Genomic DNA, 56,769 nt, shown 5'->3' with positions numbered 1-56,769 from the left:
TCGACCCGGCCGCGCACCGTTCGCGGCGCATCACCGAGGACAGCCGGGGCGTACGGGGCGTGCCCGAACGCTACGACGAGTTCGGCGCGGCCCTCGCCGCCGGCGACTTCGACCACGACGGCACCGACGACCTCGCCATCGGCGTGCCGGGCGAGGACGACACCCAGATGCCGGAGAACTTCGCCCAGGGCACCGTGCACGTGCTGTACGGCTCCGGAGGCGAGGACGTGTGGAACCTCCGCAAGACCGGCCCCGCGGACCGGTTGGGGTCCGCGCTCGCGGCCGCCGACCTGAACGGCGACGGCACGGCCGACCTCGCCGCCGGGGCTCCGGGCGCCGGCGCCGGCGTCGTCCAGGTCCTCGACGGCCGCCGTCGGCGCGGTCTGGCCCGGGGCGCCCTCATCAGCTCACCGGCGGGCGGCACGGCCCAGTTCGGCTGGTCCCTGGCGATCCGGGGACGGGATCTGCTCATCGGCGCACCGGGAGCCGGCGGCTTCGGCGGCACGGCCCTCCTGGTGCGCGGCTCGCGGAAGACGAGCGTCCAGGCGGGCACCGGGGGCGAACTGCTCGGCTACGCGGTCTCCTGAGCCGCTCCGCCGGGCGCGACATCCACGTCACGTGCGGAATGCTCGGCAACCGTCGTCACAAAGCGGAACAAGCACACCAGGCGACCATCCGTCTCCGGCCTTTACGGAGCTTTCTGTCCGCCGCATCGTTGATCGGGCGGGTACGGAGACGTACCCGCCGTACGAACGATGGTCTGCGGCGCGGACGACGCGGTGGCGATGCGTGCGCCCGCGTGCGGACCCGGGACCCTCGGCGCTTACGGCTTGCGCGGTGCCCCGGCCGCTGCGGCGGCCTGGGGAGCGCGCGCCGCGGGTGCGCTCGACCGGGCGAGGCGGTGCGCGCCGTCGGCGACGGTGAAGCTGGCCGTCACCGTGCTCGGGGCATTCCGTTTCGTCACGTACGGCAGCGTGTGGAAGTCCGCCCGCAGCTCGGTCGGCGTCAGCCGGCCGGCGATGAAGCCGCGGCGCTGGTCGGCGTAGGCGATGTGCGGGTTCTCCGCCAGTTCGATCGCGCGGCCCGCCGGGGCGTCGTACCCGTCGCCGTCGCTGGTGACCGAGGTCGTCACCAGCTCGACGCCGACCCGCCGCGAGTCCGGGTCGTCGAAGTCGACGAGCAGGTCGCTGGCGTAGTGACAGTGGATGTCGCCGGTGAGCACGACCGGGTTCCGGGCGCCCGAGGCGACGAGGTCACCGAGGACCCGGTCCCGTTCGGCGGTGTATCCGTCCCAGGTGTCGAGCAGCACCTCCTTGCCCGGGCCGAGGTGGTAGTCGTGCTGGGCCATGAAGATCTGCTGGACCAGGAGGTTCCACCGGGCACGGGAGGAGCGCAGACCGGCGGCGAGCCACTTCCGCTGGGTCGACCCGACCAGCACCCGGCCGGTGGCCAGGCGCTGGGTGCAGTCGTCGCGCACGCCGTCGTCGCACGGCTGGTCGTCCCGGAACTGCCGGGTGTCGAGGACGTGGAAGGTCGCCAGATCCCCCCAGGCCAGCCGCCGGTACAGCTGCATGCTCGACCCGTGCGGCAGCGCGGAGCGACGCAGCGGCATGTGCTCGTAGTAGGCGCGGTATCCCGCCCTCTTGCGTTCGGCGAAGTTCGGGCGGCCCGACGTGCCGGGATGGACGCCCGCCCAGTTGTTCTCGATCTCGTGGTCGTCGTTGACCGCGATCCACGGGGCCAGGGCGTGCAGCGCGCGCAGGTCCGGGTCGGTCTTGTACTGGGCGTGCCGGAGCCGGTACTCGGCGAGCGTCTGGCACCGGTGCGCGGTGTGCGAACGGACGATCTTCCCGTCGGAGTTCTTGTAGCCGCCCGGCGCGTACTCGTAGATGTAGTCGCCGAGATGCAGGATCAGGTCGGGGTGCTGCTCGGCGAGGCGCCGGTAGGCGGTGAAGTAGCCCTGCTCGTAGTTGGAGCAGGACACCGCGCCGAACGCCAGGGCCGGTGCCGTGCCCGGGGCCGGCGCGGTCCGCGTCCGGCCGGTCGGCGAGAGATGACCTCCGGCGCGGAACCGGTAGAAGTACTCCCGGCCGGGCTGGAGCCCGGTGGGCTCGACGTGCACGCTGTGCGCCCACGACGACCGCGCGGCGACGGTCCCGGACCGTACGACGCGGGTGAACCTCTCGTCCTCGGCGAGCTGCCATTCGACGTCGACGTTCCGGTCCGGCATGCCGCCGTGCCCGCCGTCGGCGAGCGGACGGGGCGCCAGACGGGTCCACAGGACGATGCCGTCGGCCGTGGGGGCGCCCGAGGCGACCCCGAGGGTGAACGGGTCGCCCGTTCGCCGGGAAGCCGACGCCCGCTGGGGGGCCAGCGTCAGCCCGGCCGTGCCGATCATGAAGTTCCGGCGTGTCAGATCCACGCCCTCAGTTCAGATCGCGCCGCTGATGGTCACGAGACGTGCCGCTGACCGCCCGGACAACATCCAGTGGACGCCTCGTGACCCCGGTCCACGCCGCGTCCGGATCACCCGGTGGCGAGCCGGTCGTGGGTCTGCCAGGACGACGCGAGTTTCCCGCCGGAGCGGCGGCAGCGGCCGGCATTCAGCTGGACCCAGTCCTCGGTGCGCTTCGTCTTGGCCCCGAAGCGTACGGTCGGCCCGTTGTCGAAGGACTGCACGCTGCCACCCTTGGACGAGATGAGCGGAGTGCTGATGAACCCGCCCGGTGACCCGGCGAGGTGGCCTCTGAGCTGCGCGCAGACCTCCCACTTGTCCTTCGGCGCCGTGTCGACCAGGACGACCGTCCCGGAGTAGCCCGTCCGGCAGACGATGCCCTTGAACAGCGCCGTTCCGGCGCCGGGCAGGCCGTACGCGCGGGTGTACGCGCGGCAGCCCGGTCCCTTGGGGCCGGGAGAGCCGTTCTTCTTGGTGGGCGTCGGGGACGGCCGGCGGGTCCGGCCCTGCATCAGGGCGTCGTCCGGGGCCGTGCTCGGCGGCGAGGACGACTGCGGCGACGGCGTCGTGGCGGCGGCGACCGTCTTGCCGGGGGTCGCGGCGCTGCCGCCGTCCGGCCAGAGGGACACGGCGAGGGCGACCGCCACGAGAGCGGCCGCGGCACCGGCGCCGACCGCCCAGCGTGTGCGAGGCCGCGATGGGGACGGCCCGTCGGCGCGGGACGATTCGTCCGTCCCGGTCGGCCCGAGGGGATGCGCATCGGGTCGCCCGCCGGACGCGGCCGGAACCTCGGGACCGGCCGGGGCGGCGGCGCCGAACGCCGCCGGAACCTCGGAAGCGGTCGGGGCGGCGGCGCCGAACGCCACCGGCATCTCGGGACCGGCCGGGGCGGCCGCTCCGAACGCCGGCGGAGGCGTTGGGGCGTCAAGGGGCTCCTGTCCCAACAGGGCCGCCTGGGCCTGCTGGGCGGTCGGTCGGAGGGCCGGGTCCTTGGCCAGGCACGCGGCGACGACGGACCGCAGCGGCTCCGGCAGGGGGCCGACGTCGAGGTCGGCGCGCACGATGCGCTCCATGACCGCGGGTACCGACTCGTTGCCGAACGGCGGACGGCCGGTCGCCGCGAACAGGATCGTGCCGCCCCAGGCGAACATGTCGACCGGCGGGCCGATCTCGTCGCCCGCCACCTGCTCCGGCGCCATGTACGCGGGCGTTCCGAGGCTGTTGGTCTCGTTCCTGCGAGCGGCCCCGAGGGCGCGGGCGATGCCGAAGTCGATGACCCGCGGCCCGTCGGCGCCGAGCAGGACGTTCTGCGGGTTGAAGTCACGGTGGACGATCCCGGCCTTGTGGATGGCGGCGAGGGCGGTGAGCGTGCTGATCGCCAGGCGCTCCAGCGCGCCGCCCGACCGCGGGCCCTCGGTGAGGATCTGCGACCGCAGGGACCGGCCCTCGACGTACTCGCTGACGATGTACGGCTGGTCGCCGGCGAGGTCGGCGTCGAGCACCTGGGCGGTGCAGAACCGCGCGACCTTCTTGGCGGCGGCCAGCTCCCGCACGAATCGGTCGCGCGCGCCCGGATGGGCCGCCATGCGGGCGTGCAGCAGCTTGATCGCCACGTCCGTGCCGGAGTCGTCCCGGCCGAGGTAGACGACGCCCTGGGTGCCCTCTCCGAGGCGCCCCACGAGCCGGTAGGCCCCGAGCCGCGCCGGATCGCCCGGCCGCAGCGGATGGCCCTCGGGCATCGGTCGTCCTCCCGGTCTTACCGTCGGTCATGCGAGAGGTAACCATAGCGCCGGTTCCGCCGTCCGACACGCCGATGCGACAGGCCTACCGGCCGACACGGATCGGCGCGCGCTCGTCCATCCCGCCCGCGACGGGGGTACGGAAGACGCCTCGCCTCCCGGCGCGCGGGTACGGGCCGCGCGAGGCGCGGATCAGCTCGTGGCGCGGCCGAGGGCGTACTGGTACAGATGCTCCTGCTGGATGGAGCCGTCGGCCCGCTGCATGGTCGCGAAGTTCGCCACGAAGATCTCGTGCGCGGCCTCGACGCCCATGACGTCGATCGCCAGTGAGACGTTCGGCGACGCCGTCATGGAGTCCCAGGCGGCCTCCAGGGAGGCGAAGTCGTTCCGGTGGGTGACCTCGGCGCTGGCGAAGACGTCCAGTCCCGCCTCCACCATCACCTCGCGGAGCCGGTACAGGTCGTGTACGGGCGGCCCCTGGGTGGGCGGCGTGGGCACCCGGCCCCGTACGGCGCTGAGGAAGGCGCTCGCCTCGCGGCCGGACCAGTTGTGCCACAGGCCGATCGCCACGACGCCGCCCGGACGGGTGACCCGGGCGAGCTCGGCCACGGCGACCGCCGGGGACGCGGCGTACTGGATCGCGTCGAACGCCATCACCTGGTCGAAGCAGCCGCGGTCGTAGGGCAGCTCGATGGTCTCGGCCGCGCGCAGGTCCGCGTCGGGCAGCCGCTCCCGCGCGTGCGACAGCAGGTCCGCCGCGGAGTCGATCCCGGCGAGGTCCGCGCCGGTGAACGCCGCCAGGGACAGTGCCGTGCCGGTTCCGCAACCGACGTGCAGCAGGCGTGTGCCGGGCTCCGGCCCCAGCGCCGCGAGGGTCGCGGCGTACAAGGGGCGGACCTGTTCCTCACGTACGCGCGTGCAGCGGGTGCCGCCGTGCGGTCGGACCTCTACGGTCCCCATCGTCGCGTCCTCCGTGTCGACTGCCGATGGCTCCATGATCATGAGCCCGTCGATCGAGTGCATCAGCATAATTGCTTACTTTTCAACTACGTGTACGACGTATGTGCCCCATACTCGCCATGTGACAAGGCGGGTTTCGTGTCCCACGCTCATCGGCCGCGCCGCCGAGCTCGACCGACTCGACGCCGCCCTGACTCAGGCGCAGGGCGGTTCCTCCGTCCTGCTCTTCGTGTCGGGGGACGCCGGAATCGGCAAGTCCCGGCTGGTCGCGACGTTCACCGAGCGGGCCAGGCGGCGTGACGCCCTGGTCTTCACCGGCGGCTGTCTCGACCTGGCCGAGGGCGCCGCGCCGTACGCGCCGTTCGTCGCCGCGCTCCGGCCGCTGGCCGACGAGCTGACGGCGGACGAACTGGCCCACGTCCTCGGCGAGGCGCCGCGCGAACTCGGCGCCCTGCTGCCCGAGTTGTGCGGGCGGCCGCCGACCCGGCGGGACGGCGCCGAGCGCGGTCGGCTGTACGAACTCGCCCTCGGGCTGTTCCAGCGGATGGCCGCGCTGCATCCGGCCGTACTCGTCCTGGAGGACCTGCACTGGATCGACCCGGCCTCGGCCGACCTGCTGTCGCTGCTGGGCGCGAACCTGCGCCGCGCCGGGCTGATGGTCGTCGGGACGTACCGCAGCGACGAGGTCGCGCGAGGCCACCCCCTGCACGGCACCGTGCTGGAGCTGGAGCGCTCCGGGCGGGCCGAGCGGATCGAGCTCACCGGTCTGTCACGGGACGAGGTGGACGCCCAGGTGACCGGGATCCTCGGCACCCGCCCGGCGACACGCCAGGTCGGCTCGCTGTTCGCCCGGTCGGAGGGGAACCCGTTCTTCGTCGAGGAGCTCGTCGCGGCCGGGCCGACCACGAAGGAGGTTCCCGCCAGCCTGCGTGAGGTGCTGCTGACCCGGGTCGAGCGTCTCGCGCCGGAGACCCGGCGGGTACTGCAGGCCGTCGCGACCATCGGCCGGGTCGGCGACGAGGCGCTGATCGCCGCGGTGACCGGGCTGTCCCCCGAGGCGCTGGACGACGCGCTGCACGAGGCGGTCGCCCACCGGCTGCTCGTCGTCACCGGCGACGGATACGACGTACGTCACGCGCTGCTGCGAGAGGCGCTCCACACCGAGATGCTGCCGGGCGAGCGCAGCCGGCTGCACGTCGCCGTCGCGACGGCGCTGGAGCGACGGGGCCCGTCCGCCGAACTCGCCCGCCACTGGCACGCCGCGGGTGACGCGGCGCGGGCGCTCGGCGGCTTCGTGGCCGCCGCCGCGGCCGCGCAGGGCACGTACGCCTGGGCCGTCGCCCTGGCCCACTACGAGCGGGCGATCCGCCTGTGGCCGGAGGTGCCCGACGCCGAGGCCCGCGCCGGGATGCCCCACGCCGATCTGCTGCGCCGCGCCGCCGAGGCCGCGACGGCGGCGGGGGAGGTGGACCGGGCCGTCCGCCTCGCCGAGGAGGCGATGAGCGAGGTCGACGCGACGGCGGCGCCGGCCTGTGCGGCGAGCCTGTGGACCCTCATGGGCCGGATCCGCTGGGTGACCGGCGACATGGCGGCCGCGTGCGCCGCGTACGACGAGGCGATCGCGCTGCTGCCCGCCGAGGCGTCGGCCCGCGAACGCGCCCGGGTCCGCGGACTGCAGGCGCACGCGCTCATGATCCAGTCGCGCTACCGCGAGTCCGTGGCCTGCTGCCGCGAGGCCGTCGAGGAGGCCGTGGCCGTCGGTGCCCGCGACATCGAAGGGCACGCCCGGAACACCATGGGCGTCGGCCTCACCATGCTCGGCGAGGTGAACAGCGGCCTGTCCGAGCTCGCCGAGGCCCTGCGCAGCGCCAAGGAACGCGAGGACACCTGGGAGCTCGGCCGCGCCTACGTCAATTACACCGACGCACTGCTGTGGGCGGGGGACTGGTCCAGGGCCGCCGAGCTGGGCATGGAGGGCGTGAGCATCTGCCGGCGCCTCGGGTACGGCCGGACCACCTGCATGTGCGCCGCCGGTAACACCCTCGCCGCACTGATCCGGCTGGGCCGCTGGTCCGACGCCGATCGCCTCGTCGACGAGCTGATGGACGTGGAGGCGCCGCCGTGGCAGCGCTGGGGTGTCACCCTCGCCATGGCCGAACTGCAGCTGCGCCGGGGCGACGCGAACGGCGCGCGGCGTCACCTCGCCACCCTCGCCGAGACCGTCGGCCGGACCGACGGTATCGACCTGGCCAGCGCGTACCACGCCTGCCGGGCCCGCCTGGCGATCCTCGAACAGGACCTGCCGGCCGCGCGGAGCCACGTGCGGGCGGGGCTCGACGTCATCCGGGGCAGCGAGTTCACCAGGATCGGGCCGGAGCTGTGCGCGGCGGGGATCCGCGTGGAGGCGCCGCTCCAGGGCGACCCCGCGCCGCTGCTCGAGGAGTGCCGGGAGCTCCTGGCGGCGATGCCCGCCACGCCCGAGGCGGAGGCGTACGGCCTGCAGGCCGAGGCGGAGGCGACCCGGTCGGCGGATCCGGACCCGGCCGTCTGGGACTCCGTGGCCGCGGTCTGGGAACGCCTCGGCGAGACCTACCGCGCGGCGTACTGCCGGGTCCGCGAGGCCGAGGCCATTATGGCGGCCCGCGGCCCGCGCGACGCGGCGGTCGAGGCGCTGCGCGCCGCCCGGGAGACCGCCGAGGCCCTGGGCGCCGGTGCCCTGCGGCCGGAGATCGAGGATCTGGCCCGGCGGGCGAGGCTGGACCTCGCCCCGGCGGAGGAGCCCGTGCCCGGGCTGACCGCGCGGGAGGCCGAGGTGCTCGAGCTGCTCAGCAGCGGGCGGACCAACCGGCAGATCGCCGAGACGCTGTTCATCAGCGAACGGACCGTCGGCGTCCACGTCTCGCGCATCCTGCGCAAGCTCGGCGTGCCGAACCGCGGCGCCGCCGCCCACCTGTTCCGGGCGTCCGGCTGACCTTTGAGCACCTTTACAGCCTGAGTGGAGGATCCTCTGAGGCCGGAGCCGGAGGATGCCGTCAGGCGGTCAGAGCTTGGGGGTGAAGGAACCGCCGCGCAGGCCGGTGTCCACCAGCTCGACCGCCCGGGCGATCGCCGCCAGGCGGGTGCCCTCGCGCCGGTAGATCTCCAGCACCGCCTCGAGCCCGTGGGCGGGGACCACGTCCGACAGCTCGGCGCGGGCGGTGCGGAAGCCCTCGCGGGCGGCCTCCAGATCGGCGGCGACGTGGTGACGGGCCATGCGCGACAGCACGATCGGATAACGCCGCAGCACGCCGTACCGGCGGTATTCGGGTGGCACGAGGTCGAAGAGCCAGGCCACCGCCGTGTCCTCGAATCTCTCGGTGCCCGGCGGATGCACTCCCGAAGGCCAGCCGGGCGGCACGTATGCGGTCACGTCGCCAGAATAAGTAAACTCGAATGCGTGTTCGAGTAAAGGTAGGAAAAGTGTGACGCCGCCGGCTACTTCTCCTCGTCCTCGGACTCACGGCGCCGGGTGATCCGGATCGTGCCGGAGTCCAGGTCGTCGCGGCCCGGCGTGCTGTTCGTGTGCAGCTCGTGGCGGCGCGTCTTCTCCTTCTCCTGCTCCTCCAGCTGGATCTGCTTCCCCGCACCGCCGAACGCGGCCTGCAGGTCCGCGAACATGCCCGGCCCGAACCCCGCGCCGGACGAGGAGTCGCCCCGGATGGCGGACATCAGGCCACTGCCTCCACCGCTGCCCTCCTTCGGCCAGTCGATCACTTCCGGCTCGGTGGCAACAGCGGGACGCTTACGCGGACGCCTGCGGCGCCGTCGAAACGGTGATTTCACGCAACCTCCAACGATCGGCCGAGTGGCATGATTCCGCACGGGGCCCCGCCGATGGTATGCGCGATCCTAGTGATCTTGGTATGCGCGATTCCGGCGATCTCGGACGGTACCCTGCGGAGGGTGCCCACCACACTGGCCGACGTCATCACGATCCTCGAAGGTCGCTACGACCCCGCCTGGGCGGAGCCCTGGGACGCCGTCGGCCTTGTCTGTGGTGATCCGGAGGCCGTCGTCCGCCGTGTCCTGTTCGCCGTCGACCCGGTGACCGACGTGGTGGACGAGGCCCTCGAGTGGCACGCCGATCTGATCGTCACCCACCACCCGCTGCTGCTGCGGCCCGTGCACGGAGTGCCGGCCACCACGCCGAAGGGCCGCGCCGTCCACCGGCTCATCACGGCCGGCACCGCCCTGTACACCGCACACACCAACGCCGACGTCGCCGACCCGGGCGTGTCCGACGCGCTCGCCCGCGCCGTCGGGCTCACCGGGCCCCTGCGACCGCTCAGCCCGTCCGCCGACGATCCGCGCCGGGGACTCGGGCGGATCGGCGAGCTGCCCGCGCCCGTCACACTGCGGGAGTTCGCGGACGCCGCTGCCACGGGCCTGCCCCTCACCGCCGCCGGTCTCCGCGTCGCCGGCGACCCGGAGGCGCCGATCCGTACGGTCGCGGTCTGCGGGGGCGCCGGCGACTCGCTGCTGGGCGCGGCCCGCGCCGCGGGAGCCGACGCCTACCTCACCGCCGACCTCCGCCACCATCCCGCGTCGGAGTTCCGCGAAGATGGGAGTACGGCGCTCGTCGACGCCGCACACTGGGCGACGGAATGGCCGTGGCTCGGCGACGCGGCGGACCTGGTGCGCCAGACTGGCGTGGAGACCCGGATCTCCACCGTCGTGACCGACGCGTGGACCTTTCGATCCTTGAAGGAAGTACGTGAAAGCAGCACCTGAAGCCCAGTTGCGCCTCCTCGACCTGCAGGAGCTGGACGCCCGGCTCGATCGGCTGGCCCATCGGAGGCGTACCCTCGCGGAGCTCGCGGAGATCGCGAAGGTCGAGGAGCGCCTCGGCGGAGTCGACGACGCGCTCGTCGCCGCCCAGACCGAGATCAGCGACATCGACCGGGAGCAGAAGAAGGCCGAGCAGGACGTCGACCAGGTACGCGCCCGCGCCGACCGCGACCAGAAGCGGCTCGACTCCGGGCAGGTCTCCTCGGCCCGCGACCTGGAGAACCTCCAGTCCGAGATCGCGTCCCTGCAGAAGCGGCAGTCCGACCTCGAGGAGATCGTGCTCGACGTGATGGAGCGCCGTGAGGAGGCGGAGAACCGCCTGCGCGCGGTCGAGGCGGACAAGGAGACGGCCGAGAAGGAGCTGGCCGAGCTGTCCGAGCGCCGCGACACCGCCCACCGCGAGATCGACGGCGAGGCCGAGCTGGTCCGCACCGCGCGGGCCGGGGTCGTCGGCGACATCCCCGACGACCTGCTCAAGCTCTACGAGAAGCTGCGCGAGCAGCACCGGGGCGTGGCCGCCGCGGCCCTGCTGCGCGGCCAGTGCCAGGGCTGCCACCTGCAGCTCAACACCGTCGAGCTCAACGCCATCCGCACTGCGGTCAAGGACGACGTCATCCGCTGCGAGGAGTGCCGCCGGATCCTCGTCCGTACCCCGGAATCCGGCCTGTGAGGCTCATCGTCGAGGCCGACGGCGGGTCGCGCGGCAACCCCGGCCCGGCCGGGTACGGCGCGGCGGTCAGCGACGCCGTCACAGGTCAGGTCCTTGCCGAGAGAGCCGACGCCATCGGCGTGGCCACCAACAACGTGGCCGAGTACCGCGGCCTCATCGCCGGTCTGGAGGCCGCGGCGCAACTCGCCGCCGACGCCGACGTCGAGGTCCGGATGGACTCCAAGCTCGTCGTCGAGCAGATGTCCGGCCGCTGGAAGATCAAGCATCCGGACATGAAGCCGCTGGCCCTCCAGGCGCAGCGGCTCGCCTCCGGTTTCTCGTCGGTGCGCTACACGTGGATCCCCCGGGAGCGGAACAAGCACGCCGACCGGCTCGCCAACGAGGCCATGGACGCCGCCGCCCAGGGCCGCACGTGGGCGCCGTCCACCGTCGAGGAGGACGAACCGGACCCGCCCGCCGCGACCACCGGATGGGCGCCGCCGACCACCGAGCCCACGACGACGCTGCTGCTCCGGCACGGTGAGACGCCGTACTCCGGTGAGCGGCGGTTCGCCGGCGTCGGCGACATTCCGCTGACCGACACCGGTCTCGCCCAGGCCCGCGCCGCGGGAGACGCCCTCGCCGGCCGCGGCATCGACGTGATCGTCACCTCGCCCCTCAAGCGGACACGCCAGACCGCCCAGGAGGTCGCCCAGGCCATCGACGTCCCGGTCCGCGTCGAGGAGGACCTGCGCGAGACCGACTTCGGCGACTGGGAGGGTTACACCTTCGCCGAGGTTCGCGAACGCTGGCCCGCCGAGATGGACGCCTGGCTCGCCGACCCGTCCGTCGCGCCTCCCTTCGGCGAGAGCTTCGCGGCCACCCTCCAGCGCGTCCGCACCGCCCGCGACAAGCTGCTGGTCCGCTTCCGCAAGCAGACCGTGCTCGTCGTGTCGCACGTGACCCCGATCAAGATGCTCGTACGCCTGGCGCTCGACGCCCCGCCGTCCGCGCTCTACCGGATGCACCTGGACGTCGGGTCGCTGTCGGTCGTCGACTGGTACGCCGACGGCCCCGCCGTCGTCCGGTCCCTCAACGACACCCACCATCTGCGTGCGGTCGCCGAACCTGGGAATTTGGTAAAATAGTCGCTGACGGACGAGTCGGCCGGACGGTCGCGTCGGAGTTCTGCTCCGACGAGGAAGGTCCGGGCTCCACCGGGCAGGGTGGTCGGTAACGCCGACCCGGGGCGACCCGCGGGAAAGTGCCACAGAAAGCAGACCGCCTCCGCATGCGGAGGTAAGGGTGAAACGGTGGTGTAAGAGACCACCAGCGCCCCAGGTGACTGGGGCGGCTCGGCAAACCCCACCCGGAGCAAGGTCAAGAAGGGTCCGCCTCACGGCGGGCCCGCGCAGGCATTCGAGGGCGGCCCGCCCGAGCCTGCGGGTAGACCGCTTGAGGCCGCCGGCAACGGCGGCCCTAGATGGATGACCGTCGCTCCGCGCGAGCGGAGGCACAGAACCCGGCCTACAGGCCGACTCGTCCGTCATCGCCCCTCTGACCAGGGGCGTCCGTCCTCGCCCGTGGGCGCTGTTCCGCTGTCAGTCCGAGTTACACCGAACGAGCACGCCGGGACCGGCCACGTGCACGTCGCGGGCGGACAGAAAGCTCGGTGAAGGCCGGGGTCGGGCGGCCGTTCGCGGTTCTTGCCCCTTTTGCGGCTGCGGTTACCGAGCTTTTGGCACACCGGTGCGTGCGAGTCCACCGTCGGAGGCGGCGGCGAGGCCTGCGTGGACGAACTCGATGACACGGTCGACCAGGGGCAACGGATCGGCGGCGCGGGTACGCCTGGGGGTCAGTCAGTGGGCAGCCACTGGAAGTCGTCGGCGGGGGTCCGGGCCGGGGCGAGCCAGCGCAGGTAGGGGTCGGCCATGGCGATCAGGCTGTCATCGTGCCGGCCGCGTCACGCAGGCTGGCCCCGACCAGGTAGAGGCCGTTGCGCCCGGCCAGCGGGCCCTTCAGGGCAGGTACGGAGAGGCCGGTGGTGGCGACGAGACCGGGGGCTTCCGCGAAGACCCAGGCCACCGGGCGCCGCCGGGCGATTTCGTCCAGCTGCCCGAGGAACGCGGTCCGGGCGCCGGCGCTGAGGTAGCTGAGAAGGGAAGCGGTGAACACAACGACGGGCTCGTGGCCCGGTAGGCCGTCGAGCAGCCGGGCGGTGTCGGTGACGGCGTCGCCGGGCACGACGGTCGGGGCCCCGGTCGAGACGGCGAGCTCGATGGCGCCTCGCAGAGTGGTCAGGCCGTCGACGTCCTCGGGCCAGATGAACGCCTCGAGCCAAGCGCGTTCGGCGGCATCGGCCAGCAGGACCGGTTGCTGGTCGATGCCGATCCGGGAGGTGATCTCCGGGATCGTCCCGAAGATCTGACCAGCGGCAGTGTCACCGCGCAGATCGCAGGAGATCAGGACCGGAGAGGCCGCTGCCGAGGCCCACTTCTTTTTAGTCGCTCTTGGTGATCTCGTGGTATCGTTCTGTCATCAGCACGTCCCGTGCCCAGGCGACGCGGGGCACCCTCCTCGGTCCGATAGCTGTGCAGGCTGGATCGATAGCGTCCGGAGGGACGTGCCACGCGGGTCGGCGGCTTTGCCTGCCGACACCAGGGCACGAAGACGATTGGCACATACATACCCGGCATCCAGCCAGGATGATTCCTGAGGATTTCTCAGGATCGCTTCGCCAATCAGAGACGCTGGGCCGCCGCTGCTCGCTGCTCGCTGCTCGCTGCTCGCTGCTCGCTGCTCGCTGGGCGTGCGCATGAGCATGTCGAGCAGGGCGGTATCGCCGGCTACGCCTTTGCTCAGCGTCTCGTAGACCACGGAGCGGCCCCGGCACTGCGTGTCGGCGAAGAACTGGAACAGGCGGCGCAGCCGTCCGGCCTCTACAGCCTCATCCGTACTCTGCCGCTCGGGCAACGAGTTCACCAACCTTGATTGTGAGGACTCCAGCTCGCGGGGTCGTCTGCGGCATCCGCTTCCGCCACCGCTTGGCCTCCAACACCACCTCGCCCCCCCCAGATGATCAAGACCACCCGGCCGGAGTCAGCGATCAACCTTACGGCCCCACAACCGACACGCTGATCGCCTCTGCACGCGTAGCCGCGCCCCGCACGCGGGCTCACTGAAAGGACGCTGAGGAAGGTCTCACCTTGTCGGTCTCGGTGGCAGGTTCCCCGAAGCGGGCGAGGGCGAGCGTGCCGCCGACTGCGATGACGAATCCCAGCACAGCGCTCCAGGCGTACCCATGACGGGTGCCGTCGCCCAGAAGGAGAACCCCGACCAGCGCGGGCACGACGGTCTCGGCAACGACCATCGCCGCGGTGGTCGTGGTCACCGAGCCGCGCTGCAGCGCCGTGGCGAAGAACAGGAACGCCACCAGCCCGCCGCCCGCCACGACGTACGTCGCCGGGTCGCGCAGCAGATCAAGAGGAGACAGGCTCACTAGAACCCGTGCGCCGATGGCCACGAGGCCGAAGCCCAGTCCAGCGATCAGACCGAGCACCGCAGACCTGATCGCCCCGCGAAGCCGCCCCGCCGCGGCCCCGACCACGGCGATCACGACGACACACCCGAGCAGCGCCATCCGGAACGTCAGGCTCACCGCCGCAGGGTTCTCGTGCCCGGCGGCCAGCCCCAGCAGAGCCAGGCCGATGCACACCGCCGCCACGGCGGCCCACTCTCGCACCGCCAGCCGAAAGTGCAGGACCCGGGCGGCGACCACCGCGGTCACCGCCAGGTTGCCTGCGACCATCGCCTGCACCACGAACAGCGGCAACGACCGCAACGCGGCCAGTTCGGCGGCGAAGCCCAGAAGGTCCAAGCCTGTACCGAGTAGGAACGGAAGCCGACGGACCAGGCGGACCAACAGGCGGGGGTCGACGCCCGTGCTCGCTGGTGCCGCACGCGCCGCCAGCGCCTGCAGCACACTCGCCGTGCCGAAGCACACGGCCGCGGCGATCGCCCCGAGGAGACTCCAGATCACGCCCCGAGCCTACGGACCGCCCGAGCGTCGCCGCTCCCGGAGGACGACCGATACTGACTCGAAGCCGAGATTCGCTGCGCGGACCGGCGCGCAGCCTTCGCGCCCTCGAAGCCCAGCCAGCGGCGGGTCAGCGGGAACCACGCCTTGTAGACCGGCTCTTTCGCGCTGAACAGCAGGCGGCCCCACCGTACGCCGGGTTCCGCAGCTCCTCGATCACGGGGTTTCCGGGGCCGGAAGGATCTGCCGCAGGGTCGGCTTGACGGGGCGTTTCTGCCACTCGCGCGGGTAGCCGACCGACACCTCCTCGAACCGTACGCCGTCGTAGTAGGTGGTCCGCGGGATGTGCAGGTGGCCGTAGACGGCTGCGGCCGCGCGGAAGCGCACGTGCCAGTCGGCGGTGTGCACGGTGCCGCACCACTGGGCGAACACCGGGTACCGCAGGACGCGGGTGGGCTCCCGTACCAGGGGATAGTGGTTCACGAGCACGGTGGGAAGCTCCGGGTCGAGCTCCGCCAGCCGCTTTTCGGTCGCCGTCAGCCGGGCCCGGCACCAGGACTCGCGGTTCGGGTACGGGTCCGGATGCAGGAAGAACTCGTCGGTGCAGACCACGCCCTCCGCGTTCGCCTGCGCGAGGGCGGCCTCCTGGGTGGCGGCGCCGTCGGGGCGGAACGTGTAGTCGTACAGCAGGAAGAGCGGTGCGATCACGGCCGGGCCGCCGGGGCCTGTCCAGACCGGGTACGGGTCCTCCGGCGTGAGGACGCCCATGCCCCGGCAGAGCTCGACCAGCCGCAGGTAGCGGTCCTCGCCGCGCAGCCCGGTCGTGTCGCCGCGTGGGGTCCACAGCTCGTGGTTGCCGGACGTCCACACGACGGTCGCGAAGCGCCGGCGCAGCGTGTCGAGCGCCCATTCGATGTCGTCGAGGTTCTCACCGACGTCGCCGGCGACGAGCAGCCAGTCGTCACCGGAGTACGGACGCAGTTCCTCCACCAGTTTCCGGTTCTCCGGGTACGCGACGTGGAGGTCGCTGATGGCGAGAAGCCGCGGCCCGTCTTCTGGCGTTGTGATCACATCGGTGATGCTACGTGGGCCTGCCGCGGGGAAGCCCGCGTACGGCGGCGAGGCCTGCGTGGACGAACTCGATGACGCGGTCGACGAGCGGCACGAGATCGGCGGCGCGTGGCTCCGGACCGGCCGTCCGGGCCTCGTCCGCCTCGTAGACCTCGCGGAGACCGGTCACGGCCGCCTGTGCCGCGAGCCGGGGCACCAGTGCGGTCGGTGGCAGCCCCAGGTCCGCTCCGAGGGCTGCGGCGAGGACCCGTTCGGCCTTGACGTACGACGCGCGGGTGCGGCCGCGTAGTGCCTCATCGTCCGCGATCACCTGGGCGCGCAGCGCCCGCAACCGCCAGAAGCGCCGCGCCTCCTCCGGGTCGCCCTCCTCGATGGCGCGGATCGTCGTGATCATCCAGTCGCGGAGTGCGGCGAGCGCCGTCTCACCGTCGCCTCGTGCGGCCAGCCGGGTCGCGAGGGACTCGGGACCGAAGGGGTCGTCGAGGGCGAGCATGTCCTCTTTGGCGGGGAAGTGCAGCGTGACGGTCCGTGGGGCGACGTCGGCGGCGTCCGCGATCGCCTTGATCGTGGTCGCGTCGTACCCGGCGGATGCGAACAGTTCGAGCGCGGTCTCGCGGATGAGCGCGCGGGTGCGTCGCTTTTTGCGCTCCCGGCGGTCTGGGGTCTCCAGCATGCCCTCATGCTACCGCTCTGGCATCATTGCCATCCAGCATAAGAATGCTAAGTTAGCATTGATGCTTCGATGGCAATAAGGAGAGATCGTGACTTCCACCTGGTTCATCACCGGCACCTCGACCGGCTTCGGGCGAGAGCTCACCGAACAGCTCTTGCGCCGCGGCGACACCGTCGCGGCCACCCTTCGCACGCCCTCACGCCTCGGCGACCTCGCCGCCGAGCACGGCGACCGGCTGTGGCGCCGCGCCCTCGACGTGACCGACACCGCCGCCGTACGTCGCGTCGTGGATGAGGCGTTCGCCGAGCTCGGCCGGGTCGACGTCGTCATCTCCAACGCCGGCATCGGCGTGTTCGGCGCGGCCGAGGAGATGACCGACGACCAGATCCAGCAGCAGATCGCCACCAACGTCCTTGGCTCCGTCCAGCTCGCCCGGGCCGTCACGCCGCACTTCCGGGCGCAGGGCGGTGGCCGGCTGCTCCAGGTGTCGAGCATGGGCGGGCAGGTCGCCTTCCCGGGCCTGTCGGTCTACCACCTGACGAAATGGGCCATCGAGGGCTTCTTCGAGGCGTACGCGCAGGAGGTGGAGCGGTTCGGCATCCGTACGACGCTCATCGAGCCGGGCATGGCGGGCACGAGCTTCTACGGCGGTGGAGAGCCGCCGCGCGCGCCCGCATTGGACGTCTACGAGGGCACGGAGCTGACGCCGTGGCTGCGGGGCACCGGCGTCAGCGAGAACGACATGCCGGGAGATCTGCGGAAGATGGCCGAGGCGATGATCCGCATCGCCGAGTCGGACGACCCGCCGCGACGACAGCTTCTCGGCTCCGACGCCTACGCCATGGTCCGCGAGGCGCTCACCGAGAGGGTGCGCGCCCTCGACGACCAGCGCGCCCTCGCACTGTCCACGGACCGAGACGCCCACCGGTCCGGCCATGCCGGGCGGTAGAAGCCGCGCCCACCGCGCTGTCGTCCGCCGCGGCGAGCGGATCACTCGGTCGACGGTCCTGCTCGAGGGCGGTCCGGGGGTGTTGTCCCGTTTCGCAGGCGCGGTCACCGAGCATTCGGCGCGATGCGCTCATGACCCGTACGGCCGCCGGTCCCCGCGCCCAGCGGGGGCCAGCGGGCCGGAACGGTTCGCAGGTCAGCTGAAGTTGACGTCGCTGCAGAAGAAGAACGCCTGGTCCATGTGCGAGGCCTGCCAGATCGTGAAGACGACGTGGCGGCCCGTACGGCCCGGGGCGCGGAGGTTGTCGACGATGTAGTCGCCGGCCGGCGTGTACTTGGCCGTCTTACGCAACGAGCTCCAGGTCGCTCCAGCGCAGGGGCTGGGTGAGGGCGTTGTACCCCTGGCGGGTGACGTAGACGAGGATGTGGTCCGCGCCGTGCCGGTGAGCCTCGGGCGGCGACGAGGCCTGAGCGACGAGGCCTGAGCATGGGCGAGCCGCGGAGGCGGGGGCGTGGTCACCGCCGCCGCGGCCCGGTCCGTTCACGTGATCGGCCCAGGGGCTCGCTCACGCGGGCTTCTCGTACGCACCGTCGAACTTGGCGCACATCTCGCGTGCCTCGTCGGGATAGCGCCCGATCAGTCGGTGCAGCTCGGCGAGCTCCGCGTCGCGGCGGAGGTGTCCGACCACGGTCATCTCGTCGAGGATTCGCCGGAACTCCGTCAGCTCCTGGTCGTAGCTCATATGTCCGTCCGGGGGTGAGGGGCGGTCATCATCGGTTTCCGATGACGCGGCTGATCTCCCGGGCCGCTAAGCCCTTGTCCGCCGCCGGGCAGATCGGCTGGCCCCAGGAGTAGAAGAACCAGTACGCGTCGCCGTCGACGATGTGGTGCTCGCAGCGGATCGTCTCCGACATGACGGGTGCGTGCCGGTTGGTAGCACGGAGATACGGGGCCGCGCCGTAGGTATGGTCGAGTGTGGTCTCGAAGCCGGCTTGGTCGAGGGCACCTCGCAGTTCGTGAAGGTGCCGGACGACTGACGAGGTGATGGTCTCCTCGCCCATGGGCGTCTCCTCATCGCGCGGGATCTTCGGCCACTGCCGTGACGTTAAAGTCGCCGACCCGCCGCGTGCGAGGAGTGTGCCCGAGTGTGGCACAGGACTTCGGCGCAGGACCTCAGTCGAGGGCGTCGATCGCGTCGGAGATCAGCGTCCGCGCCGCCGTGCCGAAGACCGCCATCCCGGACAGCTCACCGAACGCCTTGGTGTAGAGCTCCACCTCGCCGGGGGTCGTCACCGTCACCGCCGCCGACAGGAGCTCCACCGACACCTGCGCGGAGTCGAAGATGTTGAAGGCCTCGAGCGTCCACATCCGGCGGCCCCCGTGCTCGAAGGGGATGACGCCGAGGGACACCGACGGCAGCGTCATGATGTCCAGGAGATGGTTCAGCTGCCCGGCCATCGTGTCGGAACCGCCGACCCGGTAACGGAGCACCGCCTCCTCGACGAGCACGGCGAACCGGTGGTCGCCGTCCCGTACGACGTGCGAGCGGGCCATCCGGGCGGCGACCGCCTCCTCCACGTCGTTGGGGTTGCCGTGGAAGGTCGTGATGGCCGACAGGAGCGCGCCGGCGTAGGCGGGCGTCTGGAAAAGCCCGGGGACGACCTGCGAGCAGTAGACCCGGAAGTTGTGGGTCCGCTCGTACAGCGGGACGCGCGACTCCTGGAGCCGGCGCAGGCCGGTGCGCTGGAGCCGTCGCCACTCGACGTAGGCGCCCTCGACGCTCCGCACCGAGGCCACGAGATCGGCGGACTGGTCGTCGGCCTTGCAGACGGCGCACCAGCGGCGTATGTCGTCGGCGGAGGGCGGCCGGGAGGCGTGCTCGATCTTGGAGACCTTGGTGCGGTCCCATTCGGCGGCGGCGGCGAGCGCCTTGGCGGTCAGGCCGGCGTCGACCCTGATCTCCCGCAGCCGGTCGGCGATGGCCTGGCGGGCCGCCTGAACCGATGACGACGGCGATGTCATGGACACGGCGGCCCCTCGCGACGGGCGAGGGCGCTCAGGCGGGGCGATAGTCATCGTGATCGATCCCGCGTTCCCAGGCCGCCTCGAAGGCGGAAGTGCATAGCTTCACCACGTCAGGATCCTCCCAGACGTCGTGGTCGACGAAGTCCCCGTCACCTGTGAAATAACCGAATCGGGCGATCCGGCCGTCGAACACCCAGAAGTCGTTCCCGGGCAGGGCCAGATCCGAGGCCTGCCGGCGAGGCAGCCACCGTACCTGCTCGCCGGCCGCGACGTTCAGCCCTTTCGTTACGTCGTACTCGAAACGGATGAAGTCCGCCAGCGGTTCCGACACGATGCGTATGCGCCGCATCTGGACACCGCGGGCGATGGTGGTCCGTACGAGGTCGAACCATTCGGGGTACCGCTCAGGCCCGTCGATCCGGCGCCCCGCCCTCCAGTCGAGGAAGACGGGATCGAAGGGCGTGTAGCTGTCCCGCATCTCCAGGTGGACGGCCGACTCGTCGCATTCGGCCAGCAGGTCATTGAACGATGGGACCTCCGGCGACATCGCACGCCTCCTTCAGGATCGGTGCCATCCGCGCCGGTAGCCGCAGCACCGTTTCGTGGTCGGGTATCGGGCCGGTCGCCAGGCATTCCCTCCGAGTATCCGGGTCGGCGGTCCAGCCTTGAATGACGATCTCGCTGGTGGTCTCGTCGACCCACACAGTGGGGCAGTTATCCCCATTGGTGCTTGGATCGATTCCGACGAATTTTAGGGGCATGGATGACCTCCTGAGTCGCGTTGGCCGTGTACGGATTGCGTAGGAGAGATTCACGCAGCGTGATTGATGCGGTCAAACGGTTGCCATGCAATCGAACGTGGGTTCGCCGCCTCCACGGCGGGATTCTTATATCCCGCGGTCGACGTCTCTCCCCCCGACCCCGCCGGGATGAGAAAACCGACCCCTGGGCCGGGCGAGAGACGTCAGCTGCCGCCGCGATGGTCGCCGTAGGAGTTCCACTCGTCGGGACGCTTGTCGTCGTTCTTGCGGTCGCCGTAGGAGGTGCCGTACGGGCTGGTCGGGTAGGCCTGCGTGGCGTTCGCGTCATCGGACGGCTGGCCGGTCCCGGGGGTCGGGGAGGCGGGGTCGTAGCCCTGCCCCGGCGTCGAGGACCCGAAGTAGTCCGAACCGCTGCCGTAGGACGGTCCCGGGGTCTGGTAGCCGCCGGAGGGCGTGCCGCCAGCACCGTAGGACCCGTACGAGTCCGACGACGAGCCGCCGGTGTACCCGTTGCCGAGCGGGTCGTCCTGGGGCGTGGAGCCCGAGCCGTACGAGGGCGAGTCACCTCCGTACGCCGGGGACGATCCGTAGCCGCTGTCGTAGGAGGGGGTGGTGTAGCCGCCGGTCGCGTTGTAATTGCCCGACAGGGGGTCGGACCCGTACGAGCCCGGCGTCGGGGAGCCGTAGGAGTCCCCGGAGGCGCCGCCGTAGGACTCGGATGAGGTGTACGAGTCCGACGACCAGCCTCCGCTCGTGGAGGACGACGAGCGGTAGGGGCGTTCGCTGGTGTCCAGCGGGTCGGTGAGCGGGTCGTAACCGGCCGGTGCGGGACCGGGCGAGGCCGGGGTCGCCGGGGCGGGATTCGACGCCGCGTCGTCGCTTCCGGCGCGCTGTCGCTGGATCTTGGCCAGCAGGTCGTCGACGGACGGGACGACCGGGCCGTCGTCGCCTCCACTCGCGCCGGAGATGGAGCCCAGCGGCGATGAGGGCGCCAGGGGCGAGGGGGCCGGCGACGCGGGGGGAGGAGTCGGCGCGGCGGGGGAGGTCGAGCCGTAGGCCGGGCGTTCGCCGGTGTTCAGCGGGTCGTCGCCGTACCCTCCCACCGGGTCCGCGCCGTAGGAGCGGTCACCGCCGTACGACGGCTCCGAGGAGTAGGACGGCTCCGAGGAGTACGACGGCGCCGACGAGTAGGACGAGTCAGACGAGTCAGACGAGTAGGACGGTTCGCTCGGGTAGGCCGGTGCGGAGAAGCCGCCGCTCTGGTCGGCCGAGCCGTACGCCGGGACGGAGCCGCCGGGATCGGTCTGGCTCGCCCGCGAGGGCACGTCGAGCGAGGACGGGAGCGACACGTCGAGCGGGTCGGGTGTCGAGGGCGTGTCGAACGCCGGGACGACCGGCTGGGGCCTGGTCGGCGGTGCCGGCGAGTCGATCGGGGCGCCCTGCGGAGGCTGGCCCGCGAGCGGCATGCCCTGCGGCTGCGGGCCCGCGAGCGGCATGGGCTGGGGCTGCGCCGCCTCCTGATGGGCGAGGGGGTCCTGCCCCCGTGCCTCGGACGGTTGCCCGGCGTCCTGCCGCCAGGGGAACTTCGGCTTGTCGAACGTGATGGTCGACCAGTACTCGTCGTCGTCCATCTCCTCGGTGGGCCGGCTGCCCGGAGGCGCCGCGGGGACCGGGGCCTGGGCCGGCGGCGGCAGCTGGGGCGGGCCGGCCATGGGCGCGGCGGGCAGCTGGTGCTGCGGAGCGAGGGGAGCACCGGCCACGCGCATGTCGCCGCCGTAAGCCTCCTCCTCCGCCGACTCGTCACCCTGGCCGCGGCGGCCGCGGGATCTGCCGGCGCGGCGGCCCCGGGGCTGCTCCTCGTCGGACATCCAGTCGTCTTCGTCTCCGGCGCGACTCGCCCTCATGCCCAGGGCGACGAGCACCCCGACGAGAATGACGACCGCGACCAGGCCGAGGACAACGATCAGACCCCACATAGCTACCACCCAACGCCATGGTCTAGCGGTCGACGCCGACGCGGCGACCTTCCCATGATCACCGGCACCGGGGCCCCCAAGGAGCTAGACCGATTGTTGCCGACCGCTATGACCCTTGTCATACGGTTCGCGAACATCTATCTTCACACTACTTGTCCTGAGAACCGCGAGCGCCGTCCGCTCACTCCTTCGCCTGCCGGCCCGAGGGCCCACAGCGATGACTTCAGGCGCGCCGCCGTCCAGGACATCACATCATCGCTCCCCGGAACGTCGCGGTCATCCGGCCGCGCGCGATCGTACGCGAGGCGATCGCCAACAGCGCCTTGTCCAGGCTGACCCCGTTCTTCAGGGGGACCTTCTCCTTCAGTGCGTAGAGCGTGAAGCGGTACCGGTGCACCTCGCCCTTCGGCGGGCAGGGCGGGGCGTACCCGACCTTGTGCGCGCTGTTCATCGCCTGCTCGGCGCGCGGTGGCGGGACGTTCTCCAGAAGTTCGAACGCCCTGGCGTCGATGTTGAACAGCACCCAGTGGACGTACGCGCCGCTGGGGGAGTCGGGGTCGTCGATGACGAGCGCGAGGGAGCCGACGCCGCTCTGCGCGACCGACCAGTGCAGCGGCGGCGTCCTGGTCCGGCCGCCGTACTGCGCGCAGGCGAAGCGGACGGGCATCGGCGCGCCGTCGCGGAACGCCGGACTGGTCACCGTGGTCGAGTCGGGCACGCTGCCGCGCACGACCTTGTTCTGTCCGAGGAGGCCGCAGCCGGTCAGGGACAGCAGTCCGACGGCGGCCAGGCACACCGGCCGCCACAACGTGGTCATCATCGATACACAGCTCCCGGGGGACGATCGTACGCCGCGCCCGGCCGGTGTCCGCGCATTCGGCGCATCAGGGGGACCGTGCAGCCTCCGATGCGACGTTCCTCACCCGCGGATCGGCGCCGGGCGTCCGGCTCACCCTAGAGGCGTCGGGCGTGCGGTGCTGTCTCGTCCAGTGGGTAGGGGAGAGGTCGGTGTCCCGCGCGAGGGAATATATGAAGGAATTCGCGCGAGAACGGACCTGCGCGCTTGGCTGTTACGTGAAGTTTTCCGGTTCTTAACGCTAGTACTGGCTGGTATGTCCGGTTCGATGCGCTAGCTTGTGAAAGGCTTCACAAATCAACCGAGGAGAGTATCGCCGTGGCCACGAGCCCGACCCCGAGCCGGACCACTCCCCGCATCCTCATCGTCGGCGGCGGTTACGTCGGCATGTACACCGCGCTGCGCCTGCAGCGGCGACTGCGTTCGAACGAGGCGACGATCACGATCGTCGACCCGCAGTCGTTCATGACGTACCAGCCCTTCCTGCCCGAGGTGGCCGCCGGCCACCTGGCCGCGCGCCACGTCGTCGTGCCGCTGCGCCGGGTGCTGCCCAAGGCGCGCATCCTGAACGGGCGGGTCGCCTCCGTCGACCACGCGAACCACGTCGCGACCGTGCGCCCGATCTCCGGCCCGACGACCAAGATCGCCTACGACTACCTCGTGATGGCCCCGGGGTCGGTGTCCCGCACGCTGCCGATCCCCGGCCTCGCCGAGCACGGCATCGGGTTCAAGAACGTGGCCGAGGCCATCCACCTGCGCAACCACGTGCTCGCGCAGCTGGACATCGCCGCCTCCACCGACGATGAGGAGGTGCGCCGAAGCGCGCTCACCTTCGTCTTCGTCGGCGGCGGCTTCGCCGGCGTCGAGGCCCTGGCCGAGCTCGAGGACATGGCGCGCGGCGCCCTGAATTACTACCCGGACCTCGGCCCGCAGGACATGCGCTGGGTGCTCGTCGAGGCCAGCGACCGGATCCTGCCCGAGGTCGGCGACAAGATGGGCCGCTACACCGTCGAGGAGCTGCGCCGGCGCGGGATCGACGTACGGCTGCACACCCGCCTGACGTCCGCCGTCGACCGCCACGTGGTGCTCGACGACCGCTCGGAGTTCGACGCGGGCACGCTGGTGTGGACCGCGGGCGTCAAGCCCAACCCGCTGGGCCGCTCCACCGACCTGCCCCTGGACCGGCAGGGACGCATCGTGGCGACCGAGTACCTCACCGTCGAGGGCGCCGACGACGCGTTCGTGGCCGGTGACTGCGGCGCCGTGCCGGACCTCACCAAGCCCGGTGAGTTCTGCGCGCCCAACGCCCAGCACGCCGTGCGCCAGGCCAAGCGGCTCGCCGACAACATCGTGGCGACCCTCCGCGGCAAGGAGCGCAAACCGTACCGGCACGCCTACGCCGGATCGGTCGCGAGCCTCGGGCTCTACCGGGGCGTCGCGCACGTGTACGGCGTGAAGCTGCGCGGGTTCGCCGCCTGGTTCATGCACCGGACCTACCACCTGTCGCGGGTCCCCACCACCAACCGCAAGGTGCGCGTGGTGGCCGACTGGACGCTCGCGCTGTTCTTCCGCCGCGAGACGGTGTCCATGGGTGGCATCGAGCAGCCGCGCGCGGAGTTCGAACTGGCCAGCAGGCAGGACCGCGCCGCCTGATCAACCGTCGCCGGCCGCGCGGACAGGCCGGTCCGCGTTCATCCGCCCGCGCTCGGGCCGGCCTATGCGTCGGCCCCGCGCACCCGTGGTCGGGTCCGGCCCGTGGGCCGATGCCCGCGCGGTGTGATCCGCGATCCGGTGCCCACGGCGGGCCGGCCGAGAGGCCGGTCCGCCGTTTTTTGTGCGAGACTCATCGAGATATATCTCGCCAGGTACCGCAAAAAGCCGGTGCTTCGCCCGGGGGGACAAGGGAGGATCGACCCGTGCGGATCTCGTTGCTCGGCCCCCTCGAGGTGACCGATGACGCCGGACGGCCGGTGGAGCTGGGCGGCGCACGCCTGCGCACGCTCCTCATCCTGCTCGCCCTCGACGCCTCCCGCGTCGTGACCGTCGATCGTCTGGTCGCCGGCGTCTGGGACGGCGAGCCCCCGGCCGGGGCCCCGAACGCGCTGCAGTCGCTGGTCTCCCGCCTCCGCAGGGCGCTGCCCGCGGCCGTGATCGACTCTCACCCCTCGGGCTACCGGCTGGTCGTCGAGGACCATGCGATCGACGTCCGGCGCTTCGACCGGCTCGTCGCCCAGGGGCGGCGGCTGCTGAGCGATGACCCGGCGCGGGCGGCCGACGCCCTCGCCGAGGCCCTGAGCCTGTGGCGCGGGGCGGCGCTCGCCGACGTCGCCGACACCGACTTCGCCCGAGGGCACGTCTCCCGCCTCACCGAACAACGCGTCGCCGCGGTCGAGGAGCACACCGAGGCGCTGCTGATGCTCGGCCGCGCCGACACCGCCGAATTGGAGGCGCTGGTCGCCGCGCACCCCCTCCGTGAACGCCTGCGCGGGCAGTACATGCGGGCGCTGTGCGCCGCCGGACGCCAGGCCGACGCGCTCGCGACCTTCGAGGACGCCCGCCGCACCCTCGCGGAGGAGCTCGGCGTGGACCCGTCGCCGGAGCTCCGGGCCGCCCACCTCGCCGTGCTCCGCGGCGAGCAGACCCCCGCCCGGTCGCGCGGCCGCAGCAACCTGCCGGCCCGGCTCACCAGTTTCATCGGCCGCGAGGAGGAGATCGAACGCGTCGGCAAGCTGCTGGAGGAGAACCGCCTCGTCACCCTCACCGGGCCCGGGGGAGCCGGGAAGACCCGGCTGGCCGTGGAGGCTGCCGCGCGTCTCACCGAGCGCATGCCCGACGGCGTCCGGCTGATCGAGCTCGCCCCGGTCGGTGACCCCGGGGAGGTCCCCCAGGCGCTGCTGAGCACGCTCGGGCTCCGCGAGGCCACGCTGACCGCCGGCGTACGCGGATCGGTGCCCACCAGCGTCGAACCGGTCGAGCGGCTCGTCGCCGCCCTGGCCGACGAACGCCTCCTGATCGTGCTCGACAACTGCGAGCACCTGATCGACTCCTGCGCCCGTCTCGTGGACCGGATGCTCGCCGGCTGCCCCGGCGTCCGCGTCCTGGCGACCAGCCGGGAGACCCTCGGGATCACCGGGGAGTGCCTGTGGCCGGTGCCCCCGCTCGCCTTCCCACCCGACGAGTCCGTGGACGCCCACCCGCCGGCCCATGCGGGCTCCGGCCTGAGAGCGGCGCTCGACTACCCCGCCGTACGCCTGTTCGTCGAGCGCGGCACCGCGGTCCACCCCGGCTTCGCGCCCGAGGCCGACCTGGGGGCGGTCCTGGCCATCTGCCGCCGTCTGGACGGCATGCCCCTCGCCATCGAACTGGCCGCCGCCCGCCTCCGTACGATGACCGCCGCGCAGATCGCGGACCGCCTCGACGACCGGTTCCGCCTGCTCACAGGCGGCAGCCGTACGGCGCTGCCCCGGCACCAGACCCTGCGCGCCGTCGTCGACTGGAGCTGGGACCTGCTCGACGAGCCCGAACGCGCGCTGCTGCGGCGGCTGTCGGTCTTCGCGGGCGGCGCGACCCTCGACAGCATCGAGGACGTATGCGGCGGCGACGTCCTCGACGCGCTCACCGGCCTGGTCGAGAAGTCGCTCGTCGGCATCGACGGGACGGGGCGGTACCGCGTCCTGGAGACGATCCGGGCGTACGGCGCCGGGCGGCTCTCCGAGGCCGGTGAGACCCAGCGGGTCCGCCGTGCGCACGCCCACCACTTCCTCCGGCTGGCCGAGACGGCCGAGCCCCTGCTGCGCACCCGCGAGCAGCTGCGGTGGCTCGAACGCCTCACCGCCGAATACGACAACCTGCATTCCGCGCTGCGCTGGGCCATCGAGGTCCAGGACGCCGCCCTCGCCGTACGCTACGTCGCCGCGCTCGGCTGGTTCTGGTTCCTGCGCGGGCAGCGCGTCGAGGGACAGCAGCTCGCCCGGGAGGCGCTCGCGCTGCCGGGGAGGACCCCGGCCCACGCCTTCGCGATGGCCACCATGTACTGGCTGATCGGCAGGGTCGACACCGACCCCCTGATGCAGGACACGGGGGAGATACTGCGACGGATCACGGCCGCCCTGGAGCCGTGCGCGGATCTGCCGCCAAGCGACCTGCATCCCATCCTCCGCATCGCGCCGCTGGCCCTGCAGCTCTTCGACGGGCGGATCGAACAGGCGCTCGCGGACCTGGACGACCTTCGCGACGAGGACGATCCGTGGCTCCAGGCCGCCGTGCGGATGGTCCGCGGGCACACGCTGATCAACCTTGGCCAGGTAGAGCGGATCGAGGAGCACTTCACGACGACGCTCGACGCGTTCCGGGAACTCGGCGAGCGGTGGGGCATGTCGCTGACGCTGACCGGGCTCGCCGAGATCGCGCTGTGGCGGGGCGACCCGCTGTCCGCGAAGGCACACATCGAAGAGGCCCTCCGGTACTCGCTGGACCTCGGCAGCCCCGACGACTCCAGCCACCTGCGCGTGCGCCTGGCCCACGCGTACACGGCACTCGGCGACGAGGACGCCGCCGAAGCCGAGCTGGACGCCGCCCTGCGCGGTGCCGAACGCCGTGGGGCCTCCCAGGAGGTCGCGTTCGTCTGCTTCGCCGCCGCCGAGTCGGCGCGTCGCCGCGGTGACCTGGCCGGCGCCCGGACCCTGCTGGAGGACGCCGTCGCCGCTGAGTGGAGCAGCGGGCCACCGCAGTTCGCCTCGATGGTCAACACCCAGCTCGGCATGGTCCACGCCCTGGAGGGCGACCTCGACGCGGCGCTCGACCGGCACGTCGAGGCGTTCCGGCTCGCGCGGCTGGCCCATGACGCGCCGGTGATCGGGCAGGCCCTCGTCGGCCTGGCCGACCACGCGCTCCGCCGCGGTGATCACGAGCGGGCCGCGACGCTCCTCGGGGCCTCCGTGGGCATCCGCGGCGTCGAGGACCGGTCACTGGAGGACCCGCCCCGGATCGAGCGGACGGCACGTGAGGCACTCGGCGACGAACGCTTCGCCGAGGCGTACGCGCGCGGCCGTACGATGCGGATCGAGGACGTCGCGGACCACCTGGGCATCGACCCCATCACCGCCTGAGCGGCGGCTCACCCGAGGGTTTTTCGGCGACGGAAGAACGCGGGCCGCCGCTCGTGCGGGGCCCGCGTCGGTGTTCCGTGTTCAGACGCGGCGGCGCAGGGCGCGCACGGCCAGCGGGGCGAAGACGACCGCGAGCGCCGCCGCCCACACGAGCGACTTGATCACCGGTGAGGCGACGGCGCCGCCGTTAAGGAGGCCGCGGGTCGCGTCGGCGAGGTTGGTCACCGGGTTCACCTTGACCCAGGCCTGCAGCCATCCGGGCATCGTGTCGACCCGCGCGAAGGCGCTGCTCGTGAAGCTGAGCGGGAAGATCGTCGTGAAGCCGAAGATCTGCACCTTGTCCGGCTCGTCGACCAGGACGCCGATCAGCACGGCGATCCACGAGAAGGCCAGCGAGAAGACCAGGAGCAGCAGGAACGCCAGGAACAGGTCGCCGACGTTGGTCTTGAGGCGGAACCCGATGAGCATGCCGACCGCGAGCAGTATCGCCATGGACCAGGCCTGCTTGACCGTGTCCGCGACGATCCGGCCGGCCAGCGGCGACATCCGGCCGATGGGCAGGCTGCGCAGCCGGTCGAAGACTCCCTTCGTCAGGTCGGTGTTCAGCATGAAGCCGGTGTTCATCGTGGCGAACATGGCGTTCTGCGCGATGATCCCGGGCAGCGCGAACTGCAGGTACTTCGCCGGGTCGCCGGACATCTGGCCGCCGAAGACGTACGTGAACAGCAGCACGAACATGATCGGCTGGAGGCTGAGGTCGATCAGCTCCATCGGGTTGTGCTTGATCTGCACCAGGCTGCGCCAGGCGAGCGTCGCCGTGTGCCGCAGGGTCGCGGCGGGGCTGACGCGCCGCGTCAGCGTGCGCGGTGGGGTGAGAGTGGAGGCGGTCATGCCCGGATCCCTTCGGTGACGAGTTCCGGAGTGGCTTCGGCGGCCTCGGCGCGGTGGCCGGTGAGGGCGAGGAACACCTCGTCCAGGCTCGACTTGCGCAGCGACAGCTCGGCCACCACCACGCCCGCGTCGTCGAGACGGCGGACGACGGTCGGCAGCACGGCCGGATCGGTGACCGGCGCGGTGACCAGGTCGCCCTCGATCTGCATCCCCTCGCCGACCACGACGCTGACCAAACCCGCGACCGTCTCGCGGTCCCGCTCGTCCGCCGGTCGCACCTGGAGCACCTGCCCGCCGACCTGCGTCTTCAGCTGGTCGGGCGTCCCGTTGGCGATGACCTGACCGCGGTCGATGACGACGATGTCGTCCGCGAGCTGGTCGGCCTCCTCCAGGTACTGCGTGGTCAGCAGGACCGTCACGCCGTCGTCGACCAGGCCGCGGACCGTGTCCCAGAGGCCACCCCGCGCGTGCGGGTCCAGGCCCGTCGTCGGCTCGTCGAGGAACAGCACCGAAGGCCGCCCGACGAGGCTGGCGGACAGGTCGAGGCGGCGGCGCATGCCACCGGAGTACGTCTTGGTCGCGCGGTCGCGGGCGTCCCAGAGATCGAACCGCTCCAGCAGCTCCGCCGCGCGTGCCTTCGCGTCGGCGCGGGACAGGCCCAGCAGCCGGCCGATCATCACGAGGTTCTCCGTGCCGGTCAGCATCTCGTCGACCGAGGCGTACTGCCCGGTCAGCCCGATCAGCTGCCGTACCTGGTGGGCGTCACGGACGACGTCGTGACCGTCCACGGTCGCACGGCCGCCGTCGGGTCGCAGCAGGGTGGCGAGGATGCGGACGGCGGTGGTCTTGCCCGCCCCGTTGGGGCCGAGCACGCCGAGGACGGTGCCAGGACGCGCCGTGAGGCTCACCCCGTTCAGGGCGACCGTCTCGCCGAACCGCTTCACCAGGCCCTCTGCCTGGATCGCGTAAGTCATGGGGTCTTCTCCCGTAGGTCTCATGTAAGTGATGACCTCACTGTCCAGGGAGGCCCTGAGATCCCGCGCACATCCGCCTGAGACCCCCTGACAGCACGCTGAGACACGACGAGGAGAGCTTTGACTTACGATCGATTGCGGGCGGCGGCAGTGTCGCCGGAGGAATCGATCGGCATGATCGTCGGAGCGATGGGGCAGACACTCGTCGGCATCTCGGTGTGTGGCCATGGGGCCCGGCGGCCGCTAGGCCGCCGCGGCATCGCCTGTTCGTTCTCAGGGTTCTCGCCAGACGATAACTTTCTCGCCTGATGGCACACCGCAGAACGCGATGGCCGCCTGCCGGGCCGAGGCGACGGCGCTCACTTGCCCAGGGGAGCCCTTCGGGCGAGCACCTTTCGGTGGGTGATCCGCCAGCCCTGGTCCACGCGAACGACGGTGTCCTCATAGGTGAGGCTGCCGCTCCGGCCGTCCGCGTAGATGCCGATGCCTTTGGAGCGTGAGTGCACTCGGCCGTCGGCCTGTTCGCTCAGGACGATGTTCGTGACATGGTGCCCGACCGGATTGCGGTCGCCCAAGGCGCGCCCCGCGTCGGCGCATGCCGCCACCCCTCTCAAGATCTCCTGTCCGAAGTCCGTGACGTCGTAGACGACGTCGGTGGTGAACACCTCGTCCAGGCGGTCGAGTTCTCCGCTGTCGCACAGGTGTCCGTGCATCGCGATCAGCTCGGTGATGACAAGCCGATCTTCGCAGGTGAGGGCCATGAAGGATCCTTTGTTCGCGAGGTGCGAGAGGCTCGCCGCTCGGCCGGTCGGCGGACGGCCGGACGGTGATGTGGGGAGCTCCCCACTTCGCGTACGATAAGTGGGGAAGTCCCCATTTCGCAACGAGGAGGCGAGGATGGCGCATCCGAGCGAGCCGGCGGCCTCGCGGCGGCCGCGCAGGACGGACGCTGCCCGGAACGCCCAGGCGCTGCTCGCGGCGGCGAAAGAGCTCTTCGACGAACGCGGGCCCGACGTCGCGTTGGACGAGGTGGCCCGCCGGGCGGGGGTCGGCAACGCGACGCTCTACCGACATTTTCCGACCCGCCGCGACCTGATCGTGGCGGTGTACGCGGACGAGGTGACGGCGCTCTGCGAGCAGGGCGCCGCTCTGCTCGAGGCCGACTCGGCGGGAGAGGCTCTGTTCACCTGGCTCGACGACTTCGTCGTCCATGTCGCCACCAAGCGCGACCTGGCGCTCGCCGGGACCGAGAACAACGACGAGCGCCGTACCGAGTTGTTCGATGACTGGCACCGGGCCATGCGGTCGACCGCGGAGAAGCTGCTCACCCGAGCCCAACAGGCCGGTGCCGTGGACACCGGCCTCGGCGTGGACGACCTGCTCGCTCTGACGAGCGCGGCAGCCATCGCGGCTACCGGCACAGACCACGCACGGCAACTTCTCCGGGTCATGCGTCACGGCTTCGGTGGCGCCCAGGCGCAGTGAGCCGCCCCTGTTCCCGTACTCCTGACGCGGCCATGCCTCGGCATGCCGTGCCGCGCGGTCACCAGCTCAGCAGCGGTCCCGCCTGGCCGGTCAGCCGCCCGCGGGAGAGTACGACGTCCAGATGGTGAGCGGTGGCCCGCTGGTCGGGGTCGGCGGTCTCGCTCAGCTCGGCGCCGAACCCGATGTGCACTCCGTAGTTGCGCTCGTGCCAGGTGAACGCCGCCTTGTGCGATCTGGCCACTTCGGTGACGGCCTTCGACTGGCCGATCCCGAGCTCGCCGATCGAACGCACCCCCGGCAGTCGGTCGAACGCCATCTCCAGGTCCCGGCAGAGTTCGGTGTTACGCCCGGTGACGCCGGTCGCCTGGCCGTTCTCGATGCGGACGGTGAGGTCACCCGGGCGGATCCGGCCGTACTTCTTGCCGAATGGGATGGTCCCGATGATCCACCCTTCGACCGGCAGGGTGCCGCTCGCACTCTCCGGGACGCACGCGACCTCCCCGCTGGGCAGGAGGTAGTCGTAGTCCTCCAGCCCGCTGTAGGCGACCCAGTCGTCCGGCGCGCATTCGAAGGAGAGCCGCTCGGCCGCGTCGTCGGCGGCTCGATAGGTGAGCGTCCGTTCGCCGGTCAACTGTCGGCGTAGCCCGTCGCACCGACGGGCCACCTCCTGCGGATCCTCGGCGAAAAGTGCGGCGAAGTTGTCGTCCCAGACCTCGAGGCACAGCGCCACGCGGCGGCTGGGCCAGTCGGCGAAGCGCACCAGGGCCTCTTGGTACTCGGGATACTTCCGGGCGTGGAAACCGATGAGGCCGACGTGGTCCTGGTCGACGTACTCGAGTGCCGCGGCCCGTACCTCGTCGACGGACACCTGGCCGAGACGGAGGACCCGCACATCGTCGCCGAGCCGGGGTAGCAGGGATGCCGCCAGGCGTGCGTGGGCGGCGGTATCGATGATCACCAGCCAGGTCGACACGGATTTCGGCAAGTACGCCGTGAAGCGCTCGACCGACTCTTCCCAGATGTCATTCACTCGTCAGCCTCCGCCGATCGACAGCGCGGTACCGGTGTTCTGGAACGTCGCACGCACGCCGTCGTCGGGGACGGCATCGGACGCGGCATAGGAACACACCGGGCAGGCCACGGAGCCGTGGCCGCCGGTGCCGGTGGCCGCGTTACTCGGGGCGGCGGGCGCCGAACATGATCTCGTCCCAGGACGGGACGGAGGCGCGCTTGCTGCGGGCCTTCTTCCGGGCGGGCGGACGCTTCTCCGGGGCGGCGGGCGGTGTCGCGGGCTTCGCGGCGGCCGCGGCCGGGCGGTCGGCGACCTTCTCGGCCGGCTTCTCCGCGGGCTTCTGCGCGGGCTTCTGCGCGGCCGGTTTCTGCGCGGCGGGCCTCGCCTGGGCCGGCTTCTGGGCCGCGGCGGGCTTCGCCACGGCGGGCTTGGTCGTAGCGGCCGGTTCGGCCTTGAGCGGCTTCGGCCCCAGCGGCTTCGGCCCGATCGGCTTGGGAGCCTGCGGCCTGGCCTCGGCGGCCTCCTGTTCCGGCTGCTCCTGCTCGGCCGCCTCCGCCGCGGCCGGTTCGGGCTCGATCGGGGCACGCTCGGCGGCGGGCGGGCTGACCGGTTCGGGCTCGACCGGGGCCGGCTCGGCGGCGGGCCGGGCGATCGGCTCGGGCCTGGCCGGGGTGTGTTCGGCGGCGGGCGGCGCGACGGGCTCCGGCCTGGCGGGCGCGGGCGCGGGCTCGGGGGCCGGGGGAGCGGGCCGGGTGGGCGCGGGCAGCTCCTGCGGCCTGGCCACGATCTCCGGGCGGGCCTCGCGCGGGCGCGGGGCGAACGCGGCGGGCTCCTCGGGCGCCGGCTTGGGGACCTCGCGGAAGACGACCGGTTCGTCGGCCGGGAATTCCTCGTATCGGCTGGGCGCGGGGACCGGAACGGGAGCGGGCGGCGGAGCCTGGTCGCGTAGGGGATCGCCGACGACCTTCATGGCGCGGCGCGGCAGGAACGGGGTGACCGTGTCGTCGACGGACTCGTCGAGGTCGAGCGAGGACAGTCGCGCGGCCTCGTCGTTCACGGCCGAGAGGTGCCGGCGCCGGGGGTCGTACGCCCACTCGGCGGAATAGGGACGGCCGTCGTAGTAGAAGGAGAGACTGACCCGCCAGGTGGAGTCCTCGCACTTACGGGAGTCCCACTCGACCTCTTCCAGGTCGATGCCGCGCCGGCCGAGACGCTCCTCGACGATCTCACCGAGGGCCGGGGCGGGGGAGGACTCGCCGGGGCGGCGGATGGGCACGCGCTGGGCCTGCTGGGCCATGTACTCGCGCTCCTGGAGAACCGGTCCCTCGAACCAGCGGACACGCTCCACCGGGATGCCGGCCGTTTCGGCGATCTCTTCCGCGGTCTCTCCAGCGCGGATACGAGCCTGGATCTCCTTGGGACGCAAAGGACTCTCCACTTCGATCTCGTACTGGCCGAGGCGGGAGAAATGCCCACGGACCACGGCGCGCAGCCGATCGTCGATAGGCAGCGTGAACCGGGTGCCCCGTCCCGCGGTGGCAAGGACGAGGTACGACCCGTCCTCACTGACCGCGACGAGGCGCAGCTCCTGCATGCGTGTCCTTTCGTGCCCTGTCCGACGCGGCTCGGGGCGCATGCGTGCCCTTCCCCCGGTCCTACCAGTCTCGCGTCAGGACGCACCTGCCCGCCAGCACCGTACCCGGCATGTCCGAACATCGCCGCCCTCGCGACGTGATCCTTGTCAAGTTCCCGCAGTGTCGCCCCAGCTTGCCTGCTCAAGAGGGGTGGCGACGTGGGGCTTAACGATTCTTGTGGATCCTTTGCCGCGTGATGCCGTCCCTCTTGGTGTGGCTCACGGGGGCGCTGTGACGGAACGCGGGTGGAAGATGGTGGATGCTGACGGTTCGGGGGTCTACGCGGTTACCGGTCGGAGCACAAGGGACGTGCACGCCGCGCGAGCGGGATGCAACTCACGGGGAGTCTACGTCCTTCAGGTGCCGAAGACCTGCGTCGAATAGCGGTTGGCGAAGCGGCGTTCGGGGTCGAGCCGGTCGCGTAGCGCGAGGAAGTCGCCGAACCGGGGATAGGCCCCTTCCAGGTACGAGGCGTCGCGAGTGTGCAGCTTTCCCCAGTGCGGACGGCCGCCGAGCGGCGTCAGGACCTCCTCCACCGCGCGGAAGTACTCCTCGTGCGGGGTCGCGTGGTACACGTGGATCGCGATGAAGGCGCTGTCCCGCCCGTACGCCATGGACAGCCAGGCGTCCTCCGCCGGCAGCAGGCGCACCTCGATGGGGAAGGAGATCCGCCAGCCCCGGCGTTCGATGAGCGCCCGGACCTCCCGGAGGGCGTCGGCCAGTTCCTCGCGCGGGATCGCGTACTCCTGCTCCTTGAAGCGCACCCGTCGCGGGCTGGTGAAGACCTTGTGCGACACGTCGGTGTACGTCCGGGCGCCGAGGGCCCGCGCGGACACTCCGTTGATCGTCGTGATGGTGCCGGGGAATCGGTTGGCGACGCGGTTCGCGACCTCGAACACCGAGTTGGACAGGAACTCGTCGTCCATCCAGTGCCGGAACCGCCCCAGCGGCCGGGCCGGTCCGGAGACCCGGTTGTTGCGCTTGATCAGGCAGCCGTCGGTGTGCGGGAACCAGTAGAACTCGAAGTGCTCGTTGTCGGCCGCGAGTTCGTCCAGCCGCCCGAGGACCTCGTCCCACTTCATCGGCTCCTCCCGCGCCTGCAGCAGGAACGCGGGCACGGTCTGCCAGGTGATGGCGGTGACGACGCCGAGCGCGCCGAGGCCGGCGCGGGCCGCGTCGAACAGTTCGGGCCGCTCCTCGCGTGAGCAGGTCACGCGGCTGCCGTCGGCGAGGACGAGTTCGAGCCCGGCGATCTGTGACACCAGCCCGGCGGCGTCGCGCCCGGTGCCGTGGGTGGCGGTCTGGGTCGCCCCGGCGAGGGTCTGCTCCTGGATGTCGCCCATGTTGGCGAGTGCGAGGCCGTGCAGCGCCAGTTGCTCGTTGAACACCTTCAGCGGCATGCCCGCCTCGGCGGTGACGAGGCCGGTGGCGGTGTCGACCGATCGCAGCTCCGTGAGGCCCTCGGGCCGCAGCAGCAGGCCCTCGGTGACGGCGGCGCCAGTGAAGGAGTGCCCGGCGCCGGCCATCCGGACCGTCAGTCCGGCGGCGGCCGCGGCCTTGATGGCGGAGGCGACGTCCGCGGCGGATCGGGGCGTCACCACGCGCCGGGGGGTGGCGCGCTGGTTACCGGCCCAATTTCGCCAGGTCTGAGGTGTCACGGGGGGCATAAGGCGAAATTTACTCACGTTGTGCCTGGCCTCGGCAACCCCAAGAACCGTACCTGTCGGAGTCTGGTCGAGTTGTGGGTAACTACCGTCCGGGTCCGATCGTTGGGAGTAGCGATGAGACGCTTCGTTCGAAGAGGACTCCCGGCCGCCGTGGCGGCCATCGCCCTGGCCGCCACCGCTACCGCCGCGAGCGGCGCGGTCTACCTCGTGACGGCCGCCCCGAAGACGGCGCACAAGGGCGGGCGCGCGGCGGGGTCACGGGACGGCGCGGGGAACCGGTCCGTCACCACGATCGTGCCGACCACCGAGCAGCCCGCCGCGCTCAAACGCGTCGTGGACCCCGACTTCCTCGTCGTCGCCGACCGCCCGGTGACCGCAGGGAAGCTGCGCGAGGTCTCCCACGTCAAGCGAGTACGGGACGTGATCACCGTGGACGCCGGGGCGGTGCAGCTGCAGGGCGGCCGGGTGAACATGTTCGCCGTGGACCCGTCGGCCTTCCGCTCCTGGACCCCGCCCGGCACCGCGAAGGACGACGGGCTGTGGAACGCGCTCGCCCAGGACCGGTTCGTCGTCTCAGGCGACGTCCAGCAGCAGCTCGGACTGCGCGAGGCGATGCAGTACCCGGTTCTCGGCAGGACGCAGCTGTTCGTCACGATGGGCGGGTCCGGCTCGCTGGGCCTGCCCGGCATCAACGTGCTCGTCGGACGGGAGACGGGGCGGAAGATCGGGCTGGTCCACGACATCGCCTTCCTCGTCAACGCGCCCGGCGCCGACCTGAACGGCCTCGGGTCGCGGCTGCGCCGGCTCGTCGGCGCGCACAGCCAGGTGATCGACCTGCACCAGTCCGCGACGCAGCCGCAGGGGCAGCCCGCGCGGCAGCAGAAGCCGTCGGCCGGTCGCCCCGGCACCTACCTCGCGCTGTACCAGCAGTCCGCCGGCGTCTGCGCGGGACTGTCCTGGACGGTGCTGGCCGCCATCGGCCAGATCGAGAGCGACCACGGACGCAACGCCGGCCCGTCGAGCGCCGGAGCGCTCGGCCCGATGCAGTTCATGCCGGCCACGTGGCGCATCTACGGCGTCGACGGCGACGGCGACGGCAAGGCCGACATCATGAACCCCTATGACGCCGTTCCCGCGGCGGCGAAGTACCTGTGCGCGAGTGGCGCCGGGCGCGGCGGCAGCGGCCTGTCCCGCGCCGTCTGGGCCTACAACCACTCGCAGACGTACGTCGACAACGTCCTGTCCCTGGCCCGCGCGTACGCCCGCCGCTACTCCTGAGCTCCTGACGGGCCGGGCCCGGGCACCGGCGCGCGGCTGGTTGGATGGGGGCATGCCGTACGACGCGCTGCTGTTGCTGTCCTTCGGCGGGCCCGAAAAGCCCGAGGACGTCATGCCGTTCCTGGAGAACGTCACCCGGGGCAGGGGCGTCCCGCGCGCACGCCTCGAGGCCGTGGCCGAGCACTACGACCACTTCGGCGGGGCCAGCCCGATCAACCAGCAGTGCCGTGACCTCAAGGCCGCCATCGAGGCCGACTTCGCCGCGCACGGCCTCGACCTGCCGGTCTACTGGGGCAACCGCAACTGGCACCCCCTCCTCGCCGACACGCTGCGGCGGATGAAGGAAGACGGCGTACGCCGGGCGGCGGCGTTCGTGACCTCCGCCTACAGCGGCTACTCCTGCTGCCGGCAGTACCTCGAGGACATCGACCGGGCGCGCGACGAGGTCGAGGACGCCCCTGAGGTGGACAAGCTCCGGATCTACTACAACCACCCCGGCTTCGTCGAGCCGGTGATCGAGAACACCCGGGCCGCTCTCGACCGGCTGCCCGCCGAACTGCGCGACGAGGCCCGCCTGATCTTCACCGCCCACAGCGTGCCGCTCGCCCAGCCGGGCCGCGAGGCGTACGTCGCGGAGCTGAACGACGTCTCCGCGGTCGTGGCGCAGGGCCGTCCCTGGGACCTCGTGTACCAGAGCCGGAGCGGCCCGCCGAGCGTGCCGTGGCTGGAGCCGGACATCCTCGACCACCTGGGGAAGATCCACGCCGAGGGTGTCCGCGCGGCGGTCATCGTCCCCGTCGGGTTCGTCTCCGACCACATGGAGGTCAGGTACGACCTCGACGTCGAGGCCGAGGAACTGGCCGGCCGCCTCGGGCTGCGGATCGAGCGGGCGGCCACGCCCGGCACCCATCCCCGGTTCGTCGCGATGGTCCGCGAGCTGCTCCTCGAACGCGACGGCACCGAACGGCCGGCGCTGGGGAGCCTGGGGCCGCGCTCCGACCACTGCGCCGGCGACCACTGCCGCCGCACCGGCTGACGATCCACGGACGCACCACGCCCGCGGTGATCCACTAGGGGGGAACGTGCAGGACCTGTTCGAACTGGCGATCAGTACGGCGGAGGTCGCCTCCGTCATGCTCGTCGACAAGCGGCCGGCCGATCTCGGCGTCGCGTACACCAAGTCCAGCTCGACCGACGTCGTCACCGAGATGGACAAGGCGTCCGAGCGGCTCATCATCGACCGCATCCGGGCCGCCCGCCCCGGCGACGCCTTCCTCGGTGAGGAGAGCGGCGCGAGCGGCGGGTCGAGCGGCGTCCGCTGGATCGTCGACCCGATCGACGGCACGGTCAACTACCTGTACGGCCTGCCCGACTGGTCCGTCAGCATCGCCGCCGAGGTCGACGGCGAGGTGGTGGTCGGCGTCGTCGCCGTGCCCATGCGCGGGGAGCTGTTCACCGCCGCGCGCGGGCGGGGAGCGACCCTGGTGCGGGAGGACGGTTCGACCCGGCGGCTGGGGTGCAACACCGGGGTCACCCTGGACAAGGCCCTCGTCGCGACCGGATTCGGATACGCCGTCGACCGCCGCGCCCACCAGGCCGAGACCCTGCAGCGCGTGCTGCCGCGCGTCCGCGACATCCGGCGCTCCGGCTCGGCCGCCGTGGACCTGTGCTCCGTGGCCGCGGGCCGCGTCGACGCCTATTACGAGCGCGGACCTCAGGAATGGGACTTCGCCGCCGGCGCGCTCGTGGTCCGAGAGGCCGGCGGAACCGTCGGCGGCCTGAACGGTGAGCCGCCGAGCCCGGAGCTCACGATCGCCGCCGGACCGGGCCTGTTCGGCCCGCTGCACGACCTCCTCGCGGAGGCGGGCGCCGCCCGCGGCTGAGGGGGCACCGAGCACCTGGAGACGCACCAGATTGGGATGAGACGCTCTCACAAATAACATCTAAATAGATGCATCTGAACTTGATGCATCTATTTAGATGGGTTATGGTTCTCGTCAACGGGAGCGCGCACGGCCCTCCTCCTGGTGAAAGGACCCCCCCCGATGACGATCTCGAGCTCGCTCCGCGTTCCCGGCGCCGACCTCCACTACCGGATCCGTGGGTCCGGCCCCATGCTGCTGATCTCCCAGAGCGGTGAGGGCGACGCCGACCGCAGCGTCGACCTGGTCGATCGGCTGGTGGAGGACCACACGGTCGTCACCTATGACCGGCGCGGCCTGTCCCGCAGCGTCCTGGACGACGCCGGAGCCGGCGTGACGATGGCCGAGCACGCGGACGACGTGCACCGGCTGCTCGCGTCGCTGACCGACGAGCCGGTGGCCATGCTCGGCTGCAGCCTCGGCGCGGTCATCGGCCTGCACCTGGCCGTCGACCACCCCGAACAGATCTCGACCCTCATCGCGCACGAGCCGGTCGCACCACGGCTGCTGCCCGAGGCCGAGCGCGGGCACCACGAGCGTGAGCTCGCCGAGCTCCAGGAGGTGTACCGGCGCGAGGGGCTGGCCGCGGCCTTCAAGCTCATCGCCGAGGTCCTCGGCATCGACCCGTCCGACCCGACCGCCGAGCCCGACCGGACCCCGGCCCCGATGACCGACACCCGCAGGGCCAACTTCGACTTCTTCATCGCCCGCGACTTCACGGCGGTCATCCGCGACACCCTCGACGTCACCGCGTTGCGCGGTACGACGACCCGCATCGTGCCCGCCGCGGGCCGGGAGACGCCGCGCACCGTCTTCGACCACCGCTGCGCCCAGGAGCTGGCGACGCTGGTGGGCACGGAGATCGCCGAGTTCCCCGGCGGCCACAACGGCAACACGAGCCACCCGCGCGCGTACGCGGCCCGGCTGCGTGACGTCCTGGGGTCCTGACGGCCGTCCGTGCGGCCCTCCGGCCGTGCGGCCCTGCCGACGCGCGGGGGCCTCGCACCCTCAGGTGCGAGGCCCCCGGACGTCTGTTCAGAAGGTCGGTGCCGCGTCGCGCGGCACCACTCAGCCGCAGTGCGGGAGGTCGATCCCGTGGTCGGCGGCCGTGCGCCGCAGGTCGTCGATCTCTGCCTGCTGGGCATCGACCAGGAGATCGTCGCCAGTGTCGCGGGCCGTCCGAAGCGAATCGTACGCATCGGACAGACGCCGGTGGATCGTGGCCGTCAACTCGCCCACGCGGTCTCCTCTCGATAGGTCGTCTGCCACCCCTACCCAGGACCGTGTTCGCGGTAAACCTTTGAATATCCTGGACGGGCTTATCAGGGACTTACGTGTGCTGTGGCATAACTGAGAGTGCCGGTCCAGCGCGTGGCTTTCCAGGGGGTGGAAACGGGTGAGAGTCCTGGTCGTCGAGGATGAGCGCGTACTCGCCGACACCATCGCCACCGGGCTGCGGCGCGAGGCGATGGCCGTCGACGTCGCGTACGACGGCGCCAGCGCGCTGGAGCGGACCAGCGTCAACGACTACGACGTGGTCGTGCTGGACCGCGATCTGCCGCGGGTCCACGGCGACGAGGTTTGCCGGAGCCTCGTCGCCGACGGGGCCACGGTCCGCGTCCTCATGCTGACCGCGGCGGGCGAGCTGGACGACAAGGTCGAGGGGCTGTCCATCGGGGCTGACGACTACCTCGCCAAACCGTTCGCCTTCGCCGAGTTGATCGCCCGGATCCGCGCGCTGGGCCGACGTTCCGCACCGCCGCTGCCGCCCGTGCTGGAGCGGGGCGGCGTGCGGCTCGATCCCGCGCGCCGCGCCGTCACCCGTGAGGGCCGGCCGGTCGACCTGACGCCCAAGGAGTTCGCCGTCCTCGAGGTGCTGATGCGGGGGCAGGGCACCGTGGTCAGCGCCGAGCAGCTGCTGGAGAAGGCCTGGGACGAGAACATCGATCCGTTCACCAACGTGGTGCGGGTGACGATGATGACGCTTCGCAAGAAACTCGGTGAGCCGCAGGTCATCGAGACCGTTCCCGGCGCGGGGTACCGTCTTTGATCCCCTCGCAGGGCTCCCTGCCGCGCCGGTTGACGGTGCGGCTGCGGCTCACCCTGCTGTACGGCGGGCTGTTCTTCGCCGCGGGGTTCCTCCTGCTGATGGTCGCGTACGTCCTGGTCACCAACATCCTGGAGGGGCTGCCGTTCTCCGTGCAGCCGACCGAGCCGGGCGGGCTGACGCAGCAGCAGGCCAACGAGATCCGCAGCGCCTTCATCGACGGGGTCCAGCACCGGCTGATCACCCAGTCGGCGTTCGCGCTGCTCGGGGTGGGGCTCATCGCGCTGGCCCTCGGCTGGTTCGTCGCCGACCGGGCGCTCGCACCGCTGCAGAAGGTGACGGCGACCGCCCGCAAGCTCTCCGAGAGCACCATGCACCAGCGCATCGCCATGAAGGGCCCCGAGGACGAGATCAAGGAGCTGGCCGACACGTTCGACGCCATGCTCGACCGGTTGAGCCAGGCGTTCGACACGCAGCGGCGGTTCGTGAGCAACGCCTCGCACGAGCTGCGCACCCCGCTCGCCATCAACCGGACCCTGCTGGAGGTCGCGGTCTCCGACCCGGAGGCGTCGGAGGACCTGAAGACGGTCGGCAAGACCCTCCTGGCGAACAACGCCCGGCACGAACGGCTGATCGAGGGCCTGCTCCTCCTGGCCCGCAGCGAACGGGAGCTGACCACCCGCACGGAGGTGGACCTGGGCGAGGTCGCCTCGACGGTGCTCAAGACGGGGGGCCGGACCGACCGGCCGGACATCGAGGTCAAGCCGGAGCTCACCGAGGCGCCCACCGTGGGGGATCCGGTGCTGCTCGAGCATCTGGTGTCGAACCTCGTGGACAACGCGATGCGCCACAACGTCGACGACGGGACGGTGGTCGTCCGCACGGGCGTTCTGGAGGGCTGGGCGACCTGCCAGGTCGAGAACACCGGCCCGGTGGTGCCCGCCTATGAGGTGCAGAGCCTGTTCGAGCCGTTCCGCCGGCTCAACACCGACCGGATCGAGTCGTCCAAGGGGGCGGGTCTGGGCCTGTCCATCGTGCGGTCGGTGGTCGGCGCGCACGGCGGGACGGTCATCGCCACGCCGCGCGAGGACGGCGGCCTCATCGTCACGGTGCGCCTCCCGCACGCCTGATCTCTGACCGCCATCGTCACCGTGCACCTCCCGCACGCCTGACGGCCACGCTCCGCCACCGGCGGCCGCCGCACGCGGACCGGCCGGCCGCAGGCCGGAAGGCTCCCAGCCACCCCCTGACCGCCATCGTCACTTGTGCGCGGTCGTGGTGAGCACCGGGAAACCGGTGTAGTCCATGTCCAGGCCGACGAAGGACGTGGTGTCGGCGAGCCGGTACGTCGTGTGGGAGTACAGCGGGATGATCGCCATGTCGTCGAGTGCGATCTTCTCGGCCGCCTGCAGCCGCTGGGTGCGCTGGGTCGCGTCGGGGGTGGCGCGGGCGCTGTTCAGGGCGGCGTCAAAGGCCGAACTGTGGTACCGCGTGTAGTTGGTCCCGGTGATGGATCCGTCGCTCTTGCGTTGGATGTTGTCGCTGGCCAGCAGCGCGTCGAGGACGCTCTCGGCCGAGGGATAGTCGGCAGCCCAGGAGAACCGGTACAGGCCCACGGCGCTCTTGCCGGACAGGTCCTGGTAGAACTTGGTGGTCTGCAGCCTGCGTATCTGCACTTCCCAGCCCAGCACCGTCTTCAGCTGGTTCTGCACCACCGTGACCAGCTGCGTGTAGGTGGCCAGGTCGCTGGAGGTGAGGGTCACCTTCGAGCCGGGGGGCAGCCCCGCCTGTGCGGCCAGCGTCTTGGCCTGCGTGGCGTTGTAGGTGCAGGCGGCGCAGCCGTTGACGTAGGCGCCGGGGACCGCGGGCGGCACCAGGGAGGTCGCCGGAGCGAAGCCCTGGGCGAGGGCGGTGGTCAGGGCGTTCCGGTCGAGGGCGTAGGAGACGGCGAGCCGCGCCTCCTTGGACTTCATCGGCCCGTTGTCCGTGATCGGCGCGAGGTACGTCATGGTGGTGGACGAGGCGTGGACGAGCTTGTGGTCCGCGGTGTGGCGGGCGCGGGCGGTGTTGATCGACGCCCCCTCGACCTGGACCCAGTCGTACTGGCCGCCGTCGAAGCCCGCCACCGCCGGGGCGAGGTCGGAGACGAGGGTGACGGTGACCGTGTCGAGCTTCGGCTTGGCGAAGGCGTAGGAGTCGTTCCGGGCGAGCACCAGCCGGCTGTTCGCGGTGTACTCGCTCACCTTGAACGGGCCGTTGCCGATCGGCCGGTTGTTGAACGTGGTGTTCGTCGCCTCGCCGGCGGACGACGGGACCGGCGCGAACGGCGGGGTGGCCACCCGCATGGCGAAGTCGCAGTCGGCCTTGGTCAGGGTGACCCGAAGCGCGCCGGTGCCCTCCGCCACGACGCCCGACATCGAGCTGCTCCTGCCCGACACGACGTCGGGGTAGCCCTGGATGCCGGTCATCAGGTAGCCCATGCCCTTACCGCGCGCGGCGCGGCTCCAGCCGCGGACGAAGGCGGCGGCGTCGACGGGCTGACCGTCGCTGAAGGTGGTGCCCTGCTTGATCGTGAAGTGCCACTGCGTGCAGCCGGCGTTGGGCGTCATCTCCGTGGCGAGCGCCTTGGCGACCGTGCCGTTGGGCGTGATCGTGGTCAGGCCGGTGAAGAGGTTCTCGGCCGCGAACACGTCCGCGGTGAGTACGGCGTTGGACGGGTCGATCGCCTCCGGGGAGTACATCGCCATCCGGAAGTTGCCGCCGGCCCGGCCGGTCGGGCCGGGGGTCGGCTTCGAGCCGTGGTGGGGGATGAGCTCGACCGCCGCCACCGCGCTGGTCGCGATCAGCACCACCGCCCCGGCGGCGATGGCCGCGACGACGCCGGGCCGGGTCCGCCGCCGGGCGGGCGTCGTCGGCGGGTACGGCGGCGGAGTCGGGTCTCCGGCGGGCCGGTAGGGGTCGTACGGCGTCGGCGGGCCGTACGGGTGCGTGTTGCCCCCGTAGGGACCGGACGGGTGCGTGTCGCCCCCGTAGGGACCCGGCGTGCCGCTCCCGTACGGTCCGGGCGGCGGCGTGTCGCCTGACGGGGAGTAGGGGACCGGGGCCGCCCACTCGCCCGACGGCCTGCCCTCGGCCGCCACGTGGGCGCCCTCCTGCAGCATGGTGGTGGGGGCCGGGGTCCCGGCGCCCGGCAGGACGACGCCTTCGAGACTGAGCAGGCGCAGCAGGATCATCTGGGCGGTGGGCCGCCGGTTCGGGTCCTTCGACAGGCACGCCGCGACGATCTCCCGGAGCGGCCCCATGAGCATTCCCAGGTACGGCTCCTGGGACAGGATGCGGTTCATCACCGCCGGGATGGAGTCCTGGCCGAACGGCGGCGAGCCCGTCGCGGCGAACACCATCGTGCAGGCCCACGCGAACACGTCCGTCGGCGGGCCGACGAGGTGCCCGGAGATCTGCTCGGGCGACATGTACGACGGCGTGCCCACGGCCGTGCTCGACAGGGTGCCGGTGGCGTCCAGGGCACGGGCGATGCCGAAGTCGATCACCCGGGGCCCGTCCGCGGCGAGCAGCACATTGGACGGTTTGAAATCACGGTGGACGATGCCGGCCTCGTGGATGGCCGCGAGGGCGGTCACCGTGCCGATCGCCAGGCGCTGCAGGGCCTCGCCCGAGCGGGGACCCTCCGCGTCGACCACCTGGCGCAGCGACGGACCGTCGATGAGCTCGCTCACCAGGTACGGCGTGTCGCCCTCGACGTCGGCGTCGAGGATCCGCGCCGTGCAGAACGGCGCCACCCGCTTGGCGCTGGAGAGCTCCCCGGCGAACCGGGCTCGCACCTTGGTGTCCCCGCTGAACTGCGCGTGCAGGAGCTTGACGGCGACCTGTCGGCCGTCCGGCGCCTGGCCGAGGTACACGACCCCCTGACCGCCCTCGCCGAGGCGGCCGGTGAGGGCGTACGCCCCCACGCGCTCTGGGTCGTTCGCCCGAAGGGGGCTTCCGGGCATGGGCGTCCTCCCTGGGACTGGTCAGCGACCTACTACTTGGTGAGGGTCCCGGTGGCGAGCGGGGTTCCGCCGGCGGTCTGGCTCATCTGCCAGGTCATCGACGAGCCGTGGAGGGTCAGCGTCACGTACGACGGGGACAGGCACTGGCTGGTCCCGAACGACGTGAGGGTCTGCTGGAACGTCACCTGCTTCTTGTCGTCGGAGATCTGCGGGTTGTCGAGACTGCCGGAGCAGGTGTCGTACCTGACGTTGCCCGACTTGATGAGGCGGTACAGGGTGAGCTCGACGCCGCGCGACTGGCTGGTGCCGAACGCCTCGCTGCTGGTCGGCGAGCCGGTGCCGGACCACGCGCCATCGAAGCCCGAGGGCAGCCGGTCGCTCTCGGTCTTCTTCATCAGTCCCGCGCCGATCGCGATCGGCACGCCGATGACGAGGATGAGCGCGACGAGACAGCCGAGGCCGACGAAGAGCGGGGCGTTGGTGCTCTTCTTCTGCGGCGGTGGCGGGACGTACCGCGCTCCCACGGGGTGCGTCGGCTGCCCCTGGCCCTGCCACGGCGGCGGCGTCTGGGGCCCCGGCCGCATCATCGGGTTCGGCGTCGCCGGGCCCGGAGGCATCATCGGCGGCGGCGTGGAGGGGCCCGGACGCATCGGCGGCGGGGTGGAGGGACCCGGATGCATCGGCGGCATCGGGGCGGCGATGATCGGCGGGGGAGGGGGCAGCTGGGCGGCGATCTGCGTGCCCTTGTCGAGCAGGTCGTTGCGGTCGGCGGCGGGGCCCGGCGCCGCGCCCACCTGGCCCAGCAGGCGCAGCAGGAGCTGATGCGCGGCCGGGCGGCGGCGGGTGTTCTTGTCCAGGGCGGCGGCGACCAGCTCGCGCATGATGCCGTGCAGCCGGGACAGGTCCGGCTCCTCGTTGAGGATCCGGTTGATGATCACCGGGAGCGTCTCGGCCTCGAACGGCGACCTCCCGGTCGCCGCGAAGACCATCGTGGCGCCCCACGCGAAGATGTCCACCGACGGCGTCAGAGGCTCACCGGTGAGCTGTTCCGGGGCGAGGTAGCCGGGCGTCCCGACCACCATGCCGGTCGCCGTGACCGAGCTCTGCTGGGAGTCGACGGACCGGGCGATGCCGAAGTCCACCACGCGGGGGCCGTCGGAGGCGAGCAGAACGTTGTTCGGCTTGAAATCACGGTGGACGATGCCGGCCTCGTGAATGGCCGCGAGCGCCGTCGCCGTGCCGATCGCCAGGCGTTCGAGCGCCGCGCCCTCGAAGGGGCCCTCCTGGAGCACCACGTCATAGAGCGGCGGACCGTCGATGTACTCGCTGATGATGTAGGGCGGCTGGCCGTTCAGGTCATAGTCCAGGACCTGCGCGGTGCAGAACGGTGACACCTTCTGGGCCGCCTCGGCCTCGCGCGCGAACCGCGTCCGGGCGGAGGAGTCGGTGTTCATCTGTTCGTGCAGCAGCTTGATCGCCACATGGCCCCCTGATGGGGACCGGCCGAGAAAGACCGCGCCCTGGCCGCCCGCCCCGAGCCTTCCGACTACCCGGTATTGCCCCAGCGCGGCCGGATCGCCCGGCTCCAGGGGAGCGGCATCCGGCATGTGTGAACCCCTTCCGACAACCCTTATCCTGTGCACCCGCCAGGTCCGTACAGGCGGGAAACGATATCGCGTTACCTGTGACGTTCGTCGTCCTCATCCGGTTCAGGTGGAACGGTGTCACGGCTTCGCCGTTCGCAGTGTGATTTACATCACATCGGACATTCCGGGAGGGCGGTGAGAGGAGTCACGGTGTGATGCGACGCGCCTTGCGTGTTCGGGGTCAAATCCCGTGACAGAATTTCCCGCCCGGATCGGGCACAAGATGGGCCCCTCAAGCGTTAGACCCGCGCGACGGGGCGCATAACTAAGGACCGAGGGGGATGGAGACAGAAGATGGCCACCGACTACGACAGCCCACGTAAGACGGACGACGACCTCAGCGAGGACAGCCTGCAGGAGCTGCAGGCGCGCCGGGCGGACAAGAGCACGGGCGTCATCGACGAGGACCTGGACGCCGGGGAGGTGACCGAGCTGCCGGGTGCGGACCTGTCGAACGAGGAGCTGAGCCTCCGCGTTCTTCCGCGCCAGGCGGACGAGTTCACCTGCGCTCGTTGCTTCCTCGTGCACCACCGCAGTCAGCTGGCAGAGGAGAAGAACGGCCAGCTGATCTGCCGCGAGTGCGCCGCCTGACGCCGGGGTCCGCCCGTGTCCGAAGGAGAGCTCGCCCGATGGAATGACGGTGACGACCGGCTCGGCCAGGAGATGGCGGAGCTGGTCGGCCGACTGTCCGACGACGATGTCGATCGCGAGACCCGCGGCCGCCTGCTCGGCCGGCTCGCCCGCCTACTGGCGGCGAGCGCGCGCCGTGCGGGGGTCGCGGGTGTCGCGCGGGGTCGCTGGCTGGCGGACGTCGTCGCGGACGTCGCGCCCCGCATCCCCGTACGTGACCTGGAGACGCTCCGCGCCCACCACCAGGGTCTCGCCGGGGAGCCACTGGCCGACTCGGTCGTGCGCGCCGCGCAGCGCGCCACGACCGCGGTTGGTGCCGCCGGGGGTGCGCTGGCCGCCGTCGAGTTCGCCGCGCCGCCGCTCCTGCTGTCCGCGCCCGCCCAGATCGTGGCGGAGACCGTCGTGGTCGCCACGATCGAGGTCAAGCTGATCGCCGAACTGCACGAGGTGTACGGCGTGCAGGTCCCCGGCAGCGGCACGGCGCGCGGCGCCGTGTTTCTCCAGCTGTGGGCCCAGCAGCGCGGGTTCGACCCGCTCAAGCCCGGTAGCGTCACCGTCGCGCTCGGCGTGGCGGCCAAGACCGGCCTGCGCAAGCGCCTGATGCGCACGCTCGGCCGGCACCTCACCACGATGGGCCCCTTCCTGACCGGCGCCGTCGCCGGCGGGACCCTCAACCGCACGGCCACCCGGCGGCTGGCCGACAGGGTCCGCAAGGACCTGCGCCGCGCCATCGGCGCTCCGGCCGCCCCGCCGCCGATCGACGAAAACCCGGCCTGATCCGGCCACGTCCATCGGCGCTCCGGCCGCCCGGTATCGATCGACGAATCCCGTCCGACCCGCCGTCCGTCCCCCTCTCGTCGAGTCCCGGGAGCGCCGATGACCCCCCGTGCCGAGCGCCCGGCCCACGAGTCCTGCGTCTACACCTTCGTCGAGGACGTTCGTGGTGAGGGCGCCGCACCGGTCCTCGACCGGGTGCTCGCCCTGGGCTGCTCGGGGCTGACCGTCGCCGCCGCCTACCACCGGGCCCGTGACGTCACGCCGCACGGCCCCGCCCGCGTCACCTTCCGCCGGGACGGGGTGCACTTCCCGCCCGGTGATCTGTTCGGCCGGCTCGTCCCGCCCGTACAGCCGGGGGCGGAGGAGGAGCCGCTGCGCGCGCTGCGGTCACTGACCCGTGAGCGCGGGGCCGCGCTACACGCCTGGGGCGTGTTCTGCCACAACACCACGCTGGGTCTGGAGCACCCGGACGTCACCCAGGAGAACTGCTTCGGCGACCGCGCCGCCCCCGCCGACCTGTGCCCCTCCCACCCGGACGTCCGGGCGTACGCCGTGGCGCTGGCCCGCTCGCTCGCGCGGTACGACGCGGACGCCGTCGTCGCCGAGTCGCTGCACTTCGGCCTGTTCGGGCACGGCTACCACCACGAGCGCTCGTTCGTCGAGCTGGGGGCGCTCGCGGAGTACGCCCTCGGCCTGTGCTTCTGCGCGCACTGCCGCCGGATCGAGGGGGCCGACGCGGCGCGCGCCGAGGCCGTACGCCTCGTCGAGGAGGCCCTGGACGGCAGGCCGCGGCCGGAGACGGAAGGGCCGCCCGCCGCGATCATGGAATTCTCGCTCGCCCGCCGCCGTACGGTCACCACGCTCGCCGCCGAGGTGGCCGAGGCCGTGGCGGCCGAGGGCTCACGGCTGATCTTCATCGACCTGTCCGGCGCGGCCAAGGGATACGCCGACGGGCTGCCCATGGGCGGCCCCGCGGCCGGCGACGCGTGGCGGCTCGGCGTGGATCCGGCCGCCGTCGGCTCCGTGGTCTCCGGGTACGCCGTCCTGGCGTACGCCCGCGACGCCGCCCGGGTCGCCGCCGACCTGGAGGCCTACCGGAGGGCCCTGGGGCCCGGCCGTGAGCTGCGCGCCGTGCTGCGCCCCGGTTTCCCGGACACCGACTCGGCGGACCACCTCGCCGGGAAGGTCACGGCGGCGGCGAAATACGCCGACGCGGTCGACTACTACGCCTACGGCCTGACGCCGTTCCACGTTCTGGACCGGATCTCCGCCGCCCGATGAGAACGGCGCCCCCGGATGATCCGCGGGGCGCCGGCCGATGCGTCCGGGGTCGGTCGCGGGTCAGGAGGCGACCTTCTTGGCCTTGTCGACCGCCGAACGCAGCGCGGACGGCAGCTCGCCCGTGCTCTTGTGCCAGCGGTTGGCCGCGGCGCGCGTGGCCAGCAGCCGCGCGACCTCCATGCCCACGCCCATGACGATGGCCCAGCCGATCGCCTCTTTCAGGTCGACCTCCGGAGACTCCGGGTTGGTCGGGGGCTCGTTGCCGGTGGCCCGCTTCCACCCGAAGGTGATGGCCTTACGGGCCACGAATCCCGCCCCGAAGGCCGCCGCGCCGGCGACCAGCCGCCAGCCCAGATCTCCCTTGTCCGGCATGCGTTCTCCCTTTCCTGCGTTACGAGTGTGGTTTCCGGCCCTGCTCGTGGTCCGACCCTCTCACAGGCGATCACCTGACAAGGACCGACTGCGCCGTCGGCCCCAATACCATGGGCGCCATGACAGACAAGCCGCGTCCGCCGGAGAAACCCACCCTCGACGGTCTCGAGGAGAAGTGGGCCGTACTCTGGGACGAGCGCGGCACCTACCGCTTCGACCGGTCGAAGGCGCGTGCGGAGATCTACTCGATCGACACGCCGCCGCCCACGGTGAGCGGTTCCCTGCACGTCGGTCATGTCTTCTCTTACACCCATACAGACACGATCGCCCGCTTTCAACGGATGCGCGGCCGCGAGGTCTTCTACCCCATCGGCTGGGACGACAACGGCCTGCCCACCGAGCGCCGCGTCCAGAACTACTTCGGCGTCCGATGCGACCCCTCTCTGCCCTACGATCCGGCTTTCGAACCACCGGAGAAGCCGGGCCGGCAGATCCCGGTCTCGCGGCGTAATTTCGTCGAGCTGTGCGACCGGCTCACCCAGATCGACGAGAAGGCCTTCGAGGACGTCTGGCGCCGCGTCGGCCTGTCGGTCGACTGGTCCCTTCTCTACACCACGATCGGCGCGCCCGCCCGCGCCGCCGCGCAGCGCGCGTTCCTGCGCAACCTCGCGCGCGGCGAGGCGTACGTCTCGGAGGCCCCGACCCTGTGGGACGTCACGTTCCGCACCGCCGTGGCCCAGGCCGAGCTGGAGGACCGCGAGCAGCCCGGCGCGTTCCACCGCATCCGCTTCCACGGCGGCGAGCCCGGCGCGCGGCCGATCTACATCGAGACGACCCGGCCCGAGCTGCTGCCCGCCTGCGTCGCGCTGGTGGCCCACCCGGACGACGAGCGCTACCGCGAGCTGTTCGGCACCACCGCGCGCACGCCGCTGTTCGGCGTCGAGGTGCCGATCGTCGCCCACCACCTCGCCGAGCCGGACAAGGGGTCCGGCATCGCGATGATCTGCACCTTCGGCGACCTGACCGACGTGACCTGGTGGCGGGAGCTGGACCTGCCGACGCGCGCCATCATCGACTGGAACGGCCGGATCCTGCCCGACCCGCCGGCCGGCGTCGCCCCGGAGCCGTACGCCGAGCTGGCCGGGCTGACCGCGCACTCGGCCCGCGAGCGCGTCGTCGAGCTGCTGCGCGAGTCCGGCGACCTCGACGGCGAGCCGCGGCCCGTCACCCGCCCGGTGAAGTTCTACGAGAAGGGCAACAAGCCGCTCGAGATCGTCACCACCCGCCAGTGGTACCTCCGCAACGGCGGGCGCGACCCGGAGCTGCGCGACCGGCTGCTGGCCCGCGGGGCCGAGCTGTCCTGGCACCCGGCGCACATGAAGGGGCGGTACGACAACTGGGTCGAGGGGCTGGCCGGCGACTGGCTGGTCTCACGGCAACGGTTCTTCGGCGTTCCGATCCCGGTCTGGTACGCCCTGGACGGCGACGGCGAGCCGATCCACGACCGGCCGATCACGCCGCCGGAGGAGTCGCTGCCGGTCGACCCCTCCAGCGACACCCCGCCGGGCTTCACCGAGGACCAGCGCGGCAAACCGCACGGTTTCAACGCCGATCCCGACGTCATGGACACCTGGGCGACGTCGTCGCTGACGCCGCAGATCGCCGGGGGCTGGGAGCGCGACTCCGACCTGTTCACCCGGGTCTTCCCGTACGACCTGCGGCCCCAGGGCCACGACATCATCCGCACCTGGTTGTTCTCCACCGTCGTGCGCTCCCACCTGGAACACGACTCGCTGCCCTGGAGCGACACCGCGCTGTCCGGGTGGATCCTCGACCCGGACCGCAAGAAGATGTCCAAGTCCAAGGGCAACGTCGTCACGCCGATGGACCTGCTGGTGCAGCACGGCTCCGACGCGGTGCGCTACTGGGCGGCCAGCGGCCGCCTCGGCACGGACACCGCGTTCGACGTCGGCCAGATCAAGGTCGGCCGCCGGCTCGCCATCAAGATCCTCAACGCCTCGAAGTTCGTGCTCGGTCTCGGCGACGTGCCGCCCGGCGCGGCGGTGACCGAGCCGCTGGACCTGTCCATGCTGGCGACGCTGGCCGAGACCGTCCGCGAGGCCACCGCGGCCTTCGAGGCGTACGACTACACCCGCGCCCTCGAGCGCACCGAGCGGTTCTTCTGGAACCTCTGCGACGACTACCTGGAGCTGGTCAAGGCACGCGCGTACGGCGCGCCGGACGGCGAACCCGACCAGGGCGCGGTCTCCGCACGGGCGGCCCTGCGGGAGGCGCTGTCGGTCCTCCTGCGGCTGTTCGCGCCGACCCTGCCCTACGTCACCGAAGAGGTCTGGTCGTGGTGGCGTGAAGGCTCCGTCCACCAGGCGGTCTGGCCCGTCGCCGGCGCGCCGTCCGACGGCGACCCGGCGGTGCTCGCCGCCACCTCCGACGTCCTCCGGCAGGTCCGCAAGGCCAAGTCGACGGCGAAGGTCTCGATGCGCGCCGACGTCGAGCGGGCCGTGGTCCGCGGCGCGAACGTCACGCACCTGGCAGTGGGCGACCTGCGGGCCGCCGGGCGGATCGCCGACCTGACGCTGGACCCGGCGCCCCAGGAGGGCTTCACGGTCGACGTGACCCTGGTCCCCTAGAGGTAGAACACGGCCAGGGCGATCAGGACGGCGACGCCGATCGCGTTGGTCAGGACCGGCATCCGGGTGATGCGGCGATCGTCCCACTCGTGGTTCCGGCTGGCGTAGCGGGCGGTCGCGGTGACCGCCCGCCCGACACCGAAACCGGTGCCGGTGAGGATCGTCGCGAGCGGTCCCTGATGCGCGAGCACGAGCCCGAGCGCGACGACGTACGGCGCGCTCGCGGAGACGTAGGTGCGCACCCCGGTGCCCAGCTCGAAGCCGAACTGCAGCGAGCCCAGCCTGATCCGGCGCTGGAGCACCTCACGGGGGATCTGCCGGGCGTTCTGGGGGAGCGGAACACGGATCCAGCCCGCCTCGCGGGCCACACCGGCCACCGCCAGCACCAGGATCGCCCCGACGCGCGCCGTCCGGGGCAGCGGCGCCGCGAAGCCGGACAGGAGCCACAGCACGGTGGCGCTGAGCGTGCCCCCGAGGAGAAGCCCGAGGGAGAAGACGGCGAGGACCTCGCCCTGCCGTACGTGGGCCCGCCAACCTGGCGAGAACAGCACGAAATCGCTGTTGCGCGTTCAAACCGAGCCGGACAGGGAGTACCCGGCCAGGGCGCCGACCGACGCCCAGCACATCACGGTCCGCTGCGAGGCCGCCGCCGCGACGGCCAGCAGCGCCAGCACGGCGAACGGCAGCAGCGGCTCGGTCAGCCCCCGGCGCAGGCGCCCGGCCGGCCGGGTCTCAGCTGGCGCAGGCAAGGGCCCACCGGCAGACGGTCTTGTACCAGTGCCCGGCGGCGCTCTTCTTCCAGCCGTCGTGGCAGCGCCAGGTCACCGACTTGGCGCATTTGCCGCACTTGTGGGCGTACGCCCAGATCCAGCCGTCGTACTTGCCCGCGTAGCACTGGTTGGGGCGGAGCTTGAACTTGCCCGGGTCCGACGCCCCGGACTTGTGGAACCCCTTGTACTTGCCGCTCGTCCGGCACGCGCTCGCCACCACGGCGCTCGGGCCGCAGCCGGGAGAGCAGTCGAACGGCCCGGCGTAGGCGGGGCACTTGCCGTAGATGTCGTAGTAGCCGCTGCTGGCGATCGTGTACCCGTCGGCCAGTGCCCTGCGCACCGGGGTGAACACCCCCAGGGCGGAAAGGCCGACGGTGGTGCCGGCGGCCAGCGCGCCGCCCAGCATCGACCGGCGCCCCACCCCCTCGGCCTTCGCGTGCGGCACCCGCCGGACGGCCCGCTGGGCCCCCTCGGGCCGCGGGCCGCGCAGCGTGGGAATGTCATCGAGTTCGAGCATCGGGCATCCTCCCCGTCTCACTTCCTGCCGGCGCCGGGGCGCGCACGGCGACGACCTTCATCGCGTCCGCCCGCCGAGCTCCGCGTCGCGGCGGGCCGGGGCCCCGGGTCCGGAGGCGTCCCCGGGCTCCGGCGTCCGCGGCCCAGGAACGACGCCGGCCCGCCCTGGCGTCGGTCCGGCCGCGTCGACGATCCGGCCGTCGGCCTGCGCGATCAGCGCGTGCAGCGCCCGGACCGAGCCCACCGGCTCGGCCGTCCGGATCCGCCCGTCCGAGCCGACGAGCACCGCGAACGGCGTGGCCGCGACCTGGTACCTCTCGAACAGATCACCCTGCCCGGCGAAGATCCGCATGTACTCCGGCGGATCGACGTCCAGGGCCCCGTCGAGGAACAGCGCGCGGATCGGCGGAGCGTCGGCCAGGCCCACGGCCTCCTCGAGGATGTCGTGGCAGGCGGGACACTCATCACCGAGGAACAGCAGCAGAGTCGGCCGGCCCGGCTCCGGTCCGAGCCGGTCGATGCCCGGCGCGGGCATGCCCGTGGCCAGGCCGACGTCCGGGGTGCGCGGCCCCCGGGTCAGGTGGTGCACCTGCCGGACCAGCCCGGCCACCACGAGGGCGAGCAGCACGAGGGCCACCCACGTCACCAGCAGGGCCGTGGTCTCGAAGCTCATGTGGCCGTGCTCCTTTCCGGATCGGACATGGCCGGCGGCAGCGACCACAGCAGCGCCGCGAACGCGGTGGACGACAGGCCCACGATCGCGACCTGGACCCCATGGGAGGCGACGGCCGAACCGGCGCCGGCCGACGCCGTCACGGACGCCAGCGCGAGCGCCGCGGCCCGCCCCGCCACCCATCCGCTCATCGGGGTGTCGTCGGCCGCGCAGCCGCACGGCACGCTCGGCCGCGTGCGCAGGACGTACAGCCCGTACAGCGCGTAGGCCGCGAACAGCAGGGTGCTGCCGGTCGCGCCGAGTGCCAGCGCACGAGGGCGCCCGGCCAGCAGCGCGTACCCGGTGACCGCCCCGAGCACGCCCTCCAGGGCACCGACCGCGATGGCCGCCGGCCAGACCAGCGGGCCGGGCACCGTGCGGTGCGCCGTCAGCGCCGCGGGCAGGGTGCGCGGATGCAGCAGGTGCCCGGCGAACGCCGCGAGCAGGATCAACGCCACCGTCCCGGCCGCCACACCGGTCAGCATCGCCCCCATCAGGCGACGGTCTCGACGCGCAGACCGGCGAGCCGGTTCGCCACGGCCACGGCCTGCCGGGCCTCGTGCGGCAGCACGGTGACCATGGCGGTCGGGGTGGCGAGCAGGAAGTACGTCGTGTCGTCGTCGAGCGTGTCGCGGAAGAGCTCGCCGCTCGGCACCCGCGCGCCCGACCACCCCGGAAGCCTCCGCGCCGTCGTCTTCGTGAGCGCGGTGATCTCCAGCAGGCCGACCTCGGGGATCTCCTTGGCCACGTCGGCCGGCTCGGCGATGCCCGCCCGTTTGGGATTCTGTGCGGCGACGGTGATGCCGTCCCGGTGCTCGGTGACGCGCAGAAGGTGGAAAAGGCGAACGGCGTCGGCGGCCCGGGCGCTGTACATCGGAATGAACATCGAATAATTATTGCCCTGCCACATCACGGCGAGGAGATGGTCTTCCAGGCCGACGCGTTCGTCATAATGGGTGACTCGCGTGGTGCGAAGTGTTCCGCCCTGGACGGAGAATTCGTCGTCGAAGTGGCGGACGCCGAGATCCTGGGCCCACGCGGACGCGGCATCATGATCACCGGAGGTCAGTTCGTAGATCTTGCCGTCCACGGCGAACCGCGTTACCGAGGTGAAAGGGAGGGTAAGGTCCAGATCGCCCGAGATCTGGAATCGATAACCGTCCAATGCCCTATGCACCACGCCATGCGCCATGACGCACCCTTCCCCGTCCGACCGACCCGCCTAAACGAAGGTCATCACCGGCAACAACGTAAGCGCATTCCGGCCCGTTGGCGAGATACGAGGCCCGCGATGCCCGAATGTGGCCAACCACTCGTCGTGGCGAACGCATCGGGTCATGAAGACGTCGGGTGGGCGAGTCGACGGCGCCCCTCCGGGTAAGGCGTCGTCCGAAGGAGGACAGTGAACGATCGGGATCCGGGAGTGCCACGGGCGCTGGCGTCCGTCGCCGCGTTCTGCTGGCGGCTGATCGTCGTCGGGGTCGTCGTCTACGCGGTCGTGCGCATCCTCGACATGCTGCGGCTGGTGGTGCTGCCGTGCGCGATCGCGCTTCTGCTGTGCGCGCTGCTGTACCCGGTGACCACCCGGCTACGGCGGTGGATGCCCTCGCTCGCCGCGACCTGGCTGACGATGCTGCTGGCCCTCGGCGTGCTCGGCGGCGTCGGCACCTTCGTCGGGATCCAGGCCAACGACCAGTTCCCCCACCTGGTCACCCGGATCCAGCGGACGGCGACCGACGTCCAGCACTGGCTCGTCACCGGGCCGCTGCATCTCAAGAGCTCGCAGCTCCAGTCGGTCGTGGACCAGCTGCTCGACCAGATCCAGCAACAGCGCGGGAAACTGGTCAGCACGGCCTTCACCGGCGCCACCGTCGCCGGCGAGGTGCTCGCGTCCATCGTCTTCCTCTTCTTCGTCACGTTCTTCCTGCTGAAGGACGGGCCGGGGATCTGGCGCTGGCTCATCAGCGGGATGGGAGGGCACCGCGACCGCGTCGACCGGGCCGGCCGCGCGGCCTGGGAGACGTTGTCGCAGTACGTCCACGGCACCGTGATCGTCGCTCTCATCCACGCGATCGTCATCGCCGTCACCCTCGTGATCATGGGAGTGCCGCTCGTGGCGCCGCTCGCCGTGATCGTGTTCTTCGGGAGCTTCATCCCGATCGTCGGCATCCTGGTCGCCGGGGCGCTGGCCGTGCTCGTCGTCTTCAGCTTCAAGGGCTTCGTCACCGCCCTCGTCTTCCTCGGCATCCTCGTCCTCGAGCAGCAGCTCGAGGGGCACGTCCTGCAGCCGCTCGTCGTCGGCCGGTGGGTCCGCTTCCACCCTCTGGGGATCATCATGGCCATCTCGGTCGGCGCGATCGTCGGCTGCATCCCGGGCGCCGCCGTCGCGGTCCCCACGGCCGCGGTCATCTACCG

Annotated in this window: 53 protein-coding genes, 1 other RNA gene and 2 pseudogenes (1 of these 56 only partly in view); 21 read left to right on the top strand and 35 right to left on the bottom strand. The window is 71.7% G+C overall.

Annotated elements, in window-relative coordinates; translation table 11 throughout:
- Positions 1–587 carry the 3' end of an FG-GAP repeat protein gene (locus NE236_RS40015; RefSeq protein ID WP_252847512.1) on the top strand. It extends 793 nt beyond the left edge of the window, so the window shows 587 of its 1,380 coding nt (coding positions 794–1,380); the start codon falls outside the window, past its left edge; it ends in the stop codon at positions 585–587.
- A 236-nt stretch (positions 588–823) separates the two neighbouring features.
- On the opposite strand, the gene NE236_RS40010 is transcribed toward NE236_RS40015, so the two are convergent.
- From NE236_RS40010 to NE236_RS40000, 3 genes are all read right to left on the bottom strand, one after another.
- On the bottom strand, positions 824–2,422 hold the full coding sequence (locus tag NE236_RS40010) for an alkaline phosphatase D family protein (RefSeq protein ID WP_252847511.1): 1,599 nt from the start codon (positions 2,420–2,422) through the stop codon (positions 824–826).
- Between the two features lie 104 nt (positions 2,423–2,526).
- The gene (locus tag NE236_RS40005) at positions 2,527–4,194 is read right to left on the bottom strand and encodes a serine/threonine-protein kinase (RefSeq protein WP_252847510.1); all 1,668 of its coding nucleotides are present in this window, start codon (positions 4,192–4,194) and stop codon (positions 2,527–2,529) included.
- Between the two features lie 192 nt (positions 4,195–4,386).
- Positions 4,387–5,154 (bottom strand): class I SAM-dependent methyltransferase, encoded by a 768-nt coding sequence (locus tag NE236_RS40000; RefSeq protein ID WP_252847509.1) that lies wholly within the window; start codon positions 5,152–5,154, stop codon positions 4,387–4,389.
- 121 nt (positions 5,155–5,275) lie between these two features.
- Between NE236_RS40000 and NE236_RS44155 the strand changes: the two genes are divergently transcribed.
- Entirely contained in the window at positions 5,276–8,125 is a 2,850-nt protein-coding gene (locus NE236_RS44155) for an ATP-binding protein (RefSeq protein ID WP_308209213.1), read from the top strand.
- A gap of 69 nt (positions 8,126–8,194) precedes the next feature.
- Here the strand turns inward: NE236_RS44155 and NE236_RS39985 are convergent, their stop codons facing one another.
- Entirely contained in the window at positions 8,195–8,563 is a 369-nt protein-coding gene (locus tag NE236_RS39985) for a hypothetical protein (RefSeq protein WP_252847508.1), read from the bottom strand.
- 65 nt (positions 8,564–8,628) lie between these two features.
- Positions 8,629–8,907, bottom strand: coding sequence for a DUF6191 domain-containing protein (locus NE236_RS39980; protein WP_252847507.1), 279 nt, complete (start codon positions 8,905–8,907; stop codon positions 8,629–8,631).
- Between the two features lie 180 nt (positions 8,908–9,087).
- Between NE236_RS39980 and NE236_RS39975 the strand changes: the two genes are divergently transcribed.
- The 4 genes from NE236_RS39975 (at position 9,088) to rnpB (ending at position 12,176) form a co-directional block, all read left to right on the top strand.
- The gene (locus tag NE236_RS39975) at positions 9,088–9,924 is read left to right on the top strand and encodes a Nif3-like dinuclear metal center hexameric protein (RefSeq protein WP_289851509.1); all 837 of its coding nucleotides are present in this window, start codon (positions 9,088–9,090) and stop codon (positions 9,922–9,924) included.
- On the top strand, positions 9,908–10,651 hold the full coding sequence (locus NE236_RS39970) for a zinc ribbon domain-containing protein (RefSeq protein WP_252847505.1): 744 nt from the start codon (positions 9,908–9,910) through the stop codon (positions 10,649–10,651). The genes NE236_RS39975 and NE236_RS39970 overlap by 17 nt, the downstream gene beginning before the upstream one ends.
- A complete protein-coding gene (locus NE236_RS39965) occupies positions 10,648–11,778 on the top strand; it encodes a bifunctional RNase H/acid phosphatase (RefSeq protein ID WP_372494518.1) in 1,131 nt (376 codons plus the stop codon). Before NE236_RS39970 ends, NE236_RS39965 begins: the two co-directional genes overlap by 4 nt.
- Positions 11,779–11,789: 11 nt before the next feature.
- Positions 11,790–12,176: RNase P RNA component class A (gene rnpB, locus NE236_RS39960), an RNA gene on the top strand.
- A 392-nt stretch (positions 12,177–12,568) separates the two neighbouring features.
- On the opposite strand, the pseudogene NE236_RS39955 reads toward rnpB, so the two are convergent.
- The 5 genes and pseudogenes from NE236_RS39955 to NE236_RS39935 form a co-directional block, all read right to left on the bottom strand.
- Positions 12,569–13,102: pseudogene (locus tag NE236_RS39955) on the bottom strand (DUF2332 family protein); the annotation flags it as partial.
- A 703-nt stretch (positions 13,103–13,805) separates the two neighbouring features.
- Positions 13,806–14,669 (bottom strand): DMT family protein, encoded by an 864-nt coding sequence (locus NE236_RS39950; RefSeq protein WP_252847504.1) that lies wholly within the window; start codon positions 14,667–14,669, stop codon positions 13,806–13,808.
- Positions 14,666–14,854: pseudogene (locus tag NE236_RS45425) on the bottom strand (4'-phosphopantetheinyl transferase superfamily protein); the annotation flags it as partial. The pseudogene NE236_RS45425 and the gene NE236_RS39950, both read right to left, overlap by 4 nt.
- Before the next feature lie 28 nt (positions 14,855–14,882).
- Entirely contained in the window at positions 14,883–15,737 is an 855-nt protein-coding gene (locus NE236_RS39940; RefSeq protein ID WP_252847503.1) for a metallophosphoesterase family protein, read from the bottom strand.
- Between the two features lie 10 nt (positions 15,738–15,747).
- A complete protein-coding gene (locus NE236_RS39935) occupies positions 15,748–16,410 on the bottom strand; it encodes a TetR/AcrR family transcriptional regulator (RefSeq protein WP_252847502.1) in 663 nt (220 codons plus the stop codon).
- 88 nt (positions 16,411–16,498) lie between these two features.
- Between NE236_RS39935 and NE236_RS39930 the strand changes: the two genes are divergently transcribed.
- Entirely contained in the window at positions 16,499–17,359 is an 861-nt protein-coding gene (locus NE236_RS39930; RefSeq protein WP_252847501.1) for an SDR family oxidoreductase, read from the top strand.
- A gap of 195 nt (positions 17,360–17,554) precedes the next feature.
- On the opposite strand, the gene NE236_RS39925 is transcribed toward NE236_RS39930, so the two are convergent.
- From NE236_RS39925 to NE236_RS39885, 9 genes are all read right to left on the bottom strand, one after another.
- On the bottom strand, positions 17,555–17,710 hold the full coding sequence (locus NE236_RS39925; RefSeq protein ID WP_252847500.1) for a lytic polysaccharide monooxygenase: 156 nt from the start codon (positions 17,708–17,710) through the stop codon (positions 17,555–17,557).
- Positions 17,703–17,903 (bottom strand): lytic polysaccharide monooxygenase, encoded by a 201-nt coding sequence (locus NE236_RS39920; protein WP_252847499.1) that lies wholly within the window; start codon positions 17,901–17,903, stop codon positions 17,703–17,705. The genes NE236_RS39925 and NE236_RS39920 overlap by 8 nt, the downstream gene beginning before the upstream one ends.
- 21 nt (positions 17,904–17,924) lie before the next feature.
- Positions 17,925–18,101: a hypothetical protein gene (locus NE236_RS39915; protein ID WP_252847498.1), complete on the bottom strand. Its 177-nt coding sequence runs from the start codon at positions 18,099–18,101 to the stop codon at positions 17,925–17,927.
- Positions 18,102–18,129: 28 nt separating this feature from the next.
- Positions 18,130–18,420 (bottom strand): hypothetical protein, encoded by a 291-nt coding sequence (locus tag NE236_RS39910; protein ID WP_252847497.1) that lies wholly within the window; start codon positions 18,418–18,420, stop codon positions 18,130–18,132.
- A gap of 112 nt (positions 18,421–18,532) precedes the next feature.
- Positions 18,533–19,381: a DUF5753 domain-containing protein gene (locus tag NE236_RS39905; protein ID WP_252847546.1), complete on the bottom strand. Its 849-nt coding sequence runs from the start codon at positions 19,379–19,381 to the stop codon at positions 18,533–18,535.
- Positions 19,382–19,415: 34 nt separating this feature from the next.
- Positions 19,416–19,931, bottom strand: coding sequence for a DUF6879 family protein (locus NE236_RS39900; RefSeq protein ID WP_252847496.1), 516 nt, complete (start codon positions 19,929–19,931; stop codon positions 19,416–19,418).
- Entirely contained in the window at positions 19,903–20,145 is a 243-nt protein-coding gene (locus tag NE236_RS39895) for a hypothetical protein (protein ID WP_252847495.1), read from the bottom strand. Before NE236_RS39895 ends, NE236_RS39900 begins: the two co-directional genes overlap by 29 nt.
- Positions 20,146–20,348: 203 nt before the next feature.
- Positions 20,349–22,121 carry a hypothetical protein gene (locus tag NE236_RS39890; RefSeq protein WP_252847494.1) on the bottom strand — a complete coding sequence of 591 codons (1,773 nt, stop codon included), beginning with the start codon at positions 22,119–22,121 and terminating at the stop codon, positions 20,349–20,351.
- A gap of 247 nt (positions 22,122–22,368) precedes the next feature.
- Positions 22,369–22,941, bottom strand: coding sequence for a YbhB/YbcL family Raf kinase inhibitor-like protein (locus NE236_RS39885; RefSeq protein ID WP_252847493.1), 573 nt, complete (start codon positions 22,939–22,941; stop codon positions 22,369–22,371).
- A 354-nt stretch (positions 22,942–23,295) separates the two neighbouring features.
- Here NE236_RS39885 and NE236_RS39880 point away from each other — a divergent pair, with 354 nt between their 5' ends.
- Both NE236_RS39880 and NE236_RS39875 read left to right on the top strand, forming a co-directional pair.
- Positions 23,296–24,630 (top strand): NAD(P)/FAD-dependent oxidoreductase, encoded by a 1,335-nt coding sequence (locus tag NE236_RS39880; RefSeq protein WP_308209212.1) that lies wholly within the window; start codon positions 23,296–23,298, stop codon positions 24,628–24,630.
- Positions 24,631–24,893: 263 nt separating this feature from the next.
- A complete protein-coding gene (locus tag NE236_RS39875; protein WP_252847492.1) occupies positions 24,894–28,085 on the top strand; it encodes an AfsR/SARP family transcriptional regulator in 3,192 nt (1,063 codons plus the stop codon).
- A gap of 81 nt (positions 28,086–28,166) precedes the next feature.
- Here the strand turns inward: NE236_RS39875 and NE236_RS39870 are convergent, their stop codons facing one another.
- The 3 genes from NE236_RS39870 to NE236_RS39860 all read right to left on the bottom strand — a co-directional run bounded on the left by NE236_RS39870 (position 28,167) and on the right by NE236_RS39860 (position 30,711).
- Positions 28,167–28,976 carry an ABC transporter permease gene (locus NE236_RS39870; protein WP_252847491.1) on the bottom strand — a complete coding sequence of 270 codons (810 nt, stop codon included), beginning with the start codon at positions 28,974–28,976 and terminating at the stop codon, positions 28,167–28,169.
- A complete protein-coding gene (locus tag NE236_RS39865) occupies positions 28,973–29,950 on the bottom strand; it encodes an ATP-binding cassette domain-containing protein (RefSeq protein ID WP_252847490.1) in 978 nt (325 codons plus the stop codon). Before NE236_RS39865 ends, NE236_RS39870 begins: the two co-directional genes overlap by 4 nt.
- Before the next feature lie 359 nt (positions 29,951–30,309).
- Positions 30,310–30,711: a nuclear transport factor 2 family protein gene (locus tag NE236_RS39860; protein ID WP_252847489.1), complete on the bottom strand. Its 402-nt coding sequence runs from the start codon at positions 30,709–30,711 to the stop codon at positions 30,310–30,312.
- A 136-nt stretch (positions 30,712–30,847) separates the two neighbouring features.
- Here NE236_RS39860 and NE236_RS39855 point away from each other — a divergent pair, with 136 nt between their 5' ends.
- Complete coding sequence (locus NE236_RS39855) at positions 30,848–31,435, top strand: TetR/AcrR family transcriptional regulator (protein ID WP_252847488.1); 588 nt, start codon at positions 30,848–30,850, stop codon at positions 31,433–31,435.
- A gap of 58 nt (positions 31,436–31,493) precedes the next feature.
- On the opposite strand, the gene NE236_RS39850 is transcribed toward NE236_RS39855, so the two are convergent.
- The 3 genes from NE236_RS39850 to NE236_RS39840 all read right to left on the bottom strand — a co-directional run bounded on the left by NE236_RS39850 (position 31,494) and on the right by NE236_RS39840 (position 35,748).
- Positions 31,494–32,465 (bottom strand): M29 family metallopeptidase, encoded by a 972-nt coding sequence (locus tag NE236_RS39850; protein WP_252847487.1) that lies wholly within the window; start codon positions 32,463–32,465, stop codon positions 31,494–31,496.
- A gap of 142 nt (positions 32,466–32,607) precedes the next feature.
- Positions 32,608–34,041 (bottom strand): septation protein SepH, encoded by a 1,434-nt coding sequence (sepH, locus tag NE236_RS39845; protein WP_252847486.1) that lies wholly within the window; start codon positions 34,039–34,041, stop codon positions 32,608–32,610.
- Between the two features lie 396 nt (positions 34,042–34,437).
- Complete coding sequence (locus NE236_RS39840) at positions 34,438–35,748, bottom strand: D-arabinono-1,4-lactone oxidase (RefSeq protein ID WP_252847485.1); 1,311 nt, start codon at positions 35,746–35,748, stop codon at positions 34,438–34,440.
- A 114-nt stretch (positions 35,749–35,862) separates the two neighbouring features.
- On the opposite strand from NE236_RS39840, the gene NE236_RS39835 reads away from it, so the two are divergent.
- The 4 genes from NE236_RS39835 to NE236_RS39820 all read left to right on the top strand — a co-directional run bounded on the left by NE236_RS39835 (position 35,863) and on the right by NE236_RS39820 (position 39,896).
- On the top strand, positions 35,863–37,026 hold the full coding sequence (locus NE236_RS39835) for a lytic transglycosylase domain-containing protein (RefSeq protein WP_252847484.1): 1,164 nt from the start codon (positions 35,863–35,865) through the stop codon (positions 37,024–37,026).
- A gap of 52 nt (positions 37,027–37,078) precedes the next feature.
- Entirely contained in the window at positions 37,079–38,062 is a 984-nt protein-coding gene (locus tag NE236_RS39830) for a ferrochelatase (RefSeq protein WP_252847483.1), read from the top strand.
- 46 nt (positions 38,063–38,108) lie between these two features.
- Positions 38,109–38,909 (top strand): inositol monophosphatase family protein, encoded by an 801-nt coding sequence (locus NE236_RS39825; protein WP_308209211.1) that lies wholly within the window; start codon positions 38,109–38,111, stop codon positions 38,907–38,909.
- Positions 38,910–39,071: 162 nt separating this feature from the next.
- The gene (locus NE236_RS39820; RefSeq protein ID WP_252847482.1) at positions 39,072–39,896 is read left to right on the top strand and encodes an alpha/beta fold hydrolase; all 825 of its coding nucleotides are present in this window, start codon (positions 39,072–39,074) and stop codon (positions 39,894–39,896) included.
- Between the two features lie 120 nt (positions 39,897–40,016).
- Here NE236_RS39820 and NE236_RS39815 read toward each other — a convergent pair whose 3' ends face one another.
- The gene (locus NE236_RS39815) at positions 40,017–40,187 is read right to left on the bottom strand and encodes a hypothetical protein (protein ID WP_252847481.1); all 171 of its coding nucleotides are present in this window, start codon (positions 40,185–40,187) and stop codon (positions 40,017–40,019) included.
- Positions 40,188–40,344: 157 nt separating this feature from the next.
- Here NE236_RS39815 and NE236_RS39810 point away from each other — a divergent pair, with 157 nt between their 5' ends.
- Together NE236_RS39810 and NE236_RS39805 are read left to right on the top strand one after the other, a co-directional pair.
- A complete protein-coding gene (locus NE236_RS39810; RefSeq protein WP_252847480.1) occupies positions 40,345–40,998 on the top strand; it encodes a response regulator transcription factor in 654 nt (217 codons plus the stop codon).
- Complete coding sequence (locus NE236_RS39805) at positions 40,995–42,125, top strand: sensor histidine kinase (protein ID WP_252847479.1); 1,131 nt, start codon at positions 40,995–40,997, stop codon at positions 42,123–42,125. The genes NE236_RS39810 and NE236_RS39805 overlap by 4 nt, the downstream gene beginning before the upstream one ends.
- 129 nt (positions 42,126–42,254) lie before the next feature.
- Here the strand turns inward: NE236_RS39805 and NE236_RS39800 are convergent, their stop codons facing one another.
- Positions 42,255–45,002 (bottom strand): ABC transporter substrate-binding protein, encoded by a 2,748-nt coding sequence (locus NE236_RS39800; RefSeq protein WP_252847478.1) that lies wholly within the window; start codon positions 45,000–45,002, stop codon positions 42,255–42,257.
- A 32-nt stretch (positions 45,003–45,034) separates the two neighbouring features.
- Positions 45,035–46,609: a serine/threonine protein kinase gene (locus NE236_RS39795; protein ID WP_252847477.1), complete on the bottom strand. Its 1,575-nt coding sequence runs from the start codon at positions 46,607–46,609 to the stop codon at positions 45,035–45,037.
- 333 nt (positions 46,610–46,942) lie between these two features.
- On the opposite strand from NE236_RS39795, the gene NE236_RS39790 reads away from it, so the two are divergent.
- From NE236_RS39790 to NE236_RS39780, 3 genes are all read left to right on the top strand, one after another.
- Positions 46,943–47,239, top strand: a complete 297-nt coding sequence (locus NE236_RS39790) for a DUF4193 domain-containing protein (RefSeq protein ID WP_252778476.1) — start codon at positions 46,943–46,945, stop codon at positions 47,237–47,239.
- Between the two features lie 72 nt (positions 47,240–47,311).
- Positions 47,312–48,055: a hypothetical protein gene (locus NE236_RS39785; protein ID WP_252847543.1), complete on the top strand. Its 744-nt coding sequence runs from the start codon at positions 47,312–47,314 to the stop codon at positions 48,053–48,055.
- A gap of 99 nt (positions 48,056–48,154) precedes the next feature.
- Entirely contained in the window at positions 48,155–49,336 is a 1,182-nt protein-coding gene (locus NE236_RS39780) for a hypothetical protein (RefSeq protein ID WP_252847476.1), read from the top strand.
- Between the two features lie 60 nt (positions 49,337–49,396).
- Here NE236_RS39780 and NE236_RS39775 read toward each other — a convergent pair whose 3' ends face one another.
- Positions 49,397–49,708: a DUF4235 domain-containing protein gene (locus tag NE236_RS39775; protein ID WP_252847475.1), complete on the bottom strand. Its 312-nt coding sequence runs from the start codon at positions 49,706–49,708 to the stop codon at positions 49,397–49,399.
- 119 nt (positions 49,709–49,827) lie between these two features.
- On the opposite strand from NE236_RS39775, the gene valS reads away from it, so the two are divergent.
- Positions 49,828–52,356 (top strand): valine--tRNA ligase, encoded by a 2,529-nt coding sequence (gene valS / locus NE236_RS39770; RefSeq protein WP_252847474.1) that lies wholly within the window; start codon positions 49,828–49,830, stop codon positions 52,354–52,356.
- On the opposite strand, the gene NE236_RS39765 is transcribed toward valS, so the two are convergent.
- From NE236_RS39765 to NE236_RS39740, 6 genes are read right to left on the bottom strand one after another with little or no spacing between them, the layout of a single operon-like run.
- The gene (locus tag NE236_RS39765; protein WP_252847473.1) at positions 52,353–52,907 is read right to left on the bottom strand and encodes a hypothetical protein; all 555 of its coding nucleotides are present in this window, start codon (positions 52,905–52,907) and stop codon (positions 52,353–52,355) included. The genes valS and NE236_RS39765 overlap by 4 nt on opposite strands.
- 18 nt (positions 52,908–52,925) lie before the next feature.
- The gene (locus NE236_RS39760; RefSeq protein ID WP_252847472.1) at positions 52,926–53,105 is read right to left on the bottom strand and encodes a hypothetical protein; all 180 of its coding nucleotides are present in this window, start codon (positions 53,103–53,105) and stop codon (positions 52,926–52,928) included.
- On the bottom strand, positions 53,089–53,643 hold the full coding sequence (locus NE236_RS39755; protein WP_252847471.1) for a hypothetical protein: 555 nt from the start codon (positions 53,641–53,643) through the stop codon (positions 53,089–53,091). Before NE236_RS39755 ends, NE236_RS39760 begins: the two co-directional genes overlap by 17 nt.
- A gap of 57 nt (positions 53,644–53,700) precedes the next feature.
- Positions 53,701–54,315 (bottom strand): thioredoxin domain-containing protein, encoded by a 615-nt coding sequence (locus NE236_RS39750; RefSeq protein WP_252847470.1) that lies wholly within the window; start codon positions 54,313–54,315, stop codon positions 53,701–53,703.
- Positions 54,312–54,848, bottom strand: coding sequence for a MauE/DoxX family redox-associated membrane protein (locus tag NE236_RS39745; protein WP_252847469.1), 537 nt, complete (start codon positions 54,846–54,848; stop codon positions 54,312–54,314). The genes NE236_RS39750 and NE236_RS39745 overlap by 4 nt, the downstream gene beginning before the upstream one ends.
- Positions 54,848–55,444 (bottom strand): hypothetical protein, encoded by a 597-nt coding sequence (locus NE236_RS39740; protein WP_252847468.1) that lies wholly within the window; start codon positions 55,442–55,444, stop codon positions 54,848–54,850. The genes NE236_RS39745 and NE236_RS39740 overlap by 1 nt, the downstream gene beginning before the upstream one ends.
- A 312-nt stretch (positions 55,445–55,756) precedes the next feature.
- Between NE236_RS39740 and NE236_RS39735 the strand changes: the two genes are divergently transcribed.
- Positions 55,757–56,769 (top strand): AI-2E family transporter (locus NE236_RS39735; RefSeq protein WP_252847467.1); only part of this gene is annotated, 1,013 nt, incomplete at its 3' end.

The sequence above is a fragment of the Actinoallomurus purpureus genome, from assembly GCF_024055795.1.
Lineage (GTDB): Bacteria > Actinomycetota > Actinomycetes > Streptosporangiales > Streptosporangiaceae > Actinoallomurus > Actinoallomurus purpureus.
This window is presented reverse-complemented; position numbering and strand designations above follow the sequence as displayed.

Excerpts from the sequence above, each read along its gene's own strand:
- NE236_RS40005 (WP_252847510.1), bottom strand. The coding sequence starts at position 4,194 with ATGCCCGAGGGCCATCCGCTGCGGCCGGGCGATCCGGCGCGGCTCGGG.
- NE236_RS40000 (WP_252847509.1), bottom strand. The coding sequence starts at position 5,154 with ATGGGGACCGTAGAGGTCCGACCGCACGGCGGCACCCGCTGCACGCGC.
- NE236_RS39935 (WP_252847502.1), bottom strand. The coding sequence starts at position 16,410 with ATGCTGGAGACCCCAGACCGCCGGGAGCGCAAAAAGCGACGCACCCGC.
- NE236_RS39915 (WP_252847498.1), bottom strand. The coding sequence starts at position 18,101 with ATGAGCTACGACCAGGAGCTGACGGAGTTCCGGCGAATCCTCGACGAG.
- NE236_RS39910 (WP_252847497.1), bottom strand. The coding sequence starts at position 18,420 with ATGGGCGAGGAGACCATCACCTCGTCAGTCGTCCGGCACCTTCACGAA.
- NE236_RS39905 (WP_252847546.1), bottom strand. The coding sequence starts at position 19,381 with ATGACATCGCCGTCGTCATCGGTTCAGGCGGCCCGCCAGGCCATCGCC.
- NE236_RS39900 (WP_252847496.1), bottom strand. The coding sequence starts at position 19,931 with ATGTCGCCGGAGGTCCCATCGTTCAATGACCTGCTGGCCGAATGCGAC.
- NE236_RS39895 (WP_252847495.1), bottom strand. The coding sequence starts at position 20,145 with ATGCCCCTAAAATTCGTCGGAATCGATCCAAGCACCAATGGGGATAAC.
- NE236_RS39890 (WP_252847494.1), bottom strand. The coding sequence starts at position 22,121 with ATGTGGGGTCTGATCGTTGTCCTCGGCCTGGTCGCGGTCGTCATTCTC.
- NE236_RS39885 (WP_252847493.1), bottom strand. The coding sequence starts at position 22,941 with ATGATGACCACGTTGTGGCGGCCGGTGTGCCTGGCCGCCGTCGGACTG.
- NE236_RS39870 (WP_252847491.1), bottom strand. The coding sequence starts at position 28,976 with ATGACCGCCTCCACTCTCACCCCACCGCGCACGCTGACGCGGCGCGTC.
- NE236_RS39865 (WP_252847490.1), bottom strand. The coding sequence starts at position 29,950 with ATGACTTACGCGATCCAGGCAGAGGGCCTGGTGAAGCGGTTCGGCGAG.
- NE236_RS39860 (WP_252847489.1), bottom strand. The coding sequence starts at position 30,711 with ATGGCCCTCACCTGCGAAGATCGGCTTGTCATCACCGAGCTGATCGCG.
- NE236_RS39855 (WP_252847488.1), top strand. The coding sequence starts at position 30,848 with ATGGCGCATCCGAGCGAGCCGGCGGCCTCGCGGCGGCCGCGCAGGACG.
- sepH (WP_252847486.1), bottom strand. The coding sequence starts at position 34,041 with ATGCAGGAGCTGCGCCTCGTCGCGGTCAGTGAGGACGGGTCGTACCTC.
- NE236_RS39840 (WP_252847485.1), bottom strand. The coding sequence starts at position 35,748 with ATGCCCCCCGTGACACCTCAGACCTGGCGAAATTGGGCCGGTAACCAG.
- NE236_RS39835 (WP_252847484.1), top strand. The coding sequence starts at position 35,863 with ATGAGACGCTTCGTTCGAAGAGGACTCCCGGCCGCCGTGGCGGCCATC.
- NE236_RS39830 (WP_252847483.1), top strand. The coding sequence starts at position 37,079 with ATGCCGTACGACGCGCTGCTGTTGCTGTCCTTCGGCGGGCCCGAAAAG.
- NE236_RS39820 (WP_252847482.1), top strand. The coding sequence starts at position 39,072 with ATGACGATCTCGAGCTCGCTCCGCGTTCCCGGCGCCGACCTCCACTAC.
- NE236_RS39800 (WP_252847478.1), bottom strand. The coding sequence starts at position 45,002 with ATGCCCGGAAGCCCCCTTCGGGCGAACGACCCAGAGCGCGTGGGGGCG.
- NE236_RS39795 (WP_252847477.1), bottom strand. The coding sequence starts at position 46,609 with ATGCCGGATGCCGCTCCCCTGGAGCCGGGCGATCCGGCCGCGCTGGGG.
- NE236_RS39790 (WP_252778476.1), top strand. The coding sequence starts at position 46,943 with ATGGCCACCGACTACGACAGCCCACGTAAGACGGACGACGACCTCAGC.
- NE236_RS39785 (WP_252847543.1), top strand. The coding sequence starts at position 47,312 with ATGGCGGAGCTGGTCGGCCGACTGTCCGACGACGATGTCGATCGCGAG.
- NE236_RS39780 (WP_252847476.1), top strand. The coding sequence starts at position 48,155 with ATGACCCCCCGTGCCGAGCGCCCGGCCCACGAGTCCTGCGTCTACACC.
- NE236_RS39775 (WP_252847475.1), bottom strand. The coding sequence starts at position 49,708 with ATGCCGGACAAGGGAGATCTGGGCTGGCGGCTGGTCGCCGGCGCGGCG.
- valS (WP_252847474.1), top strand. The coding sequence starts at position 49,828 with ATGACAGACAAGCCGCGTCCGCCGGAGAAACCCACCCTCGACGGTCTC.
- NE236_RS39755 (WP_252847471.1), bottom strand. The coding sequence starts at position 53,643 with ATGCTCGAACTCGATGACATTCCCACGCTGCGCGGCCCGCGGCCCGAG.
- NE236_RS39750 (WP_252847470.1), bottom strand. The coding sequence starts at position 54,315 with ATGAGCTTCGAGACCACGGCCCTGCTGGTGACGTGGGTGGCCCTCGTG.
- NE236_RS39745 (WP_252847469.1), bottom strand. The coding sequence starts at position 54,848 with ATGGGGGCGATGCTGACCGGTGTGGCGGCCGGGACGGTGGCGTTGATC.